Genomic DNA, 46,328 nt, shown 5'->3' on the forward strand with positions numbered 1-46,328 from the left:
GGCCCTCCGATCAGCCCATTGATCTTGCCGCTTGATCGGATATTCTCGATTGCCTCGGAGCTGCGTCAGCCAATTTCAACACGATCCGCGACGGCACCCCTCGACCGCGCGCAGCGCCTCGATCGCATTGCGGACGAGATTGACGATCACCTGCTTCAGCTGAACGGCGTCTCCGATGATCGTGTCATGCTCGGCCTGTAGGTCGAGGACGAGCCGGACGTCGGCGTGGCTCGCGGTCGCCGAGGTGAGCTCACATGCGGCCCCGATCAGAGCGTGGAGACGCTCGCGCGTCTTGTTCGGCTCACTGCGCGCGATGAACTCACGCATATGCCGAATGATGCCGCCGGCGCGCAGGACCTGGCCGCAGGCCCGCTCCAGCGCCTCCTCCGCCGCTCTCGCGCGGCTGTCGCTCATTCGCGCGATGGTGCGCCTCGCGGCGTTCAGATAGGCGGCCGTGGCGGTCAGCGGCTGGTTGATCTCGTGAGCCAGCGTCGTCGCCATGCCGCCCATGGCGAGCAGCCGGTCGCTGTGCAGCTGGCGAATTCGCGCTTCGGCTCGGCGGCGCTCCGTCAGATCTTGAACGCAGATCACGAAATGCCGGCGAAGACGCTCGAGCCCGATCTCGCTGACCGCGCATTCGACCGGCACCGTCGAGCCGTCCTTGTGGCGCCAGCCGAATTCGCGCCGCCTTTCGAAATAGCCGCGATCGGCGATCTTCAAGAGATCGACCGGCCGACGCCGGCGCGAGCCGCGACCGCGCTCGAGCAGCAGGCCGATGCTCTCGCCGAGCAGCTCCTCCAGCTTATAGCCGAACATCGCCGCCGCGGCCGGATTGGCCAATGTCACCTCGCCGTTCTCGTCGACCGTGATGATTCCGTCGCTGGCGCTCCCGATCGTGGCGCGAAGCCGGACCTCGCTCTCGCGAAGCGCCTGCTCGGCGCGCCGGCGGCCGTAGCTCTCGATCGCTCTCCAATGGCCGCCCCGCCGCACCAGCGCGCAGTCGTGACTGGACAAGACCTCGCAGGTCTTCGTCGTGTCGCAAGCCGTGACGGAATAAGTGCAGAGCGCGATGATGCGCGAGGAGCCGATGAGGGGATCGACCTGATCCTCGTAATGGACGAAATCCTCCCATTCGTCCTCGTTCAGCCAGGACGTGTCGCCGGAGACGCGCATCCCTTCGAAGCCGCGCGCCAAGGCCGCCTCATATCTGCCGCTCCAACCGAGGCACACCCGGCCGGAGTCGAAATTGTCGGTGAGCTTGTACCAGTCGCGGAAGTCGAGAATTTGTACCCGCCCCTCGTCGAGAAGGACGGGCAACTGCGGAACCGCCTTCTGCAACGCCTCGATCGCTCGGCTCCGGCTGATGGTCTCCGAGGTGATCCACATGCAGAATTCGTTCGACGCCAGGCCGGCGGCGAAATAGGGAACCAATATCTCCAGCAGCTCGGAATCGCTCTCGTAGAACTGACAGAGATGCGCCCCCCAGGGGACGTCCCCCAGCCCTTTGATTCCGGAGGGTCTCAGCTGTTCGCGGTTCGCTCCTGTCAGCGTGACGGTGGCCTTCAGTGCGCGTGCGGCGTGGAAGTTCATCGTTGTTCCTGGAACTCGCCTGTATTTTTATGAAATATAACATTTGGTGCCCATTATGCGAGGGCTAACCACTAAGTATATACCGAAATTGTCACGAAATTGTCGAGTTTCAGCCGCAAGTTTCGCCCGTTTAGCCCTAGCTTTATTTCTTTCCTCTCGCGACGCCCGACCGACCAACGATAAGCGACGCTCCCGCAGAAAGCTTGAAACGAACCGATAAGACGTTAATTGCCGGGCGAGCCGCGGCGGTTCTGCTCGCCGCCACACGTCGGCTCCGGCCGCTCGCTCCAGCCGACGAATCTCGAGGCATGACCTATTTCCTTGGCTTTTACGGCGTGTGGCTCGCCAGCGCCTTCATCGTCGGCGCCCTCTCGGGCTTCGCCAGCCTGCGCCGCGAGGGCGACGACCCGGTCCTGCTGCGCGAGAGCGATTTCTTGTTCGGCATGGCGCTCTGCCTCATCGTGATCTTCGCGAAGGCGACGCTCGGACGGGCGGCTCTCTATTTCGAGGGCGCCTTCGCGCTCTTTGCGGCTTTTCTCGCCGGCGTCGGCGCCATCTGGCTGGCGTCGGGGCCGATCGCGCGCGGACGCATCGGCTGGCGGATCGGCGCGGGGGCGGTCGCGCTCATGGCGGTCGTCGCCAATGGCGAGGCGGCGGGCGGCCTCGAGGCCGCGCTCGGGCATCATCTCGGCTCGCTGGCGCAGCGCGAGGGCGGCGATCCGCTGAATTTGGAGGTGAGCGGCCGCGACGTCTTCCTGCCCGCCGACGCCTCCGGCCATAGGGCGCTGGCCGAGCGGCTGGCGGGCGCCGCCGGCGTGCGGACGGTCTGGCGGGTGGACTCGCTTTCGCCACAGGCCGCTCGACAGCGCGAGGGGACGCAGGCCGCGGCCGCCGCCGAAGAGGCCGCGCATCATGCCGCCGAACGCGCCTGGACGCAGCGCGAGCAAGAGCGCGTCGCCGCTGCGCTCGCCGCCCGGCCGCGCGCCGCCGAGGCCGCGCCCGTCCCCGCCAAAAAGGGCCGCAAGGAGAAGATCGCGGAGGGCCGCTCGGCCGAGCGTCCGGCGCCCGTCGCCGTGGAGCCGCCCGCTGCGCTGGCCTGGAACATCCCGAAGGATCCGACGCTGCCCGAGCCGGCAGGGCCGAGCCTGCCGCAGCCAGGAGCCGAGGCCGAGGAGTCCTCGCCCTGCCGCGCGGCGCTCACGGCGCTGGCGGCCTCGGAGAAAATCCGCTTTTCGGCCAAGAGCGCGGCGCTGGGCGCGGGCGCGGAGAAATTTCTCGCCCGCCTCGCCGCCTCGCTGAAGCAATGTCCGGATGCGGTCCTCGACCTACGCGGCCATTCGGATTCGGTCGGCTCGTCCGAGGACAAAAACGTCTTGTCGCAGCGCCGCGCGCGCGCGGTCTTCGATCATCTGCGCCGCCTCGGCGTCGCGCCCGAGCGGTTGACGAACGCCGGCGTCGGCGATGAGCAGCCGATCCTCAGGGGCGAGGATGCGACGAGCCGGGCGGAGAATCGGCGCGTGGAGATTCTGGTGCGCTGACGCGCGTCCCTCATGAGTTTCGCCACGAACCTGAGCATCGCCGCTTCGATCGAATCTTTGAAAAATATGACGGAGCCTCGCATCGACGCCGTTGTCGCCGGGGGGACAAAAGTAAGATGGAGCGTTCCGCGCCGAGAACCGAATCTTGGACCCATCTCTCGAGGAGGGTCGGATCACGATCCTCGGCCGCCGGCGACTCGCTTGCGAGTCAGGCGAGGCAGGCGCGCGCCAGGGCCTGAAAGGCGCGCGCGCGATGCGACAGCGCACGCGAGCCATCGCCCGGCAGCGCGTGCTTTTCCGCCGACATCATCTCGCCGAAAGTGCGATCCAATCCGTCCGGCAGAAAGATCGGATCATAGCCGAAACCCTTCTCGCCGCGCGGCGGAAACACCAGCACGCCATCGACACGGCCCTCGAACTCTTCCACATGCCCGTCCGGCCAGACGATGGCGAGCGCACAGATGAAATGCGCCGTGAAAGGCGCCGTCGCGCCGCGCTCTTTCAGCTCGCGCTCGACGCGGCGGATGGCGGCGGCGAAGTCGCGATTATCGCCGCCCCAGCGCGCCGAATAGACGCCCGGCGCGCCATCCAGCGCATCGACGCAGAGACCCGAGTCGTCGGCGAAGGCCGGCAGGCCGGTCGCCGCGCAGGAGGCGCGCGCTTTCAAGAGCGCATTGCCGGAGAAGCTCGTCTCCGTCTCCTCGGGCTCCGTCACGCCGAGTTCGCCGGCGGAGACGGCGTCGACGCCATGCGGCTCAAGCAGCTGGCGCAGCTCCCAGAGCTTGCCCGGATTATGCGTCGCGATGACGAGACGACCTTCGATTCTGCGCGTCACGCCAGCGCCGCCTTCTGCAATTGCACCAGCTTGTCGATGCCGCCGCGCGCCAGCGTCAGCATGGAGCCGAGATTATCCTCGGAGAAAACGGCGACTTCTGCCGTCGCCTGCACCTCGACGAGCCCGCCCGCGCCGGTGATGACGAAATTGGCGTCGGTCTCGGCGGTCGAATCCTCCGCATAATCGAGATCGATGACCGCTTCGCCATTGCAGACGCCGCAGGAGACGGCGGCGACATGATCGCGCAGCGGATTGTCCTTGATGATGGAACGCGAGCGCATCCATTGGAAGCAGTCATGCAGCGCCAGCCAGGCGCCGGTGATGGAGGCCGTGCGCGTGCCGCCATCGGCCTGGATGACATCGCAATCGACGACGATCTGACGCTCGCCCAGCGCCGGCAGATTGGTGACGGCGCGCAGCGAGCGGCCGATGAGGCGCTGAATCTCCTGTGTGCGGCCCGACGGCTTGCCGGAGCTCGACTCGCGGCGCGTGCGCGTATGGGTGGCGCGCGGCAGCATGGCGTATTCGGCCGTCACCCAGCCGCGCCCCTGCCCGCGCAGCCACGGCGGCGGCTTGTCCTCGAGCGTCGCGGCGCATAGGACATGCGTGTTGCCGAATTTGACGAGGCACGAGCCCTCGGCGTAGCGGGCGACGCCCCGTTCGAAGCTGACGGGACGCATTTCGTCTGGCGCGCGTTTGCTCGGCCGCATGAAGGCTCCTTGCTAGAGAAGCGGCCTTACTAACGCGGTTCGGCCGCGAGTGGAAGCCGGGCGGCCTCCGTCCCGAAATTGCGAGAAAAAGCTTCGAGCGATGACAAAACGCCACTCCCGCCTGCCCGACGAGATCGCCGACGCCTTTGATTTTCAAGCGAAGGCGTGCCGCGATCTCGCCTCGCCATTCACCGCCGCGCTCTGCGAGACGCTCGCCGCCAGGCTCGACGAGCGCAGCGCCTTCGGCCGCAGAATTTCTTCCTGGGGTCCGCGCGCCAAGGCCGATGCGCTGGCGCTGCGCGCTTGCGGCGCGCTGCATTTTCTGGCGCGATCGGGAAAGGCGCCGGAGTTGGCCGCCGCTTACCCACCCGATGCGCTCGACGAAGCGCGGCTCGCGCGCGAGATCGCCCGCGCGATAGAGGCGCATGACGATTTTCTCGCGGGCTTTCTCGATCGTCCGCCGCAGACCAATGAAACGGGCCGCTCCAGCGTCATTCTGGGGGGCGCGCTGATCGTCGCCGCGGCGACGGGCCTGCCGCTGGAGACATTCGAGATCGGCGCCAGCGCCGGCCTCAATCTGCATTTCGATCGTTATGCCTATGATCTTGGCGTCGGCGCTTTCGGCGATCCTTCCGCGCCGCTTCGCCTCGCCTGCGATTGGCGCGGCGCGGCGCCGTCGCTCGACGCGCCTTTGCAGATCGTCTCGCACGCCGGCTGCGACGTCGATCCGCTCGATCCCGGCGAGGCCGAGCATCGCGCGCGACTGCTCGCCTATGTCTGGCCGGATCAGAGCGAGCGCCTCGCGCGCATGGAGACCGCGCTCGCTTGCGCCGCCGCACGGCCCGAGCGCGTCGAGCGCGCCGACGCCGGCGATTGGCTCGCGGCGCGGCTTGCGGCTCCACCCACGCGCAATGTCGCGCGCTTCGTCTATCACACGGTCGTCTGGCAATATTTGCCGCTCGAGACCAAACGCCGCGCCACTGCCGCGCTCGAGGCGGCGGGCGCCACAACGAGCCGCGAGACGCCGCTCGCACGGCTGCAAATGGAGGCTGACGGCGACACGCGCTCCGCCGCGCTCACGTTGACGCTCTGGCCGGGCGGCGAGAGCCTTGCGCTCGGCCGCGCGGATTTTCACGGGCGCTGGGCCGAGTGGAGCGGCGTCGTTCCGCATCGGCTCGCATAGCTCGCGGCTCCCGCGCATCCATGCGGCGGCGCATCGCTTTTCCATACTTGCGCGCGCGCCAAACTGGTGGGAGCATCGACCTCGACGGAGCCGACAAGGTTTCCACTCGCCGGCGCCGGGAACGGGAGCGGGACATGAGTGAAACGAGAACGTCCGGCGCGGCGCGAGCCGAAGGCGCGCGCATGATCGCGCTGGTCGGCCCTTTTCAGAGCGGCAAGACCAGCCTCTTCGAATGTCTGCTCGCGCGTTGCGGCGCCGTGCAACGACAGGGCTTCGTGCGCGACGGCGCGACGGTCGGCGACGCGTCGCCGGAAGCGCGCGCCCATGCGATGAGCGTCGAATGCAATATCGGCCGAGCCGATTATCTCGGCGACCGCTACACTTTCGTCGATTGTCCCGGCTCGGTGGAATTCGCCGATGAGCAGCGCCGTGCGCTCGCCGTCGCCGACGCCGCCATCGTCGTCGCCGAATCCGATCCGCGCAAGCTGCCGGCCTTGCAGCTCGTGCTGCGCGCGGTGGAGGAGGCGCGCGTTCCGCATTTTCTGTTCCTCAACAAGATCGACGCCGCCGCCGGCAATCTGCGAGAGTCTCTCGCTCTGCTGCAGACGGCCTCGCGCACGCCGCTGCTGTTGCGGCAGATCCCGCTGTGGAACAATGGCATCGCCGTCGGCTTCATCGATCTCGCGCTGGAGCGGGCCTATGTCTATCGCGAGCACGCGCCCTCGCAGGTCGTCGCCATGCCCGATGGCGAAACCGTGCTGGAGAAGGAAGCGCGCTATTCCATGTTGGAGCGGCTCGCCGATTACGACGATGCGCTGATGGAAGAATTGCTCAGCGACATAGAGCCGCCGCGCGACCAGATTTTCGACGATCTCGCCAAAGAGCTTCGCTTCGGCCATGTCGCGCCCGTGTTCATCGGCGCGGCGGAGCGCGGCGCCGGCGTGACGCGGCTGCTGAAAGCGCTGCGCCATGAGGCGCCCGGCGTCGCCGCGACGCGGGCGCGGCTCGGAATTGCGGACGCCGGACCGGCGCTCGCCCATGTGTTCCGCTCCATCCATACGCCGCATGGCGGCAAGCTGTCGCTGGCGCGCGTGCTGCGCGGCGCCTTCTCGGACGGACAGCAGGTGATCGGCTCCTCCGGCGCGGAGGAGAAGATCAGCGGCGTCTCCTCGCTGCTCGGCGCGATGACGATGCGTCAGCCGAAAGCGGAAGCGGGCGAGACCGTGGCTTTCGGCCGGCTCGATGGGATCGCCGCCGGCGAAGCCGTGCAGGACGCCCGCGCCGGCGCCCCGCAGGCGCCGGCGCCGCTCGCGCCGCCGCGTCCGGTCTATGGGCTGGCGCTCTCGGTCGGCGACCGCAAGGACGAGATGCGTCTCGCCGCGGCGCTGGCCAAGCTCATCGACGAAGACCCGTCGCTGGTCTTCGTTCAGGATCAGGCGCTCGGCGAGATGAAGCTGCTCGGCCAGGGCGAGATGCATATTCGCGTCGCGCTGGAACGGCTCGCCACGCGCTATGGCGTGACCGTCGCCACGCACGCGCCCGCTGTCGGCTACAAGGAGACGATCCGCCATGCGGTGAGCGTGCGCGGGCGCCACAAGAAGCAGTCGGGCGGCCACGGCCAGTTCGGCGATGTGGTGCTGGAGGTGTCGCCCCGCAGGCGCGGCGAAGGCTTCGCTTTCGCCGAGCGCGTCCATGGCGGCACTGTGCCAAAACAATACTTCTCCTCGGTCGAAGCCGGCTGCCAGGACGCACTGGCGCGCGGGCCGCTCGGCTTCCCTGTGGTCGATGTGGAGGCGGTGCTGGTCGACGGCTCCTATCACAGCGTCGACTCCTCCGACATGGCCTTCCGCACGGCGGCGCGCATCGGCATGATCGAGGCGCTGGGCAGAGCGGAGCCAGTGCTGCTCGAGCCCATGCTCGCCGTGGCGATATTCGCGCCGAGCGAGGCGGTCTCCCGCGCCACCGGCATTGTTTCGGCTCGGCGCGGGCAGATTTTGGGCTTCGGGCCGCGCCCGGAATGGGACGGCTGGGACGCGCTCGACGCGCTCATTCCGGAGGCGGAGATCGGCGATCTCATCGTCGAGCTGCGCTCGGCCACCTCGGGCGCCGGATTTTTCGAGGCCCGCTTCGATCATCTGACCGAAATGGTGGGCCGGCAGGCGCATGAGGTGGTCGCCGCCCGCAGCGCGGCGAGCCATTGAAAGGCGCTCCTCCGCTTCACTCCGGGACAGGCGCCTTGTGGCGCGGTTCTTGATCGGCACAGGCGACGATGGAGCATTGTCCCATTTTGGCAATGCTCATTTGGTCCCATCCGATTGGCGGATCGAAGGCGAGCGGGCTCGCGCCCTGCAGACCGGAGACGGCGGCGATCTCTACTGGAATGAATATACATGCAGGCTGAGACCGCTACGGAATTCGTGACTCTTCGGTCGCGGAGCGAGCGGCTGTCGCGCCCGTCCGGCATAGAGGGCGCGGGAGATTTGCCGTGGGGCACACATTTCTGCCAGTTCTACGAGGACGTCGACGATCTTCTCGACATCGTCGCTCCCTATTTCGCGGCCGGCATCGGCGCCAATGAGCGCTGCTTGTGGATCGCCGCGCCGCCATTGACGGTCGCCGCCGCAAAGGCGCGCCTGGCGACGCTCGTTCCCGATCTCGAGGCCGATATCGCTCGCGGCCGCATCGACATAGTGTCGAGCGACGAATGGTATCTTCGCACCGGCAAAATAGACTGCGATCGCGTGCTGAATGATTGGCGAGCGACCCATGATGCGGCGCTTCGCGACGGTTTCGACGGGTTGCGCGCCTGCGGCAACTCTTTCGAATTCGACCCCTCGCACTGGCCGCTCTTCATGGCCTATGAGAACGGGCTCGGAGACTTGCACGGCTCGTTCCGCATGATAACGCTCTGCGCCTATTCGCTGCGGCTGATCGGCGCTCCCGAAATCGTCGAGGTGATCGCCCGGCACGAATTCGCGCTGATCCGCCGCGGCGGCCGCTGGGAAACGATCAAGAGCCTCGACTATGAGCGCGCGCGCAAGGCGCTGCGGCAGAGCGAGGAGCATTTTCGGCTGCTCGCCGAGGGCGCGCCGTCCTCGGCGATCTTCTCGCTGGACCGGCAAGGCCTCATCGTCGCCTGGAGCGAGGCGGCCGAGCGCATCACCGGCTGGAGCCGCGACGAAATTCTGGGCCGCCGCCTGTCGATCCTGCATTCGGCCGACACGCAGGAGGAGTTGAGCGCTCTCGCGGAGCGCGGCGTCGTCAAGCGAATAGAACCGCGCCGGCGCCGGGACGGCTCGATCTTCCCGGCCGAGGAGCTGATCGCCCCGCTGCGCGACGATTCCGACAATCTCTACGGCTATGCGGTGATGATCAGCGATCTCAGCGAGAAATCGCGCGCCGAGCGGGAGCGACGGGCGAGCGAGGCGCGCCTGCGCGCGATCGTCGAAGGCGCAGTCGACGCAATCGTCATCATCGACGGCGACGGCGTCATTCACGCCGTCAACTCCGCGGCGACGCGGCTCTTCGGTTATGCGGCGGCGGAGGCGATCGGGCGATCGGTCGACATGCTGTTCCCGGAGCCGTTCCACGACCCGCGTTTCGCGACGCTGGGCGCCGATGGCGCGGCGCCCGCCGAGGCGGAGCCAGAGCGTATCGGCCGCCGCAAGGACGGCTCGCTGTTTCCGCTGGAGCTCTCCGTCAGCGAGGCGGCGCATGACGGCGAGCGGCTGCTGGCGCTGTTCCTGCGTGATCTCACCGACCGGCGTCGCGCCGAGGCGCAAATGCGCAAACTGCGTTCCGACCGCCTCGACCTGATGGCGCAGATGGCGGCGAGCGTCGCGCATGAAATCAATCAGCCGCTATCGGCCATCGCCACCTATCTGAGCGCCGCGCGGCGCGTGCTGCGCCGCAACGCGGAGGCGGCGAGCGATCTCGACCCCATTCTCGACAGCGCCGTCGCGCAAGTGACCCGCGCGGCGCAGATCATCAGCCAATTGCGCGGCTTCGTCACCCGCGCCGAGCCGGACAAGACGCTGCAGCGGCTGCACGACATCATCCGCGACGTTTGCGCCTCCACCGACATGGCGCGCAGCAATGTCAAGGTGACGACGACGCTCGATCTCGACGCGGCGGACGACGCCGTCATCGTCGATCGCGCTCAGATTCGGCAGGCGCTGATCAATCTGAAGCGCAATGCGCTCGAGGCGATGCAGGGCGCCGAAAAGCGCGAGCTCGTGATCTCGACGCGTCTCATCGAGGGCGGGATGATCCGCACGGACATCATCGACACGGGCGCCGGCCTCGCCGACGATTTGCTGAATGTGCTGTTCGAGCCCTTCACCACGACCAAGATGCACGGGCTCGGCGTCGGCCTGCCCGTCTCACGCGCGATCGTCGAAGCGCATTACGGGAAGCTGTGGGCGGAGCAGAATCCCGGCGGCGGCGCGCGACTGAGCTTCACCCTGCCGCTCGCCGACGAGAGGTCGGAGGAGCCGGCCGAAGTAGTATGATTCTTTCGCCCGCAGGCGGAGCGAGGCGGCGCGCGGCGATCAGCGAGACGGCGCTCACAGAGGAAGCGCGCTCGAGCGGGGCCGCTCGAGCGCGAAGAGCGTCAGGCCAGATACTGGCCGCCATTGATGGTCAGCGTCGAGCCGGTGATGAAGCCGGCGTCGTCCGAAGCCAGGAACACCACGGCGCGCGCGATCTCCTCCGGCTCGCCGAGGCGGCCGACGGCGATATAGGGGATGATGTGCTTGTCGAGCACGTCCTGCGGCACGGCCTTCACCATCTCCGTGGCGATATAGCCAGGCGCGATGGCGTTGACGGTGATGCCCTTGGAGGCGCTCTCCTGCGCCAGCGCCTTGACGAAGCCGATGTCGCCGGCCTTGGAGGCGGAATAGTTCGTCTGGCCGGCCTGGCCCTTCTGGCCGTTGATCGACGAGATGACGATGATGCGGCCGAAGCCACGGTCACGCATGCCGTTGATGACCGGGCGGGTGACGTTGAACAGCGAGTTGAGGTTGGTGTTGATCACCGCCTGCCACTGCGCCAGCTCCATCTTATGGAACAGACGGTCCTTGGTGATACCGGCGTTGTTCACGAGCACATCGACCGCGCCCAGATCCTTCTCGATCTGCGCGATGGCGGCGGCGCTGGCGTCATAGTCCGACACGTCGAACTTATAGACCGGAATGCCGGTCTCCGCCTTGAACTTGTTCGCCGCCTCGTCATTGCCGGCGTAGGTCGCGGCGACATTATAGCCAGCGGCCTTCAACGCCTTGGAAATCGCCTCGCCAATGCCGCGCGTGCCGCCCGTCACAACCGCTGTTCTGCCCACCTCGTCCTCCTTCATCGAATTTTCGAAGAATTGGACCGCGAGCCTGTGAGGCTCGCGGTCCAATTTATATATTTAGCGCTCGATCGTCAGAGCGATGCCCATGCCGCCGCCGATGCAGAGCGTGGCGAGGCCGCGCTTGCCGCCGCGACGGCCGAGCTCGTAGAGCAGCGTCGTCAGAATGCGCGCGCCCGAGGCGCCGATCGGATGGCCGATGGCGATGGCGCCGCCATTGACGTTGACGATCGCCGGATCCCAGCCGAGATCCTTGTTCACGGCCAGAGCCTGCGCGGCGAAAGCCTCATTGGCCTCGACGAGATCGAGGTCGGAGATCTTCCAGCCCGCCTTCTCCAGCGCCTTGCGCGAGGCCGGGATCGGGCCGGAGCCCATGATCGACGGATCGACGCCGGCGGTCGCCCAGGAGGCGATGCGGGCGAGCGGCGTGAGGCCGCGCTTGGCCGCTTCCGCCGCCGTCATGATGACGAGCGCCGCCGCGCCGTCATTGAGGCCGGAGGCGTTGGCCGCCGTCACCGTGCCGTCCTTGGTGAAGGCCGGCTTCAGCTTGGCGACGCCCTCGAGCGTCACGCCATGCTTGATGTATTCGTCCTGATCGACGATCACATCGCCCTTGCGGGAGGAGACGGTGAAGGGGACGATCTCGTCCTTGAACTTGCCGGCCTTCTGCGCCGCCTCGGCCTTGTTCTGCGAGGCGACGGCGAAAGCGTCCTGCTCGGCGCGGCTGATCTGCCACTTGGCCGCGACATTCTCCGCCGTGATGCCCATGTGGTAATTGTTGAAGGCGTCGGTGAGGCCGTCGACGATCATTGTGTCGACGAACTTCACATCGCCCATCTTGGTGCCGGCGCGCATGTGAGCCGAATGCTGCGACAGCGACATGGACTCCTGGCCGCCGGCGACGATGATGCTCGCGTCGCCCGACTGAATCTGCTGAGCGGCGAGCGCCACAGCGCGCAGGCCCGAGCCGCACACCTGATTGATGCCGAAAGCGGTCTTGTCCTGCGGCACGCCCGCCTTGATGGCGGCCTGACGCGCGGGGTTCTGTCCCTGCGCCGCGCCGAGGACCTGACCCAGGATGACCTCGTCGACGTCGGTGGCCTCCAATTTGGCGCGCTCGATAGCGGCCTTGACAGCGACCGCGCCCAATTCATGGGCGGGCGTTGAACCGAAAGCTCCGTTGAACGATCCCACAGCAGTGCGCGCCGCGGAAACGATCACGATCTCCGTCGTCATATCGTTCTCCTGATTGGTCGGGCTGGCGCCGGCGGACGCCGCTCGCGCACGTTGAGCATTTTGAGTCGCGGCTCGTCAAGCGCCGGACGCGGGCATCGTTGACGCGGCGCGTCAATTCTTCGGGCGGCGGAGGCCGAATTCGGCGGCGAGCCGCTCCAATTCACCCGTCTCGATCTCTGCGAGGCCAGGCTCGAGCAGCGCCCGCAGGCCGAGGCCACGCAGCCGATCGACGAAGCCGGCCGCCGCAGGATCATCCGCCTCTCGCCCGAAATAGGCGGCGACGCGGCGCGTCAACCCCTGCGCATGGGCGGCGAGGATCGGCCGCAGCTCTTCCTCCTCGCTCGCCCCCAGAACGATGGCGAGAAAGAAGCGCATCCGCCCGCGTCCGAGCATGAGATTGCGCAGCGTGTCGAAAAGCTCATCGGCCTCCTCGGCTGCGCCCGCGCGCTCGGCGCGATCATGCGAGGCCTGCAGCAGAGCGACGAAGAGATCGGCCTTGCGCGGGAAATAATAAGTGAGATGCGACTGCCGCACGCCCGCAGCCTTGGCGACGCGCGGCTGGGTCAGCGCCTCGACGCCGTCTTTTTCGACGATATCGAGCGCGGCGTTCAATATCCGCTGTCTGACGCTGATTTCCGCCGTCACTGCCGATCTTTCCGAGCCCGATGCCGGCTCCCTACCAAAAACCTGCTCGTCTGGGCAATGCGGCGGCGCGCCCTCGCCATCCCTTTCGCATGGGGCCGAGCTTTGGTCGTAGGACGCTTGCCAAACTTGTATTGGTAACTTACCAATAATTTCCGGCGATCGAAATGGGGGGCGAGATGAGTTTTTTTCGGAGAGCCGGATGCGGCGCGGCGCTTTTTTCTCTCCTGCTCGGCGCGAAGGTCGCCGTCGCGGCGGCCGGCGATGACGAAGCAGCCGTAAAACATCTCCTCATGCAGACATTCGACCGTCCCGACTCGCCGCTCGCCGTCGAGCCGATCGTCGTCGACGGCGACGTCGCCATCGCCGATTGGGCGCAGGGCGAGCAAGGCGGCCGCGCGCTGCTGCGTCGCAAGGACGGCAAATGGGAGATTTCGCTCTGCGCCGGCGACGCGCTGAAGCAGAGCGCCTCGCTCGAAAAGCTCGGCCTCGCGCGGCACCGCGCGGAGGCGCTCGCCGCTTCGCTGGCGACGGCGGAGCGCCGGCTCTCCCCCGCCCTGCTCGAGCGCATGTCGCGATTCGACGGCGTGGTCGCCGTGGACGCCGCCGGCGGCCATACGCCGCTCGACCCGCATCATCGCCCGATTCCATGACCACGCTCAGCCGACGCGCGCTGCTCGCCGGAACGAGCCTTCTCGCCGCAGCGCCCGCTCTCGCCGGCGCCGCGACTCAATTCGGCGTTCTCTCGATAGAGCAGAGCGGCGCCGGCGAGCCTCTTGTGCTGATCCCAGGCCTCGCCTGCGGCGCTTGGGCGCTGGAGGAGATCGCCCTCCGACTTTCCCCGCGCTTCTCGATTCACGCTCTGACGCTGCCCGGCTTCGACGGCCGCGCGCCGATCGAGGCGCCGATGATCCCGCGCATTTGCGCCGATATCGCGGCCTATGTGGCCGCTCTGAAGCGGCCGCTCCTCGTCGGCCATAGCCTCGGCGCCTTCATCGCGCTGAAGACCACAGCGGCGCATCCCGAGCTGTTCGGTGGAATTGTCACTCTGGACGGCTATCCGGTCTTCCCCGCCCTCGCCCGCGCGACGGCCGAGGAGCGCGCAGGCACAGCGCAGCGCCTCGCCGCGCAATTTTCCGCCGGCGCCGGCGATCCTGTCCGCTTTCGAGAGACGCTGCGCGGCTTTCTCGCCGCGCGCATGAACGATTCGCGGCAGGCCGAGCGTTTCGCCGAGCGCGCCGCACGCAGCGATCCCGCCACGACCGCCGCTTATGTCGTCGAGATGCTGTCGGCCGATCTGCGGCCGGAGCTCGCGCGGCTCGACGCGCCTCTGCTCGCTCTGGCGGCGACCGATTCCTACCTCGCCGGCCGCAGCGAAGAAGAGATATCGGCCTTTTACGCCAATCTTCTCGCCAAGGCGCCGAAAGCCTCCGTCCTGCTCTTGCGCGAGGCCCGCCATTTCGTCGCCGTCGATCGGCCGGACGTCGTCGCCGCGGCGATCGAATCCTTCGCCGCCGGCCTGCGCCTCGGACGCGCATGACTGTGTCCTCGCGGTCACAACCCTCGGAAATCTCCGTAGCGAGCAGCAGCAGGCGGCCGCTTCGGCTTGCCTCGCGACTATTGGTCAGTTACCAAGAAAACGAAAGCGGAACCGAGCGACGGCTCGCGCGGCGCGAGAGGCGAATGAAACAGGCGAAGCGGATGATCGAAGCAGGCCGAGGAGCGGCGCGCCGCTCGCACGCGCTCGCCACGATCCTCGCCGTTCTTCCGCTCCTGCTGCAATTGCTGTTCGCCGCGGCGCCTTTCGCCCACGCGACGAATGCGCGGGCGGAAATCGCGCTCGCCGCGCCCGATTGCGCGACGCAGGATCATCGCCAGGCGCCCGCCGGCGAAGGCGCGCATTCGCATTGCTGCCTGCTCTGCGAATGGAGCCTGCGCGATGGCGTCGCCGTCATCGGCTCCTTCATCGTCACGGCTCTGGGCGCCGACGCGCATGCGACGCCGATCCGCGCGACCGCAGATCGCCCAAGACCTGCGCCGATCGGCTGGACGACATCCTGGTCGTCACGGGCGCCGCCGCTTTTCTCCTGACAGCAACGCCATGCGGCGAAAGCCGCGTTCCGACTTCGCTTCGAACGGCGCGACGCCGTCTCAGGAGACATTCCATGTATCGCAGCCTTCTTTCGCGCGGCGTCGCCGCCGGCGCGCTTCTCCTCGCGACTCCCGCAGCCTTTGCGCAATCGGCGCTGCCGCCGATCGACATCGGCTCGGACGCGCGCTCCGCCAATGCGGCGCCGCAGACGGGCTCGCTCACTGTTCCCTCGGTCGCGGAGCAAAGGCGCCGCATCGAGCAGACTGTCGGCTCTGTCGCTTTCGTCGACGCCGCCTCGCCGGAAATGCAGACGCGCCATATCGCCGATTTGCGCGACGCCTTGAAGGATGTTCCCGGCGTCTTCGTCGATACACGCTACGGGCAAGAGCTGCGCCTCTCCATGCGCGGCTCGAACCTCACGCGCGATTATCATCTGCGCGGCTTCGAGTTGCTGCAGGACGGCATACCGATGAACTATGCCGACGGCGGCGGCGATTTCTACGAGATCGACCCCAAATATTTCCGCTCGATCGATGTCTATAAGGGCGGCAATGCGCTCTCCTTCGGCTCCTCGACATTGGGCGGCGCGATCAATTTCGTCTCGCCCACGGCGCACACGGCGCTCGCGCCCAATATGCTCGCGATCGACGGCGGCAGCTTCGGCTCCATTCGCGGACAGGCCCAGGTCTCGCGCGTCATCGGCGACTTCGATTTCCTCGTCAACGGAACCTTCTCGCATTCGGACGGGTTTCGCACCCATTCGCAATCCGATTATGTGCAGATCAACGGCAATATCGGCTATCGCTTCTCCGACAATATCGAGACGCGCTTCTACTTCGGCGTCTATGACACGAATCAGCAATTGCCCGGCACGCTGACGCTCGATAATGCGCGCAGCAATCCGATGCTCACGACCCTGCCCTATATCGCCGGCTTCGGCGCGGATGGCTTCGGCGCCGATCAGGCGCGCAATGTCCGCAACCAGCGCATCTCCAACAAGACGACATTCGAAACGGACATAGGCCGCATCGACGTCGACAGCTGGTTCATTCACAATTACCTCTATCATCCGATCTTCGTCGTGATCGAGCAGGAAGGCGAGAGCTGGGGCTTCGCGCCGAAGCTGACGACGAAATTCGAGATCGTCGGCCACAGAAACGAGCTGACGGTCGGCGGGCGCGTCTGGGGCGGCGGCTCCACCGATAATTGGTATTCCAATTACAATGGCGCGAAGTTCAATCCCTATGGCGCGATACCGGCCAATTTCGCCAATGCGGCCTATTCCTTCCCGCCCTATTCCTTCAATGGCCTCGCGCAATTCGGCGCCGCGGGCTCCTGCTTCGGCTTCTGCGGAACCTTCATCAATCCGGGGCTGAGCGCGCAGATCCGCAACAATCGCATGGCGGCGCTCAATCTCGAGGCCTATTTCGAGGATCGCTTCTATATCGCGCCGCAGCTCGCTCTGATGTTCGGCGCGAAAATCTTCAGCGACGATCGCCGCTATTCCGTGCTCGGCGGCATTCCCTATGAGCCGCTCGCCAATCACACGGAGAAGAATTATCGCGGCATAGTCCCCAAGGTCGGGCTGATGTTCCAGCCGACGCCGGAGATTCAATTCTTCGCCGATATGACCGGCAGCCGCGACGTTCCCGATTTCGTCGATCTGACGCAGGGCTTCTTTCCGCCGACGCCCGGCGCCTCCTTCACGCCGCTCGCATCGCAAAAGGCCTGGACCGGCGAGATCGGCTCGCGCGGCAAATGGGATCGCTTCGCCTGGGACGTGACTTTCTATCACACAGAGCTGCAGGACGAATTGCTGAAGTTCAGCACAAATCCCGGCGCGGGCGTGCCGGCGACGACCTTCAACGCCAAGCGCACCATGCATCAGGGCGTCGAGCTCGCCGCCAGCGTCGATCTGTGGCGCAACCTCAACGCGCCCGATGATGTGCTGAAGCTGAGCCAAGTCTGGACATGGAGCGACTTCCGCTTCGTCGGCGACGCCAATTACGGAAACAATCCGCTGGCCGGCGTTCCGCGCCATGTGCTGCGCACGACGCTCTCCTACAGCCGTCCCGACGGATTCTATGTCGCGCCCTCGATCGATTGGGTTCCGGAAGGTTCTTACGTCGATTACATGCACACGCTGCAGACGCCCGGCTATGTGCTGCTCGGCGTTCAGGCGGGCATGAAGCTGCCCTATGGGCTCACCTTCTATGTCGATGCGCGCAATCTCGCCGATCGCCGCTACATCAGCGATGTGACGACGATCATCGACGCGCGCGCGTCCAATCCGGCCGCCTTTTATCCGGGCTATGGCCGCGCGGTCTACGCCGGGATGAAATGGGCGTTTTGAGTCTCGATGCGCGAAGCGATCCCGCGGGATCGCTTCGTCGCGACGCATACGCCATTCCATTTCAAATGCCGCGCCCTAGATGAGAAGCAGCCCAATTTGGGATTGCTCCTCATGCCGCAGCAACGCTCCTGGCCGTTCTTCCCCTCCCTGCCGCAGGCCATGCTGCGCTACGACATAGCGGCCGGGCTGACGCTGGCGGCCATCGCCATACCGGAACAGATGGCGACGGCGCGGCTCGCGGGCTTTCCGCCGCAGATCGGCTTTTTCGCTTTTCTCGCCGGCTCCTTCTCCTTCGCGGCTTTCGGCTCCAACCGCTTCCTCTCCTCCGGCGCGGATTCGACGATCGCGCCGATCTTCGCCGGCGCTCTCGCTTTGCTGGCGACGCGCGGCACGCCGCAATTCATGGCGCTCGCCTCCTTTCTCGCTCTGCTGGTGGGCGGCATTCTCGTTCTCGGCTTTCTGCTGCGCGCCGGCTGGGTCGCCGATCTCCTCTCCGTTCCGGTGACGACGGGCTTTCTCACCGGGATCTCGATTCACATCTTCATCTCGCAGCTTCCCGCGCTCATCGGCCTGCCGAGCGTCGAGGGCAGCGAATTCTATCGCGTCGCCGAAATGGCGAAGCATTGGCGCGAGGCGAATCCCGCGGCCATCGCCATCGGTCTCGGCTCGCTCGCGACCATTATCATCGGCGAAAAGATCAGCCCCAAGCTGCCGGCCGCGCTGATCGCTCTGGCCGGCGCCGCTTTCGCTGTGCGCTATTTTCATCTCGAGGAGCGCGGCGTCGCTGTGCTCGGCAAGGTCTCGACGGAATTTCCGCATCCGCGCTTTCCCGAGATCGCGCCCGCCGATATTCCGCAAATCGTCGGTCTCGCCATCATCATCGCCATGGTGATCATGGTGCAGACGGCGGCGACCTCGCGCTCCTTTCCCGATGAGGAAGGTCGCGCGCCGGATGTCGATCGCGATTATCTCGGCGTCGGCGCCGGCTGTGTAATGGCAGGCCTCGTCGGCGCTTTCGCCGTCGACGCCTCGCCGCCGCGCACGGCCATCGTTACGGCGACCGGCGGGCGCTCGCAGCTCTCGTCGATCGTCGCGGCGCTGGTCATCGCGGCGCTGCTGCTGTTCGGCGCCTCACTACTCGAGCATGTGCCCAACGCCGCGCTCGCCGGCGTATTGATGTTCATCGCGGCGCGCATTTTCCGGCTGCATGTGATGCGCGACATTTTTGCGAAGACGCGCGGCGAATTCGCGCTGGTCGCGCTGACCATGGCGGCCGTCGTCGCGCTGCCCGTGCAGAATGGCGTGTCGCTCTCCATTCTGGCGTCGCTGCTGCATGGAGTCTGGACGACGACGCGCTCGCGCCTCATCACATTCGCGCGCCTGCCGGGAAGCTCGGTGTGGTGGCCTTGCGCATCCAGCGGCGCCGAGCCTTATGGCGAGCGCCTCGAGGGCGTGCTGGTGGCGGCCTTTCAGGCGCCGCTGTCTTTCCTCAACGCCTATGGTTTCCAGAGCGATTTGCGCGAGGCGATAGAGGAAAAGCCGAAGCTCGTCGTGCTGGAGGCGAGCAATATCGTCGAGATCGATTATACGGCGGCGGGCATATTGCGGCAGGCGATCGAGGATTGCCGCGCCGCAGGCGCGGATTTCGCCATAGCGCGGTTCGAATCCGTGCGCGCGCACGAAGCGCTGACGCGCTTCGGCGTGATGAAAACGCTCGGCGAAGGGCGGTTGTTTCGCAGCGTCGACGAGGCGACGAAAGCGCTCGCGCCCGACGCCGTCGCCTCGAAGATAACTGCTCCCACTCTCCTCGCGCGCAAGAGCCGCGCGTTCAGGCCGCCTTCTGCTTCGGCGTGATGAGCTTGCGGTTCGCCAGCACTTCCGCGATCTGCACCGCATTCAGCGCCGCGCCTTTGCGCAGATTGTCGGAGACGCACCACAGAACGAGGCCGTTCTCGACGGTCGGATCGTCGCGAATGCGCGAAATATAGGTCGCGTCCTCGCCCGCCGCCTCGTGCGGCGTGATGTAGCCGCCGGGCTCGTGCTTATCGATGACGAGCACGCCGGGAGCCTCGCGCAGAATATCGCGCGCCTCGTCCGGCGACAGCGGATTCTCGAACTCGATGTTGATCGCCTCGCTATGGCCGATGAACACCGGCACGCGCACGCAAGTGGCGACGAGCTTGATCTTGGGATCCAAAATCTTCTTCGTCTCCACCACCATCTTCCACTCTTCCTTGGTGAAGCCGTCTTCCATGAAGACGTCGATCTGCGGAATGAGGTTGAAGGCGATGCGCTTGGGGAATTTCTTCGATTCCAGAGGATCGGAGACGAAGACGGAGCGCGTCTGTGAGAACAGCTCGTCCATGCCCTCCTTGCCCGCGCCGGAGACGGATTGATAGGTGGAGACGACGACGCGCTTGATCTTGGCGGCGTCATGCAGCGGCTTCAGCGCCACGACCAGCTGCGCCGTGGAACAATTGGGATTGGCGATGATGTGCTTTTTCGTGAAGCCAGCCGCGGCGTCGGCGTTGACCTCCGGCACCACCAGCGGGACATCCGGGTCCATGCGCCAGGCGGAGCTATTGTCGATGACGACGCAGCCCGTGGCGCCGATGCGCGGCGCCCATTCACGCGCGACGTCTCCGCCCGCCGACATGAGGCAGATGTCGGTGTCGGAGAAATCATAAGTGTCGAGATGGCGGCATTTGAGAATCTTGTCGCCGAACGACACTTCCGTCCCGATGGAGCGGGACGAAGCCAGCGCGACCACTTCCGAGACCGGAAAGCGGCGCTCCGCCAGAATGTCGAGCATCTCGCGGCCCACATTGCCCGTGGCGCCCGCGACGGCGACCTTGTAACCCATGGATGCGCACTCCTTTTGCCCGCTTATGGCGACGGGCGCGCCTTTTGTCGAGGGTATGGGCGAGAATAGCGAAGCAACCCCGCAGGCCCTCTAGGCCACGGAGCGGCTTCGCATCGATCTCACAGCAGGGCCGCGGCGATCGCGCCGAGGCCGACGGGCTCAGAAAGGCATGCCGACCGACATATTGCCATTATTGCCCATGCTCACCGGCGCCTTGCCGAAACGCGAGCCTTCGTCCTCTTTTTCTTTTTTCTTGGGCGGGGATTTGCCGGGCGACCAGCCTTCCAGCTCGCCGAATTGGCGGTTCTCGGCCTTGGCCGGCGGCTTGCCGGGCGCGGCCGGCTGACCAGCCGTAGCCTGTTGCTGCTGTTTGTTTTTCTTCGGTTTCGCCTTGGCGGTTCCAGCGGCGGACGTGTCCAGCCGGCTGGGGTCGAGCGCATCCTCCGCCCCCGCGGACAGCGGCAGCGCGGACGAAAAGGCGAAAATAGCGGCGACCAGAAGAAGCGGGCGCGATCGCATGGCGGCTACTCCTCGAGCATCAGCTCCAAAATGCTCCCAGGCCGGAAAAAAGACAAGTTCCGGCGATTCCACGGGCGAGATTGCGCGGCGATCGGGGCGCCATTGCGGCGCCGGCCCCGCTTCACTCGCCCGTCGTCTGCGCTATCGCCAGATTTTTGAGCTCGGCGATGGCCGTGCCGGGCAGCAGGCTCTTGGGGCAGGCGTTGGAGCAGTTCAGAATCGTGTGGCAGCGATAGAGGCGGAAGGTGTCGTCGATATAGGCGACGCGTTCGCTGGTCGACTCGTCGCGGCTGTCCACCACCCAGCGATAGGCCTGCAGCAGCGCCGCCGGGCCCAGGAAGCGATCCCGATTCCACCAATAGCTCGGGCAGGATGTGGAGCAGCAGGCGCAAAGAATGCACTCATAGAGCCCGTCGAGCTTGCGGCGATCATCCGGCGCCTGCAGCCATTCCTTCTCCGGCTCCGGCGTCACCGTCTGCAACCAGGGCTCGATGGCCGCGTGCTGGGCGTAGAAATCGGCGAGATCGGGCACGAGATCCTTCACCACCGGCATATGCGGCAGCGGATAGAGCTTTATCGCGCCATCGATCTCGTCCATGCCCTTGGTGCAGGCGAGCGTGTTGAGCCCGTCGATATTCATCGCGCAGGAGCCGCAAATGCCCTCGCGGCAGGAGCGGCGGAAGGTCAGCGTCGGATCGATCTTGTTCTTGATCCAGATGATCGCGTCGAGAACCATCGGCCCGCAATCGTCGAGATCGACGTAATAAGTATCGATGCGCGGGTTCGACGCCTCGTCCGGATCGAAGCGATAGATGCGGAATTCCCTCAGCCGGCTCGCGCCCTCGGGCCGAGGCCAGACCTTGCCCTCGACGGGGCGGGAGGATTTGGGAAGGACGAATTCGACCATGATTTGTCCACTCGCGTTCTATGCCGCTTCGAAGCCGACGCCCGCGCCGCCCCTCAATAAACCCGCGCCTTCGGCTCGATATAAGCCACTTCATTGGACAGCGTGTAGCTGTGCACCGGGCGATAATCGATCGCGACGCTCTTGCCCGCCTCGTCGATCGTCGAAAGCGTGTGCTTCATCCAATCGGTGTCGTCGCGGTTGGGAAAATCCTCGCGGGCGTGAGCGCCGCGGGATTCGGTGCGGTTCTTCGCCGAATCCATCGTCACCACCGCCTGCACGATGAGGTTGTCATATTCCAGCGTCTCGACGAGATCGGAGTTCCAGATCAGCGAGCGGTCCGTGACCTTGACGTCGTCGCTCTTCTTCCACACCGCATGGATCGCCTGCGATCCCTCCTCCAGCACCTCACCGGCGCGATAGACGGCGCAATGCGACTGCATCACGCGCTGCATCTCGAGCCGCAGATCGGCGGTCGCAATCGAGCCGGAGGCGAAGCGACGTGCATCGAGACGCGACAGAGAGAGCTCGGCGGAATCGGCGGGCAACTCCGGCTGCGTCTGACCGGGCTTCACCAGCTCGGCGGCGCGCAGTCCCGCGGCGCGGCCGAAGACGACGAGGTCGACCAGCGAATTGGAGCCGAGACGATTGGCGCCATGCACGGAGACGCAGGCCGCCTCGCCGATCGCCATCAGGCCCGGCACGACGACATCAGGATTGTCGCCGATGCGGCGCAGCGCCTCGCCGTGAAAATTCGTCGGTATGCCGCCCATATTGTAATGCACGGTCGGCAGCACAGGAATAGGCTCGCGCGTCACATCGACGCCAGCGAAAATCTTCGCGCTCTCGGAAATGCCCGGCAGGCGCTCATGCAGGATCGCAGGATCCAAATGCTCGAGATGCAGATGGATGTGATCGTTCAATTTGCCGACGCCGCGGCCCTCGCGAATCTCCACTGTCATCGCGCGCGAGACCATGTCGCGCGGCGCGAGATCTTTCACCGAAGGCGCATAGCGCTCCATGAAGCGCTCGCCCTCGCTATTGGTGAGATATCCGCCCTCGCCGCGCGCGCCCTCGGTGATGAGGCAGCCCGCGCCATAAATGCCGGTCGGATGGAATTGCACGAATTCCATATCCTGCAAGGGAAGCCCGGCGCGCAGCGCCATGCCGCCGCCATCGCCCGTGCATGTGTGCGCCGACGTCGCGGAGAGATAGGCGCGGCCATAGCCGCCCGTCGCCAGCACGGTGAGCGCGGCGCGGAAACGATGGATCGTGCCGTCGTCGAGCTTGAGGCACACGACGCCGCGCACGGCGCCCTCCGCATCGACGATGAGGTCGATGGCGAAATATTCGACGAAGAACTCCGTGTCGTGACGCAGCGCCTGGCCGTAGAGCGTATGCAGCATCGCATGGCCGGTACGGTCGGCGGCGGCGCAAGTGCGCTGCGCCGGCGGGCCTCTTCCGTAATCCGTCGTCATGCCGCCGAAGGGGCGCTGATAGATGCGGCCATCCTCGGTGCGCGAGAAGGGCACGCCCCAATGCTCGAGCTCATAGACGGCTTGCGGAGCGTTGCGGCAGAGATATTCGATCGCGTCCTGGTCTCCGAGCCAGTCGGAGCCCTTGACGGTGTCGTACATGTGCCATTTCCAATCGTCCGGCCCCATATTGGCCAGCGCTGCGGCGACGCCGCCCTGCGCCGCCACCGTATGCGAACGAGTGGGAAACACTTTTGTGATGCAGGCGGCTTTCAGCCCCGCCTTGGCGCAGCCGACGACGGCGCGCAGTCCCGCGCCGCCGGCGCCGACGACGACGACGTCGAATGTATGATCGACGATCGGATAGGCCCTGCCCCCGATATTCACCGTCGTCTTGCCGTTCCCAGCCATTCCAAATCCTCGTCGAAAGAGCGCCCTTGCCGCTTTTAGAGTCTTTCCATGTCTCAAAGAAACACGGAAAGACTCTAGCGCGGCGCGGCGATGATCATGATGGCGAGCGTCCAGACCGCGGCGATCGCGATCGCCGTCCATTTGTTGACGATGAGCGCCGTCGTCTTGAGCGATTTGTCGTGGACATAGTCCTCGATGATGTTCTCCATGCCGAGCCGCGCATGATAGGCGACGACGACGATGAAGGCGATCAGCGCGATGGCCGGCAGCGGCCGTCCGATCTCGGCGCGCGCGGCCTCATAAGATTTGCCGACCAATCCGACGAGATGCCAGATCGAGAGCAGCGCCAGCGGCGCCAGCGCTCTGGCGCTGTGACGCATGGCCAGCGCATGAAGCGAGCCTGCGCGATCGGAGACGAAGGCGTCTCCCTTGCCGCTGCGGCCGCTCTGGAACGTCGAGCGCGACATATTGCTTCTCCATTGACCCTATACGAGACGGCCCGAGCGCCCTCAGCCCAAGAGCGAGGATGCGATCCACAAAAGCGCGGTCAAAACCAATCCGCCGCCCAATGTCGCTTTGGCGAGCAGCTCGCGCCCCTCGCGATCGAGATAGAGCCCACGGTCCCATATCGCATGGCGCACGCCGCCGAGAAGATGATGAAACAGCGCCCAGCTGAACAGCAGCATGAACAGCCGCCCGACGAAAGAATCGACGATCCAGGATACGGCGCCGAAGGCGGACGGCCCGAGCGCGAGCCCCAAAAGATAGACGGCGAGCAGCAGCGCGCCCGCATAGAGCGCCGCCCCGGTGATGCGATGCGCGATCGACATCATCATGGTGAAGATCAGCTTATAGACCGATAGATGCGGGGAGAGCGGCCGCGCGGCGGCGAGGCTCTCGCTCATGGGATCGGCGTCGGCCATGATATTTTTTTCTCCGCTCGAGGCTCGGCTCGACTGATAATTCAATCGCGTCGCGGCCGCAACCAGCGTTCCGAGCCTCGGTAGACAGCGCTGCGCGGGGCGGCGGCGGCGCGGCGAAAGGACGCGAGACTTAAGTAACGCGCAGAGACGCCCTGCGCAATCGAAGCGTCGATGCGTAGGTTTCGAGTCGAAAATCGTGGCGCGAGCGATACGATCTGTTAACATGCGCTCGCCGACGTTGCCCGGGACCAGCCGGCGCATCGTCGTTCGCAGCCGGCTTTTTCTCCACCGGCGGCGAACGCGTCGAGTAGCGTGAGCGTCGAGGTTCGTCTGTGTCTTTTGCGTCCTTGTCGCGTCGGTTCTCGCAGTAAGCGTCGATTTCGTCGTAACGTCGGACCGCCGATCATTTTGTCGGCGGCGGGAATATGCTGGTCTCGTCGAATGACTTTTTCGTCAACTCATCTCGCGAGCGATCTATGAATTACAGTGAAACCATCCATATCTTGAACATCGACCCGATCATTCGTTCGTCTTTGACGAGCGCGCTGGACAGGGCGGATTATCACCTTCGCCTGCATGAGGACGCGGGACGCTTCTTCGAAGCCGTCGAAACCGACAGCCGCGGCTGCGTCATCATCTATGTCGACATGCCCGAGATGATCGGGATCGAATTATTGAGAGACGCCAAGGCGCGGCGGATCGAATTGCCGATCATCGTCATCACCGCCCAGGCCAATGTCCGGGGCGCGATCCAAGTGATGAAGGAAGGGGCGTTCGATCTGCTCGAATTGCCCGTCAACGAGGCCAAGCTCCTCGCCTCCGTGCAGCAGGCGCTGACCCGCCGCGTGGATCATCGCGCCTATCGCGGCCGCACGCGGACCACGCCCGGCCGGCTCGCGACGCTCACCAATCGTGAGAACGACGTGCTCGCCGGGCTCGTCGAGGGCAAGCTCAACAAGGTCATCGCCCATGAGCTCGGCATCAGCGCCCGCACGGTCGAGACCCATCGCTCCCACATCATGACCAAGATGCGCGTGAAGAGCGTCGCCGATCTCGTACGTATCTCGCTCGGCGCGCCGCGGCCCGATCCGGCCGTTCGCCTCGGGGCGCCGCGACCGCCCGTCGATCCGGCCGCCCGCATGGGAACGCCGGCCCCGCGGGCGCTGGCGGAGCCGGGAGCGGCCGCGACCCGCCGGTGAAATTAATGACGCCGGAGCATTGCGCATTCGAATAGCCATGCGAACGCCATGCTCCGGCGCTAGAATAATCCGTCATGAGATTCGACCGATCGGCCCGAGCGCCCCTGAACGAGACCGCCCCCGCCGAGGCGCGCGCGGGGGCGATTCTCACCATTGATCTCACCGCCCTCGTCGCCAATTGGCGACGCCTCGCCGCGCGCGCCAGCGCGAGCGAATGCGCCGCCGTGGTCAAGGCCGACGCCTATGGCCTCGGCGCCGAGGCTTCCGTGCGGGCCCTGGCCGCCGTCGGCTGCCGCACATTTTTTGTCGCCACCGCCGGGGAAGGCGAGCGCATTCGCGCCGTCGCGCCGCGCGCCATCGTCTATGTGCTCGAGGGCCTGCCGCGCGGAGGCGCCCGCGCTCTGGCCGCCGCGCGGCTGCGCCCGGTTCTGGCCTCGCTCGAGGAAATCCGCGAATGGGGGGCTTTCGGCCGCTCCATCGGCCGCCGTCTGCCCGCGGCGCTGCAATTCGACACCGGCATGAATCGGCTGGGACTCGCGCTGCGCGACGCCGAGGCCGCAGCCATAGCGGCGCAGGATGTGGACCTCACGCTGACGATGAGCCATTTCGTCTGCGCCCAATGGACGGACGACCCGCGCAACGCGCGGCAGATCGCCGCTTTCGAGGAGGCGCGGCGCGCCTTCCCCGGCGCGCCGGCCTCGCTCTGCAACTCATCCGGGATTTTTCTGGCGCAGCAGCCGCATTATGATGTGCTGCGTCCCGGCTACGCCCTTTATGGCGGCAATCCGACGCCCTCCGCGCCCAATCCGATGCTGAGCGTCGCCCGGCTCGAGGCGCCGATTCTGGCGACGCGCTGGATCGAGGCCGGCGAGAGCGTCGGCTATGACGGCGTGTGGACGGCGGCGCGGCCGACAAGGCTGGCGACGCTCGGCCTCGGTTATGGCGATGGCTTTCCGGCCGCCGTCGGCGGGGCGGGCCGCCCCGCTCCCGAGGCGATCGTGGCCGGACGGCGCTGCCCGATCGTCGGCCGCGTGTCGATGGATTTCGTCATGCTCGATGTGACCGACGTCCCCGAGGGCGCGGTCTATCGCGGCCAGACGGTGGAGCTGTTGGGCGAGACGATCGGCGTCGACGAGCTAGCGCTGCGCTGCGGCACGATCGGCTATGAGATTTTGACCCGGCTCGGGCGACGCTATGAGCGGGTCTATATCGGCGGGTGAACGCTCACGCCCCCTCGAACCAGGGCGTCAGCACCGGATAGCCCTCGCCGGCCAGCAGCGCCGCGGTCTCATAGAGCGGCAGGCCGACGACACCCGAATAAGAGCCGATGAGCCGCACCGCGAAAGCGCCCGCGAGCCCCTGAATCGCATAGCCGCCCGCCTTGCCGCGCCATTCGCCGGAGGCGAGATAGGCGTCGATCTCGGTCGCGCCAAGGCGCTTGAAGCGCAGCCGCGATTCGACCAGGCGGCGGCGCTCGGCCCCTCGCGGCGTGATCAGCGTGACGCCGGTAAAAACCCTATGCTGGCGGCCCGAGAGCAGGCGCAGGCAATCCTCGGCCTGCTCTATGTCCTCGCATTTGGGCAGAATTCTCCGGCCGACCGCCACCACAGTGTCGGCGGCGAGCACATAGCTCCCCTCGAGCCGAGGCTGATAGCCCATGGTCTTCACGGCCGCCGCGGCCTTCTCGCCGGAAAGACGCTGGGCGAGGCTGCGCGGCAGCTCGTTGCGCTGCGGAGTCTCGTCTATGTCGGTCGGCAGCAGCGCATCGACGTCGAGGCCGATCTGCTGGAGCAGCTCGAGCCTGCGCGGCGAGGCGGAGGCCAGCACCAGCTTGGGCCGCGTATCGGTCGGGTGGGACGTCAAGACGATCGGCTCCGCCATAAATCGAAATTATTTGAAACGATAGGTAATCCGCCCTTTGGTGAGGTCATAGGGCGTCATCTCCACGAGAACCTTGTCCCCGGTGAGCACGCGGATGCGGTTCTTGCGCATCTTTCCGGCCGTATGGGCGATGATCTCGTGCTCGTTCTCGAGCTTGACCCGAAACATCGCGCTGGGCAGCAGCTCGGTGACGACTCCGGGAAACTCCAACAGTTCTTCCTTGGCCATGTGGTTCCTTCTTCAGAGGCCGTAGCGGACCTCGGATAGCGAAAGGCCCGCTTGCGAAGCGGGCGCTCATCAATATGGGATCGAAGCCGGGACGCGCAAATCCGCGCCGGACCCTAATCGAGTACGGCCGATTTGTGAACCTCGGCTTTCGCCCTGTCGCGCCGTTCAGCGCTCGGGCGCGGAAGCGGTCGACGCGGGCGGCTCGAGCGCGCGCGGCTCGGGAGCGGTCGGCTCGGGAGCGGCCGGCTCCGGCGTCGCGACGAGGACGCCGCTCTTGCCCTCCCCCGCCCAGGCGCTCAGCAGCTCCCAGGCGACGGCCAGCACCACCGGACCGACGAAGAGGCCGATGATTCCATGCACCAACACGCCGCCGATGACGCCGACGATGATGACGAGCAAGGGCGTCGTGAGCCCGCGCGCGATGACGATGGGCTTCAGCACATTGTCGACCAGCGTCACCGTCAACATGCAGCAGGTGAAGAGCAACGCCGGCAGCGTGCGCATCTCGGTCCAGGCCCAGAGAATCGAGGGCACCACGACGAGCAGCGGCCCGATCTGGACGATCGCCAGCACCAGAATGCACAAGGTCAGCAGGCTGGCGCCGGGCGCGCCGGCGAGCTGCAAGCCGAGCCCGCCGATCGCCGCCTGCAGCAGCGACACGCCGATGACGCCGCGCGAGACCGTGCGGATCGTCGAGCCCGCGAGCTCCACGAAATGCTCGGCGCGTTTCGAATCGATTCGCGTCACCGCCGTCTTTATGGCGCGCACCAGCGCCGGCCCGGGCGCGAACAGGAAGCCGGCGATGATCACCGAAATCAGAAATTTGAACACGCCTGCGCCGGCGTTTTTGGTGGCGTCGAGCGCGATCTCGCCATAGGGCTTGAGCTGCGGCAGCGCCTGGGCGAGCGCACTGCGCAGATTGGTGGAGGCGAGCTCCCAGAATTCGTAGGCCGATTCGCCGACGAAGGGCCAGCTGCGCAGCGCCTCGGGCGGCGGCGGCACCCAGACGCCGCCGGCGTCTATGCGCTCGGAGAGGACGCGCAAGCCGTCGACGACCCCGAGGCCGAGCCAGGTCGCCGGCCCGATGACGAAGAGCAGGCCGAGGAGCGTGATGACGACGGCCGCCAGCCGTCGCCGCCCGCCGAGCCGGACCGCCGTCCACTCGAACACGGGATAGAGCGCCACGGCGAGAATGGCGCTCCAGGTCACGATGGTGACGAAGGGCCTCACCAGCAGGAAAGACCAATAGGCGAGCGCGCCGAGCGCGCCGAGCCGGATGATCAGGTCGATGAGTGTCGCGTTCAGCCGCCTCCGGCCGGACGCTTCGCGCTGGTCCTCGATCACCGAGCTATCCCCAATTTCTTTCGCGCCCCGCCCTGCGGCGCGCCTCCCCCGGACAACATAGCGCGGATCGGCAATGGTTTCACGCCCGCTGCTGCGTTTCCGCCTATCGCCCGAAGGCCATGGCGAGCCGCGCCCCGATCAGCCGTCCGAAGAGCCGCAGCGGAAAGCCACGGAAAGCCGGCGCATCCTGCGGCAGCGGCAGCGCCGAGCGCCGGCGCGCGACCTTTGTCCGCATCTCGATCGGCGGCAGATCGCCGGCGTAGCGCAGCCGATAGGTGGAAACCCAGAAACCGGGATCGAATTTCAGGAACATGCCCGTGCTGCAGCAGGAGGCGACCACCCTGCGGGTCGGCGAATCGGGCTTCAGCCGGTGGTCCTCGAGCAGCTCCGCGCCCGCGACGCAGCGAAAACGGTCGTCACGAAACGTGAGATAAGGCGTGCCGCCGTCGGGATCGCGGAGGAGATGCGCATGGGGCAGAGCCTCGATCCTGCGGCCGCCCTCCTGGCAATCGGAGCAATAGCAGACGGCGCTGACGATCGGCTCGCCGACCGCCTCGCAGCGCACACGCCCGCAGGCGCAGGTAAAATCTCGGATGAGGGAAGCCATGTCGGAAATCCTCTGCTCGAAACCGACGACATTATAGCGACCCCGGCGCGAGCGTCATGCGGCGCGCAAACCGTCCTTCCTGCGCTCGATCGAACGCCGCGCATGGTCGATGGCGAGCGAGGACACGGGATATTGATCCGCCGCGGTCTCGCCATCCGCGAGCTTGTTGACGCAATCGGCGACGAGCCCGCGAAACTCCGTCTCGATTCGCTCGAGGCCCGCGCTGTCGGCCGTCAGCGCCTCGTCCGCGAGGGTCAGCAGGCGGAAGACGCGATTTTGGTCCTGCACGAGGCGCCGATTGTTCCATAGGCCGAGCAGCACGGCGACGAGCGAGCCCAAAAGGCTCAGCGGAATGCCGATAATGTAGAGATATTGCTGGAACGAATCGAAAAAGCTCTGATCGCCGCTCGCGAGATAGGCGGCGACGCCAGGGTGGACCGGCAGCAGCGGGTTCTGCGCGTCGAGATCGGGCGCCTCGATCTGGGTCCCGCCCGGCGAGAGGGCGGCGAGCTTGGCCTTGGTCTTGAAAATGGAGCGGCCGATCGCCCCGGCCACCACATTGAGCATCGAAAAAGGCGCGACCAGCCGATAGGTGACGGCGAGGCCCTTCACCGTATCGTCGGGCACGGGCGGATGCGCCTTGAAGGTGCCTTCGGGGATATCCACAGATTCGAAGCCCGGAAAGCGCTTCACCAGCGCGTCGGCCTGATCCATCGGCAGGAGCTGGGGCGGGCTCTTCATCGCCTTGGCGATGGAGGCGACGACATCGACCGCCTGCCCCGGCCCGATCGGCCCGACCGCCAACGCCGCCGCCACGCGGCCCGCGCGCATGGCCGGGCCGATCTCGCCGAGCGGCAGGACGAGGCGCTTCACGCTCGCCGCGGGGACGTCGAAATAGGCGAGAATATCATCGAGCGCATGCTGATTTTCCGTCTGCAGCGCGCCCTCCGGCACGGCGATGGTCTTGCGGGCGAGGCCGGCGGCGTCCTTGATCGGCGAGCCATGCGGCAGCACGATCGCCACCACGTCGCGGCGCAGAATGGCGATGGTCTGGCCATTGGAGGGCGGCGCGACATCGGTACGCACGATGGCGAGATTGACCTTGCGGTCCTCGAGCGCCTTGGCGCTGGCCGAAAGATCGGCGACCGGGACCTCCTCTATGCGGATGAAGGGGTGCGACCCCGACACGACATGAATGAAGGTGGAGATGGTGCGCTGAGCCGGCGACATCGCCGGGCCTGTGGTGATGCGCAAGGTCGCCCGCGGCGACAGGTAATAAAAGAGCGACAGCGCCGCCGCGAGCGCGAACAGCAGAACCGCGACCCAGAAGACGAGACGCGGCGCATGGCCTTTGGGCATGGGGCCTCCTCCCTATGCGCGGAGAAATAGGCCGCCGCGCGCCAGAGCCCACGGCCTTGTCACGCGCTCTTCCCATTCGCGCGCGCCGGGCATAAATCTCGCCGCATGAGCGATACGCCCGACCTTCCCGAAACCCTCGATGAGGAAGAAGACCTCACGGAAGAGGCCGAGGGCGCCGCTCCGCCAGAGCTCGCGGCCGATACGCCGGAGAGCGTCAAGCGCGGCGTCTCGGTCATCAAATCCTACTGGAAGAACGCGCCCAACGGGCCGGGCGTCTATCGCATGATCGCCGAGAATGGCGAGGTTCTCTATGTCGGCAAGGCCAAGAACGTCAGAAAGCGCATAGCGAGCTACACGCGCCTCGCCGGCCATGTGAATCGCATTGCGCGCATGATCTCGGCGACCGCCTCGATGATGTTCATCTCGGTCGAGACCGAGACCGAGGCGCTGCTGCTCGAGACCAATCTCATCAAGCAGATGAAGCCGCGCTTCAACGTGCTGATGCGCGACGACAAGAGCTTTCCCTATATTCTCATCGCGCGCGATCACGACGCGCCGCAGATCGCCAAGCATCGCGGCGCGCGCTCGCGCAAGGGCGATTATTTCGGCCCCTTCGCCAACGCCGGCGCGGTGGGGCGCGCTCTCAATGCGCTGCAGCGGGCGTTTCTGCTGCGCTCCTGCACCGATTCGTTTTACGAGAATCGCACGCGGCCCTGCCTGCTCTATCAGATCAAGCGCTGCGCCGGCCCCTGCACGGGCGAAATCTCGATCGCGGATTATTCCGTGCTGGTGCAGGAGGCGCATGACTTCCTCACCGGTAAGAGCCGCTCCGTGCGCGAGCAGCTCGCTACGGAGATGACCGCGGCGGCGGAGCGCCTGGAATTCGAGCGCGCCGCGCGGCTGCGCGACCGCATCTCCGCGCTGTCGCTGATCCAGGGGACTCAAGGCGTCAATCCGCACAGCGTCGAGGAGGCCGACGTCTTCGCCATCGCCAAAGAGGCCGGGCGCTTCTGCATCGAGGCCTTCTTCTTCCGCGCCTATCAGAATTGGGGCGACCGCGCCTATTTCCCGCGCGCCGATCAGAGCCTTTCGGAAGAGGAAGTGCTCGGCTCCTTCCTCGCGCAATTTTATGGCGAGCATCCGCCGGCGCCGCTGGTGCTGCTCTCCCATGTGATCGAAGATCGCGAGCTATTGGCGCAGGCTCTGTCCGACAAGCTCGGCCGCAAGGTGGAGATCGCGACGCCGCAGCGCGGCGAGAAGCGCGAGCTGGTCGAGCATGCGCAGACCAACGCCAAGCAGACGCTGACGCGCAAGCTCACCGAGGACGCCAGCCAGGAGAAGCTGCTCATCGCGCTCGGCGAGATGTTCGGCATGGAGAAGCCCCCGCGCCGCGTCGAGGTCTATGACAATTCCCATACGGGCGGCCAACAGGCGATCGGCGCGATGATCGTCGCCGGGCCGACGGGCTTCATGAAGACGCATTACCGCACCTTCAACATAAAGCGCGCCGAGATCACGCCCGGCGACGATTACGGCATGATGCGCGAGGTGCTGGCGCGCCGCTTCGCCCGCATTGCGAAAGACGCGGAAAAGCCCGAGGAGGAAGCGCCGGACGCGTTTCCGTCGAAGCCCGATCTCGTGATTATCGACGGCGGCCGCGGGCAATTCGACGCCGCGCGCGCCGTGGCGGCGGAGATCGGCCTCGAGGGCGTGACCATCGCCTCCATCGCCAAGGGCGCCGACCGCAACGCCGGCCGCGAGATGTTTTTCGTCGAGGGCCGCGAGCCCTTCCGCCTGCCGCCGCATGATCCGGCGCTCTATTTCGTCCAGCGCCTGCGCGACGAGGCGCATCGCTTCGCCATCGGCACGCATCGCGCGCGGCGCAAGAAGGAATTCGCCAAGAACCCGCTGGACGAGATCGCGGGAATAGGGCCGGCGCGTAAACGGGCGCTGCTGCTCGCCTTCGGCACCGCCAAGGCGGTGGCCGGCGCCGCGCTCTGCGACCTCGAGAATGTGCCGGGCGTGAACAAGGCGACGGCGCGGCTCGTCTTCGATCATTTCCAGCGCGGCGGCTGATCGGCGGCCAGCGGCTAAAATTTGTGCGCGGCTCGGCGACGTTCCCGCCGGCGCGCCTCGAGCGGCAAAATGCCGGTTTTGCCGAAGCTTCCCGCTGTTGCGCGGGAGATCGGACCGGCGGCGGAGGAGCGCGGCGCCGTCGAGGCGCCCGTCTCTTCTATTGACAAGAGAGGCGCTGGGCATGTTCCTTCGCGGCATGACATCGACGGCCATTCCGCCGCGCCGCGGGCGCGCGCTCTCCCTGCCCAATATTCTGACCTATGGCCGGCTCGTCGCCGTGCCGGTCGTCGCGGGCCTCCTGCAATGGCCGGACGAGCATTGGATGCGCTGGACGGCGCTCGGCGTCTTCACCGCCGCCGGCATCACCGATTTCTTCGATGGCTATCTCGCCCGCGCCTGGGCGCAGCAATCGACGCTCGGCGCCATGCTCGACCCCATCGCCGACAAGCTGCTCGTCGCCGCCACTCTGCTGATGGTGGTCGCCGATCAGACCATCGCCGGCGTCACAATATGGGCGGCGCTCATCATCCTGTGCCGCGAGATTCTGGTCTCCGGCCTGCGCGAATATCTCGCCGAGCTGAAAGTGCCGCTGCCAGTCAGCGCCATCGCCAAATGGAAGACGACGCTACAGCTCTTCGCGCTCGGCTTCTTCATCGCCGGCCGCGCCGGCGAGCTGGTGCTGCCCGGCACGGTCAATATCGGCAGCGTGCTGCTGTGGATCGCCGCGCTGCTGACGCTCTATACCGGCTATGACTATATGAGAGCCGGCTGGGCGCATTTCGGAACGGATGAGGCGCGATGAAGGCCCTCTATTTCGCCTGGGTGCGCGAGCGCATCGGCCGCGCGGAGGAGGAGCTCTCCCCTCCCCCGGAGGTGGCGACGGTCGGCGAGCTGATCGCCTGGCTGAAGTCGCGCGACGAAGCCTATGCTCTGGCTTTCGAGAACGCCGCCGTCATTCGCACGGCGGTCGACAAGGCCCATGTGCGCCATGAGACGCCCATCGCCGGAGCGCGGGAGATCGCCTTTTTCCCGCCGATGACCGGAGGGTGAGGCGCGACGGACAAGAGCGAGCCTTCATGCTCGCATCGAACCCCACACTTCCATGACCCCCACCATCCGCATCCAATCCGCCCCCTTCGATCCGGCCCATGAGGCCGCGCTGATCGAGGAGGGCCGCCGCGACATTGGTGCGATCGTCTCCTTCACCGGCCTCTGCCGCGACGAGGACGGCGCGCTCTCGGCGCTGGAGCTCGAGCATTATCCCGGCATGGCCGAGGCGGAGATCGCCCGCGTCGCCGAGGAGGCGCTCGCCCGCTGGCCGCTCTGCGGCCTCACCGTCATCCATCGCCATGGGCGCATTCTGCCCGGCGAGAAGATCGTGCTGGTCGTCACGGCCGCGCGCCATCGCGGCGAGGCCTTCGCCGCGGCAGAATTTCTGATGGATTATCTGAAGACCAGAGCCCCCTTCTGGAAGAAGGAGCATCGCGCCGACGGCGACGTCGGCGACTGGGTCGAGGCCAAGGCCAAGGACGACGCCGCCGCCGAACGCTGGAGCAAGTAGCTAGAGCCTCGTCACCGCCCCGTCCGCCGTCGCGACGCGAATGTCGGCGTAGCGACAGGCGCCGCGACGACGCTGGAAGGGCGTGATCGCCAGCAGCCAAATATGGCTGATCGCCTTGGCCGGCCCGCCGATATGGGCGGCGTAATCGGCGGCCACGTCGCGCTCCAGCGCCCGCCACTCTCCGAGCCCCGCCGCGCCCGAATCGACGACCATATGAGTCTCGACCGCGCTCCAGCCGGCGAGCGGGCAGCGGAAGACTTTTCCGGTCGGCAGGCCGGCGCTCCAGAAATAGGTGAGGTCCTGCCCGTCCTCGAATTTCACGCCGATCGAGAGATAATCGTGGAAGGGCGCGACATCCTCCGCTTTCGCTGAAGGAAGCTGGTCGATCTTCCAGCGCCAGCCGAGCTTGGGCCGCGACGCGAAGGCGAGCGGCAGCGGGCGCTCGATGATGGAGGCGGAGCCGGCGCTCTCGCAGACGATCTCGCCATTCGCTTCGCGGCCGAACACCTCGGCGCCGCCGCCGAGGCTGAAGAGATCGTTCCAGCCCTCCGGCAATTTGTGGCCGGCTTTCAGCCGCGCGATCTCCGCCGCGACGAGACCATTCACGTCCCCCGCCGCGGCGAGGCTCTCGAGGCCGGAGAGCGCCTCGCCCTTCCAGACCAGCGCGACGCCGACGATCTTCACCTCCTGTTTGCGATACTCCGCCTCGGGCGTCCACAGCCTGCCGTCGGCGTCGGCGAATTGCGCCGCAGAGCGCGCGATCTCCAGCGGGCCGTCATGGGCGGCGATCATCGTGCCGGTGTCGACGCCCGGGCTGTAGATCGGCCTTTTGCCGCGCGTGCGCGCATGGAAGACGAGGCCCGGCTTGAACCAGAGGTCATAGGGCCGAGCGATCCACATGCGCCCGGCGACGAGAAAGCTGACCTGCTGGCCCTTCGCCGCCGCGAGGCCGAGATCGATCCACGGCAGATCGTCGCCATCGATCTCGAACAGGCGATAGGAGACGAGCGCGCCCGAACGGGCGCGCGCGATCAGCGCCTCCATATCGCGTTTGAAATCGTCGCGCACGAGATCGGCGCTCTCGGCCGTCGCGGGCGAGGCGACGAAAGGCAGAGCCGCGGCGCCGAGCGCGCCCATCCGCAACATGTCGCGCCGAGACAATGCGGCCGAGGCGCGCGCGAGACAATAGAGGCACATGTCCAAAATCCTCCCCGAACTCGGGCAAATCCCCCGATGGATCGGCCTTTGTGAGCCGATAGGGAATGCTATCGTCCGGCCGCTGGCGGCGCTTGCCAGGACATGCCGAAAACGCCGGACGATGGCGCGCGAGGGCAGATGCGACAAACGGGCTACACACGCGCGAGCACGCTGGGGCCGATCGCCGAGGTCGTCGGCGGCGCCGGCGGCTCGATCGAGCGCGCGTTTCGCCGCGCGGAGCTGCCGCTCGGCCTGCTCGAATCGCCGGACACGCTGCTGCCGCTACGCGATCATTTTCGCCTGCTCGCCGCCGCCTCGCGCGAGCTGGCCGACGAGGCTTTCGCCGCCCGTCTCGGCCGCCGGACGTCGATCGCCGGCCTCGGCGTCTATGGCAAATGGGTGACGCGGGCGCCGACGCTGCTCGACGCCATCCATCGCGCCGGAGCCAGCCTGCCGCATATGCTGCAGAGCGCGACGCGGCTGGTCCTGCGGCGACAGGGCGAGGAGGCGATCTGGTCCTATGAGCTGGACGACCCCGCGACGGAAGGCCGGCCGCAGAACGAGATGCTGGCCGTCTGGTATATGATCGCCCTCGTGCGGCATTTCGCCGGCGCTCACTGGCTGCCGCGCCGCGTGATGTTCGGCGGACTGCCGACGAGCGCGCGACGATCGATCGGCGAGCAGATGGGCGCCGACATCGTGCTCTGCGACGGCCCGGGCTCGATCGTCTTCGATCAGCGGCTGCTGATGGCCGTCAATCCGCGACTGGGCGAAGGCGATGGACTGGGCGCCCACGAAATCGCCCGCATCTTCGACATTCCGGCGCCGGACGATCTTCCCCGCAAGATCGCCGTGCTGATCGAGCTGGAGCTGCTCGGCGGCCGCCCCACGCTCGAGACGATCGTGCGGCGCGCCGGATTGTCGAAGCGCACGCTCCAGCGTCGGCTCGGCGATCTCGGACTGAGCTACGCCGATCTCCTGCGCGACACGCTCCAGCGCCGGGCGATCGGTCTGCTACGCCGGCCGGAGCTCTCGATCACCGAGATCGCCGCCCGGCTCGGCTATAGCGATCCGGCGCATTTCACCCGCGCTTTCGAGCAATGGAGCGGCCTCGCGCCCAGCCGCTGGCGGGAATTGGCGCGAGCCGCGGAGCGATAGACCAGAGACGAAAAAGGCGGCCCGCGAGGCCGCCTTTCTCATTTTCTTCGAACGAAGCTCACTCCGTATAGGCGAGCGCCGCGGCTGGGAGCTGCCGCTCCACGCCTTTGTAGCGATCGGAGCGCTTGCCCATCATCGTCTCGAAGGCCTCGTGCACCTCGCCGACCGACTTCGGCTTCATCTTCTTGCCTTCGCGGGCGAAGAAGATGGGCTTATTGGCGCGGGCGGGCCGCGGCAGCAGCTTGGCGGCCGGCGTGTTCGGCGCCTCCTCCACCTTCGCCATGAAGCGGGCTGCGTCGTCCGGCCCCAGGAAGTGGATCAGATAGGTCTCGCCCGCCGTCAGCGGACGGCCGATGCGCTCGGCGATGCGCTCGCCGTCATGCTTCAGCATCTCGGCCGCGAACACGGCGGAGAGATACGGATCATTGCGCATGGCGAGGATTTCGGAGCGCTTCTGCGGCGCGACCCGATAATCGCCGCCGATCGCCTGCGCCGCCGCCTCCTGGCCATGGCTGCGGCCGAACATGCGCACAGCCTTGAGCCAGGTCGAATCGATGAACTGGAACAATCCGCTCGCCGAGGAGGTGCCGGCCTTGGCCTTGGGCGCGAAGCTCGACTCCTTGTCGGCGATGGCCATCAGCAAGGCAGGATCGGATCCCGTGGTGCGGGCGGCCTGCACGACGTGCTCGACAATGGCGCGGGCGACGCGCACAGGGCCGAACTGCAGCACCGCCGGAGCGGCGCCGGCCATGTTTTTGTCGGCTTCGGCGTCGGCGGAGCCGGACCAAGCCTTCACCGCCTCGCCTATCGCCTCGGCGGCGTCGGCGTCGAGCGGCTGATCGGTGAGGCCGCGATTGGTCAGAAAGAACAAGGGCGGCGGCGCCGGGCGGCTCCGCGCGCCGGCTCGCGACGCCTCCGACAATCTGAACCGGCCCCAGCCATCCGGCATAGAGAGCAACGCGGCCACCAGAGCGAAGGCGAGAGCCGTCGCTATGGCGAAAGCGCGAAGGAGCATGTGAACGGATCCGTCGGCCCCCGCGAGGGGGCGGTCCGCGTCTGCGCGGTCGAACACGGGCAGAAAGCGCGACCATTTCGGCGCCGACGCTTCGCCGCGAACGGCAGGAGCTATCGCTTCGAAAGACACTCTGTTTCATTCCTCGCTGTTGTTTGGACGAGACAGAGGCTAGCAACCGCGAGGGGCGAAAAATCGACTGAGCGCGTCACGCACGCGTCACATTCGGCCGGGGCTCCGTATTTCCCACAAGCCCTTAAAAATGAAGCGATCAGCTACGTACGGAGCCGGCCGGCCGATTCGGCCGCCACATTTGCGCCAAATCGACACAGCCATGCTTCCGATTGAAAAAGCTCGGATTTTTCTCGAATCCTCAGAAGCTGGTCAGCTTCGCCAGCATATTGCGGATGAAATTGAACTCGGCCCCGGCCGTGGGCGTGGTGCGGCTGAGGAAGTCGACGACCTTGCCGTCCTTCAGCCCATAGTCGGCGATGCGCTGGACTTTTTTCGTCTTGTCGAAATAGACCGCGAGAATGTGCTGGTCGGCGACCTCGGGCGGCAGGAAGGCGAGCTGGCGCTGGATGCGCTGGCTCACATAGTACCAGGCGTCGCCGCCGATCGTCGATGTCGTCGAGGGCGTGCCGAGAAGAGCGAGAACCTGCGGGGCCGGCATTCCCACCTTCACCTGCGCGACCTTGCGCTCCTCGATGATGGCGCCGCGGTTGATGACGCCGTCATAGCCGAGGCACCCGGCGAGCGGCGCCGCGAGCAGAGCGAGAGCGGCGAGGCTGCGGGCCTGCCGCGAAACGACGACGAGCGAAAACCCCATGTTTCTCTCCGCGCTGGGCCTCCATGAGGCCGACCTCTATCGCGACAATGTTCGAAGCGTTTGCCTAACTCTCGGCTGGCGCGAAAGCAAGCGGCGCCGCCTCCGGCGCGACCCGGAGGCTGGCGTCGGCGCGTCTTCGACCGTATCAATGGCCGGAAAATGGCGAAGCTTCCCCCAATGGGCGCGGCGCCCATCTATATTTCACCGTGGCCGGCCGAAGCGGCGACGTCGAAAAGAGTCGAGGAGCGGCGAATGAGCGACGATCTGCAATTGCCCGAAAACCCTTTCGCGCGTCCGCTCGCCGCCGTCGACGTCCCCGAGGACGGGCTCGAGCTGACCATCGCCGCCGACGCCGCCGAACGCGCGGCGCTCGCCGACATGGATGATCTCGCCGCGCTGAATCGCCTCGAGGCGAAGCTGAAAGTGACGCGGGCGGGCCGCGGCGGATTGCGCGTCGAGGGCGAGCTCACCGCCGATGTGCGCCAGACCTGCGTGGTGACGCTGGAAGAATTCGACGCCCGCATCGTCGAGCCGATCGACGTCTCCTTCGCGCCCGAGCCGACGCCGACCGCCCCGCCCCCGGCGGAGCGCATGTCGCGGCGCCGGCGCGAGGCGGAGCCTGTCGAGCAGAAGGAGGAGCCGAGAGCGAGCCGCCATATCGCCGATCTCGACGCGGATGCGCCGGACCCGCTGGTCGACGGCCGAATCGATCTCGGCGCCATTGTCGCGGAATTTCTAGCGCTGGCGCTCGACCCCTATCCGCGCAAGCCGGGCGCGCGCTTCGCCCTGCCCGACGAGACCGAGCCGCCAGAGGAGGCGCCGGCGAAAGTCTCGCCTTTTGCTCGCCTGCGCGACGAGTTCGGCGAAGACTCCGGCAAGCGACGCCGAAAGTAGGGAAGCGAAAGCTCCGGCAGGAATTGCTCTTGCGCTGGAGCGGCGCAAATGGCAATTCGTCAGCCGCTGGCGCCTTGGGCCGGCGGCGAATTCGGTCCGCGACGAGCGATCGCGCGGAACCGAGAAACGAGCGGGCGCCTGGCCGCTCCGCTTCGCTGCATCTTTCGCGCGACCGGCGGCCCCGTGGGGCGGAACAATACGGGCCGCGCGGATCGTCATTCGTACGTCATTCGTAAACAATGTCGGGAGACGAGGCAGAATGGCGCAGCCCATTCGCATAGCGTTGGACGCCATGGGCGGCGATCATGGTCCGAAGATCACCATCGCCGGCGCCGCCATCGCTCACGACCGCCACCCCGACAGCAGCTTCCTGCTGTTCGGCGACGAGGCTTCGATTCGCGTCGAGCTCGCCGCGCATCCGCGCCTCGCCCGCGTCGCGACCGTCCGCCATTGCGACGTCGCCGTCCGCATGGACGACAAGCCGAGCCAGGCGCTGCGCTCTGGGCGCCGCGTTTCCTCCATGTGGCAGGCGATCGAGGCGGTGAAGAAGAACGAGGCCGATGTCGCCGTCTCGGCCGGCAACACCGGCGCGCTGATGGCCATGGCCAAAGTCTGCCTGCGCACAATGGCCAAGATCGAGCGCCCGGCGCTGGCCTGCCTTTGGCCGGCGCCGACGGCGCGCGGCTATTCCATCGTGCTCGACGTCGGCGCCTCCATCGGCGCGGACGCCCGCCATCTCGTCGATCTCGCCGTCATGGGCGCGGCGATGGCGCGCTCGCTCTTCGACATGGAGCGGCCGAGCGTCGGCCTGCTCAATGTCGGCGTCGAGGAGATAAAGGGCGTCGAGGAGGTCAAGACGGCCTCTCGCCTGCTCCGGGAGGCGGACCTTCCCGATCTCGACTATCACGGCTTCGTCGAGGGCGATGAGATCGGCAAGGGCGTCGTCGACGTGGTGGTAGTGGAAGGCTTCTCCGGCAATATCGCGCTGAAGACCGCCGAAGGCACAGCGACTCAGATCACCAATTATCTGCGCGAGGCAATCGGCCGCAGCTGGCTCGCCAAGATCGGCTATCTGCTGGCGCGCGGCGCCTTTCGCGAGCTGCGCGACAAGATCGACGTTCGCAACATCAACGGCGGCGTGTTTCTCGGCCTCGAGGGGATCGTCATCAAGAGCCATGGCAGCGCCGACGCGCTGGCCTTCGCCCGCGCGGTCGAGATCGGCTATGAGATGGCGCATCAAGGCCTGCTCTCCAAGATCCGCGACATGCTGGCCTCGAGCCGCCGCGACGACCAGGAAGCCGCTCAGTGACTCTTTCTCCGCACCCTCTGCGCTCTGTCGTCGTCGGTCTCGGCAGCTATCTGCCGAGCCGCATCCTCACCAATGAGGAGCTCGCCGCCACTGTCGACACCAGCGACGAATGGATCACCCAGCGCACCGGCATAAAGGAGCGCCACATCGCCGCGCCCGGCGAGACCACCTCCATGCTGGGGGAGAAGGCCGCGCGCGCCGCCCTCGCCGACGCCGGCCTCGGGCCGGAGGACATCGATCTCGTCATCGTCGGCACGTCCACGCCGGATTATACTTTCCCCTCGACGGCGACGCAGATTCAGGCTGCGCTCGGCATGACGCGCGGCGCCGCCTTCGATCTTCAGGCCGTGTGCTCGGGTTTCGTCTTCGCCCTGGCGACGGCGGAGAAATTTCTGCGCTCCGGCTCGCACAAGCGCGCGCTGGTCATCGGCGCGGAGACTTTCTCGCGCATTCTCGACTGGAACGACCGCACCACCTGCGTGCTGTTCGGCGACGGCGCCGGCGCCATGGTGCTGGAGGCGCGCGAGAGCGAAGGCTCGCTCGCCGAACGCGGCATATTGACGACGCATTTGCGCTCGGACGGACGCCATCGCGCCAAATTGCATGTAGACGGCGGCCCTTCTTCGACCGGAACGGTCGGCCATTTGCGCATGGAGGGCAAGGAAGTCTTCCGCTTCGCCGTCGGAATGGTCACGGATGTCGTGACGGACGCCTTTGCGGCGACCGGATTCACGGCGGCCGATCTCTCCTGGTTCGTGCCGCATCAGGCCAATCGCCGCATCATCGACATGTCGGCCGCAAAGCTCGGCATAGCGCCGGAAAAAGTCGTCGCCACAGTGCACTTGCACGGCAATACTTCTGCGGCCTCCATCCCCCTCGCTCTGTCGGTCGCGCGCGACGACGGCCGCATCAAACGTGACAATCTCGTGATGCTCGAGGCGGTAGGCGGCGGATTCACCTGGGGTTCGGCGCTCATCCGCTGGTGAGGCGCCACGAAATCCCGGCCGTGAAAGTGCAACCTGCGCTTGATTTTCGCCGTAGTTTCTGAAAAATAATCAAATTGAGTTTTTCGCGCCTCGCGATGAGGGCCCGCTATGGCCTGTCGCGATGCTTTGCGACGAACCCTTCTCCCGCGAGAGTTGTCACAGACCAGAAAAAGAAGTCGAACTCGACGATGTTAGTTTTCGTTTTGAATCGATAAGGCCGATCATGTCACAAAATGTTTCAGAAAAAGCCCTGCCGGCAGTCGAAGATCTTTCCCGCGACGAGGGCGCCATTTCCACGAATTCGACCTCCACGACGCGGACCGCTTCGGCGCATCACACGGTGACGCGCGCCGATCTCGCCGACGCCGTCCATCGCCGCATCGGCCTCTCCCGCGCCGAGTCGGGCGAGTTCGTGGAAGCCGTGCTGTCGGAAATTTTCAACGCCATCGTTTCCGGCGACGACGTCAAGCTCTCCTCTTTCGGCTCCTTTCACATTCGCTCCAAGGGCGAGCGCGTCGGCCGCAATCCCAAGACCGGCGCCTCGGCGCCGATCACCGCGCGCCGCGTCGTGATGTTCAAGGCATCCAATGTGCTGCGCGCGCGCATCAACGGACAACGCGCGATCGAAGATTAGAGCGCTGTTCGACCCGACGCGCTGAAAGCGCGCCTCGGAGCGCGGCCTGATCGATCGAGGGCGTCCGTTCGAAAAATCCGAGCGCTTTTCGCTTTCGCTTGCCGAGGCGATGATCGGCGACATACAAGCGCGCATGAGCGAGCGAGCCCCCGCCTCCGCGACGACGATTCGCGCGGCCGCGTCCATGCCCTCCGCGGTCTGGGCGCTGGGCGTGACTTCGCTGTTCATGGATTTCTCCTCCGAGATGATCCATGCGCTGCTGCCGGTCTATCTCGCCGGAACGCTCGGCGTCGCCATCGCCGAGATCGGCTGGATCGAAGGCGCGGCGGAAGCGACGGCGCTCGCCGTGAAAGTCGTCTCCGGCCGCGTCTCCGACATGATCGGCCGGCGCAAGGGGCTGGCGCTGTTCGGCTATGCCCTCGCCGCGGCGACCAAGCCGATCTTTCCGCTCGCCGGCGGCGCGGCGGAGGTGATCGCGGCGCGCGTTCTCGACCGTGTGGGCAAGGGATTGCGCGGGGCGCCGCGCGACGCGCTGATCGCCGACGTCACCACGCCGGAGCAGCGCGGCGCCGCCTACGGCCTGCGCCAGACGCTCGACACGGTCGGCGCCGTGATCGGCCCGCTGGCGGCGATCGGATTGATGCTGGCGACGCATGACGACACGCGCTTCGTCTTCTGGATCGCCTGCCTGCCGGCGCTGATCTGCGTGCTGGTTCTCGCAGTCTTCGTTCACGAGCCGGAGGAGACGCGCCCGCCCGCCACGGGGCGCAAAGCGCTGCTCGCCGGATTTTCCGAGCTGCCGCGCGCCTTCTGGCTGCTGCTCGCCTTCGGCGCGCTGCTCGCCGCCGCCCGCGTGGGCGAAGCCTTTCTCGTGCTGCGGGCGACGGGCGCCGGCTTACGCATCGCCTTCGCGCCGCTGACGCTGGTGGCGATGTCCTTCGTCGCAATGCTCGCCGCCTATCCGGCCGGCAAACTCGTCGATCGCTGGAGCGAGCGCCGGCTGCTCGTCGCCGCGAGCGTGACGCTGGCGATTTCGGAGGCCGCGCTCGCGGCGGCGTCGGACCTTTCTTTCGTCTTTGTCGGGATCGCGCTGTGGGGCCTGCATATAGCGCTGGCGCAAGTGGCCTTCTCGGCGCTGATCGCCCGCGCCGCGCCGGCGCATTTGCGCGCCACCGGCTTCGGCGTTTTCGGCCTCGCCAACGCGGTGGCCGTAATCGTCGGCAATGTCGCCTTCGGCGCGCTGGCCGAGGCGAGCGGCCAAGGCTTCGCCTATGGCTGCGCCGCCGCCGCCGCGCTGGCGCCGCTGGCGCTTTTGCCAGCCATGTCGGGAGAGGGCGAAGCGCGCCATGGCTAAAGCCCGCCAGAGCTTCGTCTGCCAGAGCTGCGGGGCGGTGACGAACCGCTGGCAGGGCCGCTGCGAGTCCTGCAACGAGTGGAACACGATCGTCGAGGAGAATGGCGGCGCCGGCGGCGGCTTCGGTCCGACGGCGCGCGTCGGGCGCGGCCGGCCTTTCGCGCTCGAGGCGCTGGCCGGCGACGCGCGCCCTGCCCCGCGCATCGCCACCGGAATTGAAGAATTCGACCGCGTGACCGGCGGCGGCTTCGTGCCCGGCTCGGTGGCGCTGCTCGGCGGCGAGCCCGGCATCGGCAAATCGACGCTGCTGATCCAGGCCTGCGCGGCGCTGGCGCGGCGTGGCGAGCGGGTGATCTACATTTCGGGCGAGGAGGCTGCGGCCCAGGTGCGGCTGCGCGCCGAGCGGCTCGGCCTTTCCGACGCCCCGGTCGAGCTCGCCGGGGCGACGCAGGTGGAGGATATTCTCGCCACCTGCGCCAGCGGCAAGCGCGCGGCGCTGATCGTCATCGACTCCATACAGACGATGCATACGGAGGCCGCCGAATCGGCGCCCGGCACGGTGACTCAGGTGCGCGCCAGCGCCCAGGCGCTGCTGCGCCACGCCAAGCTCAGCGGATCGACGGTGATTCTCGTCGGCCATGTGACCAAGGACGGCCAGGTCGCCGGCCCGCGCGTCGTCGAGCATATGGTCGACGCCGTGCTCTCCTTCGAGGGCGACAGCGCGCATCATTTCCGCATGTTGCGCGCCTCGAAGAATCGTTTCGGCGCGACCGGCGAGATCGGCGTCTTCGAGATGACCGGCGCCGGCCTCGCCGAGGTCGCCAATCCCTCCGCCCTGTTTCTCGCCGGCCGCGACGCCGCCGCGCCGGGCGCCGCCGTGCTCGCCGGCATGGAGGGCCAGCGCCCCATGCTGGTGGAGATTCAGGCGCTGGTCGCGCCCAGCTCGCTCGGCACGCCGCGACGCGCCGTGGTCGGCTTCGATTCGAATCGGCTGTCGATGATTCTCGCCGTGCTGGAAGCTCATGCCGGGCTCAAGCTCGGAATGCACGACGTCTATCTCAATGTCGCCGGCGGACTGCGCGCGGATGAGCCGGCCGCCGATCTCGCCGCGGCGGCGGCGCTGGTCTCCTCGCTGACCGGCGCGACCCTGCCCGCCGAGCTGCTGTTTTTCGGCGAGATCGCGCTCTCGGGCTCGGTCCGCCCCGTGATCCACGCCGGCGCGCGGCTGAAGGAGGCCGGCAAGCTCGGCTTTCGCCGCGCCGTGCTGCCGCAGGCCCAGCAGACGAACGAAGACGACAAAATGTCGGGAGTCGCTTTGTCGCATTGCGGCCATGTCGCCTCGCTGGTCGCCGACATTGCGAAAGATTCGGTCGGCGGGCGCGAGCGGGGCCGCGCGCCGCGGCGCGATTGACTCGCCGCGAGCCGCGTTCTGGCCGCTCGCGCCGCGCCGAAGCGCTCTCTCGTCGAACAAAGAACACGTAGTCATAGCCCGGATGAATACGCATTTTTGCTTGGCGCCCTCAACATTCACCACAGGAATGACGACGTAGAGGCAGAATAAACGGTGCAGCGTCCGGCTCGGATGGTTGCAGAAAATTAACCATGGGCAATAATGATTTCATTCAACGAATCACGCGTTTTACAGGTTTCCACGAGGCCAGACGATGCAATCTCGGGAATTTGCGGAGACGAGCAGAGAAATCGCCCGTTGGAGTGAACCACTAGTGGCGGACCGAATATTCAGCGTCTACGAGGCCTGGTTTCGCGGTCGTCGACAGATGTGGGATGCGCTCGGACGGCAGCATTGCCGCATGTGGCGCAGCCTGCTCGAGGGTGAGCCGCTGCTAGCGCGCGACGCTCGCAACGATCTCGTGCTGCTCGCCCGCCGCGCAAACATAGAAGAGCGCTCGCTCGAAGCCATAGACGAGACGGTGATGGACGAGCTCTTCCGCGTGATTCTGCGCCGCTGGCAGGGCCGCGACGAGGCCCGCCTGCACGGCATGGCGCTGATGATCGCCGCCTCCACTCTGGGCGAGATTCGCCGAGCCGCCTGAGCGCCGTTGCGGCGGTCGCCCC

43 protein-coding genes are annotated in these 46,328 nt (G+C 66.6%); 23 read left to right on the top strand and 20 right to left on the bottom strand.

Annotated features, from left to right (window positions below; all coding sequences use genetic code 11):
* Nucleotides 1–75: 75 nt before the first annotated feature.
* Complete coding sequence (locus C5689_RS15090; RefSeq protein WP_108918085.1) at nucleotides 76–1,590, bottom strand: MEDS domain-containing protein; 1,515 nt, start codon at nucleotides 1,588–1,590, stop codon at nucleotides 76–78.
* 308 nt (nucleotides 1,591–1,898) lie between these two features.
* Between C5689_RS15090 and C5689_RS15095 the strand changes: the two genes are divergently transcribed.
* Nucleotides 1,899–3,128 (top strand): OmpA family protein, encoded by a 1,230-nt coding sequence (locus C5689_RS15095; protein WP_108918086.1) that lies wholly within the window; start codon nucleotides 1,899–1,901, stop codon nucleotides 3,126–3,128.
* Between the two features lie 208 nt (nucleotides 3,129–3,336).
* Here the strand turns inward: C5689_RS15095 and rdgB are convergent, their stop codons facing one another.
* Together rdgB and rph are read right to left on the bottom strand one after the other, a co-directional pair.
* Nucleotides 3,337–3,963: an RdgB/HAM1 family non-canonical purine NTP pyrophosphatase gene (gene rdgB, locus C5689_RS15100; protein WP_108918087.1), complete on the bottom strand. Its 627-nt coding sequence runs from the start codon at nucleotides 3,961–3,963 to the stop codon at nucleotides 3,337–3,339.
* Nucleotides 3,960–4,673: a ribonuclease PH gene (gene rph, locus C5689_RS15105; RefSeq protein WP_108918088.1), complete on the bottom strand. Its 714-nt coding sequence runs from the start codon at nucleotides 4,671–4,673 to the stop codon at nucleotides 3,960–3,962. The genes rdgB and rph overlap by 4 nt, the downstream gene beginning before the upstream one ends.
* A 100-nt stretch (nucleotides 4,674–4,773) precedes the next feature.
* On the opposite strand from rph, the gene C5689_RS15110 reads away from it, so the two are divergent.
* From C5689_RS15110 to C5689_RS15120, 3 genes are all read left to right on the top strand, one after another.
* Nucleotides 4,774–5,856 carry a DUF2332 domain-containing protein gene (locus tag C5689_RS15110; RefSeq protein ID WP_108918089.1) on the top strand — a complete coding sequence of 361 codons (1,083 nt, stop codon included), beginning with the start codon at nucleotides 4,774–4,776 and terminating at the stop codon, nucleotides 5,854–5,856.
* Nucleotides 5,857–5,990: 134 nt separating this feature from the next.
* Nucleotides 5,991–8,057, top strand: a complete 2,067-nt coding sequence (locus tag C5689_RS15115; protein ID WP_108918090.1) for an elongation factor G — start codon at nucleotides 5,991–5,993, stop codon at nucleotides 8,055–8,057.
* Between the two features lie 189 nt (nucleotides 8,058–8,246).
* Entirely contained in the window at nucleotides 8,247–10,367 is a 2,121-nt protein-coding gene (locus C5689_RS15120; RefSeq protein WP_244594730.1) for a PAS domain S-box protein, read from the top strand.
* A gap of 101 nt (nucleotides 10,368–10,468) precedes the next feature.
* Here the strand turns inward: C5689_RS15120 and phbB are convergent, their stop codons facing one another.
* The 3 genes from phbB to C5689_RS15135 all read right to left on the bottom strand — a co-directional run bounded on the left by phbB (nucleotide 10,469) and on the right by C5689_RS15135 (nucleotide 13,087).
* Nucleotides 10,469–11,194, bottom strand: a complete 726-nt coding sequence (phbB, locus tag C5689_RS15125; RefSeq protein WP_108918119.1) for an acetoacetyl-CoA reductase — start codon at nucleotides 11,192–11,194, stop codon at nucleotides 10,469–10,471.
* 72 nt (nucleotides 11,195–11,266) lie between these two features.
* Nucleotides 11,267–12,442: an acetyl-CoA C-acetyltransferase gene (locus tag C5689_RS15130; RefSeq protein WP_108918091.1), complete on the bottom strand. Its 1,176-nt coding sequence runs from the start codon at nucleotides 12,440–12,442 to the stop codon at nucleotides 11,267–11,269.
* A gap of 111 nt (nucleotides 12,443–12,553) precedes the next feature.
* Nucleotides 12,554–13,087, bottom strand: a complete 534-nt coding sequence (locus tag C5689_RS15135; RefSeq protein WP_108918092.1) for a TetR/AcrR family transcriptional regulator — start codon at nucleotides 13,085–13,087, stop codon at nucleotides 12,554–12,556.
* 224 nt (nucleotides 13,088–13,311) lie between these two features.
* On the opposite strand from C5689_RS15135, the gene C5689_RS15140 reads away from it, so the two are divergent.
* The 5 genes from C5689_RS15140 (at nucleotide 13,312) to C5689_RS15160 (ending at nucleotide 19,383) form a co-directional block, all read left to right on the top strand.
* Nucleotides 13,312–13,737 (top strand): copper uptake system-associated protein, encoded by a 426-nt coding sequence (locus C5689_RS15140; protein ID WP_108918120.1) that lies wholly within the window; start codon nucleotides 13,312–13,314, stop codon nucleotides 13,735–13,737.
* On the top strand, nucleotides 13,734–14,624 hold the full coding sequence (locus tag C5689_RS15145; protein WP_108918093.1) for an alpha/beta fold hydrolase: 891 nt from the start codon (nucleotides 13,734–13,736) through the stop codon (nucleotides 14,622–14,624). Before C5689_RS15140 ends, C5689_RS15145 begins: the two co-directional genes overlap by 4 nt.
* A gap of 143 nt (nucleotides 14,625–14,767) precedes the next feature.
* Nucleotides 14,768–15,175 carry a hypothetical protein gene (locus tag C5689_RS15150; protein WP_108918094.1) on the top strand — a complete coding sequence of 136 codons (408 nt, stop codon included), beginning with the start codon at nucleotides 14,768–14,770 and terminating at the stop codon, nucleotides 15,173–15,175.
* Nucleotides 15,176–15,249: 74 nt separating this feature from the next.
* Nucleotides 15,250–17,529 carry a TonB-dependent receptor family protein gene (locus C5689_RS15155; RefSeq protein ID WP_108918095.1) on the top strand — a complete coding sequence of 760 codons (2,280 nt, stop codon included), beginning with the start codon at nucleotides 15,250–15,252 and terminating at the stop codon, nucleotides 17,527–17,529.
* Nucleotides 17,530–17,640: 111 nt separating this feature from the next.
* A complete protein-coding gene (locus C5689_RS15160) occupies nucleotides 17,641–19,383 on the top strand; it encodes a SulP family inorganic anion transporter (RefSeq protein WP_244594732.1) in 1,743 nt (580 codons plus the stop codon).
* On the opposite strand, the gene C5689_RS15165 is transcribed toward C5689_RS15160, so the two are convergent.
* From C5689_RS15165 to sdhC, 6 genes are all read right to left on the bottom strand, one after another.
* Nucleotides 19,358–20,392, bottom strand: coding sequence for an aspartate-semialdehyde dehydrogenase (locus C5689_RS15165; protein ID WP_108918096.1), 1,035 nt, complete (start codon nucleotides 20,390–20,392; stop codon nucleotides 19,358–19,360). The two genes, C5689_RS15160 and C5689_RS15165, sit on opposite strands and share 26 nt — an antisense overlap.
* Nucleotides 20,393–20,551: 159 nt before the next feature.
* Nucleotides 20,552–20,983: a hypothetical protein gene (locus tag C5689_RS15170; RefSeq protein ID WP_244594733.1), complete on the bottom strand. Its 432-nt coding sequence runs from the start codon at nucleotides 20,981–20,983 to the stop codon at nucleotides 20,552–20,554.
* A 49-nt stretch (nucleotides 20,984–21,032) separates the two neighbouring features.
* Entirely contained in the window at nucleotides 21,033–21,818 is a 786-nt protein-coding gene (locus C5689_RS15175; protein ID WP_108918098.1) for a succinate dehydrogenase iron-sulfur subunit, read from the bottom strand.
* A gap of 53 nt (nucleotides 21,819–21,871) precedes the next feature.
* Nucleotides 21,872–23,701, bottom strand: a complete 1,830-nt coding sequence (gene sdhA / locus C5689_RS15180) for a succinate dehydrogenase flavoprotein subunit (RefSeq protein WP_108918099.1) — start codon at nucleotides 23,699–23,701, stop codon at nucleotides 21,872–21,874.
* Nucleotides 23,702–23,775: 74 nt separating this feature from the next.
* On the bottom strand, nucleotides 23,776–24,168 hold the full coding sequence (sdhD, locus tag C5689_RS15185) for a succinate dehydrogenase, hydrophobic membrane anchor protein (protein ID WP_108918100.1): 393 nt from the start codon (nucleotides 24,166–24,168) through the stop codon (nucleotides 23,776–23,778).
* 42 nt (nucleotides 24,169–24,210) lie between these two features.
* On the bottom strand, nucleotides 24,211–24,624 hold the full coding sequence (sdhC, locus tag C5689_RS15190; RefSeq protein ID WP_108918101.1) for a succinate dehydrogenase, cytochrome b556 subunit: 414 nt from the start codon (nucleotides 24,622–24,624) through the stop codon (nucleotides 24,211–24,213).
* A 476-nt stretch (nucleotides 24,625–25,100) separates the two neighbouring features.
* Here sdhC and C5689_RS15195 point away from each other — a divergent pair, with 476 nt between their 5' ends.
* Complete coding sequence (locus C5689_RS15195; protein WP_108918102.1) at nucleotides 25,101–25,823, top strand: response regulator transcription factor; 723 nt, start codon at nucleotides 25,101–25,103, stop codon at nucleotides 25,821–25,823.
* A 74-nt stretch (nucleotides 25,824–25,897) separates the two neighbouring features.
* A complete protein-coding gene (alr, locus tag C5689_RS15200; protein ID WP_174800253.1) occupies nucleotides 25,898–27,043 on the top strand; it encodes an alanine racemase in 1,146 nt (381 codons plus the stop codon).
* A gap of 4 nt (nucleotides 27,044–27,047) precedes the next feature.
* Here the strand turns inward: alr and C5689_RS15205 are convergent, their stop codons facing one another.
* The 5 genes from C5689_RS15205 to C5689_RS15225 all read right to left on the bottom strand — a co-directional run bounded on the left by C5689_RS15205 (nucleotide 27,048) and on the right by C5689_RS15225 (nucleotide 31,242).
* Nucleotides 27,048–27,704, bottom strand: a complete 657-nt coding sequence (locus C5689_RS15205; protein WP_108918103.1) for a Maf-like protein — start codon at nucleotides 27,702–27,704, stop codon at nucleotides 27,048–27,050.
* Between the two features lie 9 nt (nucleotides 27,705–27,713).
* Nucleotides 27,714–27,932 carry a translation initiation factor IF-1 gene (infA, locus tag C5689_RS15210; protein WP_018266249.1) on the bottom strand — a complete coding sequence of 73 codons (219 nt, stop codon included), beginning with the start codon at nucleotides 27,930–27,932 and terminating at the stop codon, nucleotides 27,714–27,716.
* 165 nt (nucleotides 27,933–28,097) lie between these two features.
* Nucleotides 28,098–29,276 (bottom strand): AI-2E family transporter, encoded by a 1,179-nt coding sequence (locus tag C5689_RS15215; protein WP_108918104.1) that lies wholly within the window; start codon nucleotides 29,274–29,276, stop codon nucleotides 28,098–28,100.
* A gap of 103 nt (nucleotides 29,277–29,379) precedes the next feature.
* Nucleotides 29,380–29,883, bottom strand: coding sequence for a GFA family protein (locus C5689_RS15220; protein WP_108918105.1), 504 nt, complete (start codon nucleotides 29,881–29,883; stop codon nucleotides 29,380–29,382).
* Nucleotides 29,884–29,937: 54 nt separating this feature from the next.
* Nucleotides 29,938–31,242 (bottom strand): TAXI family TRAP transporter solute-binding subunit, encoded by a 1,305-nt coding sequence (locus C5689_RS15225; RefSeq protein ID WP_108918106.1) that lies wholly within the window; start codon nucleotides 31,240–31,242, stop codon nucleotides 29,938–29,940.
* A 105-nt stretch (nucleotides 31,243–31,347) separates the two neighbouring features.
* On the opposite strand from C5689_RS15225, the gene uvrC reads away from it, so the two are divergent.
* The 4 genes from uvrC to C5689_RS15245 all read left to right on the top strand — a co-directional run bounded on the left by uvrC (nucleotide 31,348) and on the right by C5689_RS15245 (nucleotide 34,879).
* Nucleotides 31,348–33,318, top strand: coding sequence for an excinuclease ABC subunit UvrC (uvrC, locus tag C5689_RS15230; RefSeq protein WP_108918107.1), 1,971 nt, complete (start codon nucleotides 31,348–31,350; stop codon nucleotides 33,316–33,318).
* A 181-nt stretch (nucleotides 33,319–33,499) separates the two neighbouring features.
* A complete protein-coding gene (gene pgsA / locus C5689_RS15235; RefSeq protein WP_244594734.1) occupies nucleotides 33,500–34,120 on the top strand; it encodes a CDP-diacylglycerol--glycerol-3-phosphate 3-phosphatidyltransferase in 621 nt (206 codons plus the stop codon).
* On the top strand, nucleotides 34,117–34,368 hold the full coding sequence (gene moaD, locus C5689_RS15240; RefSeq protein WP_108918108.1) for a molybdopterin converting factor subunit 1: 252 nt from the start codon (nucleotides 34,117–34,119) through the stop codon (nucleotides 34,366–34,368). Before pgsA ends, moaD begins: the two co-directional genes overlap by 4 nt.
* A 52-nt stretch (nucleotides 34,369–34,420) precedes the next feature.
* A complete protein-coding gene (locus C5689_RS15245; protein ID WP_108918109.1) occupies nucleotides 34,421–34,879 on the top strand; it encodes a molybdenum cofactor biosynthesis protein MoaE in 459 nt (152 codons plus the stop codon).
* Here C5689_RS15245 and C5689_RS15250 read toward each other — a convergent pair whose 3' ends face one another.
* Nucleotides 34,880–36,076 carry a DUF3047 domain-containing protein gene (locus C5689_RS15250; protein WP_108918110.1) on the bottom strand — a complete coding sequence of 399 codons (1,197 nt, stop codon included), beginning with the start codon at nucleotides 36,074–36,076 and terminating at the stop codon, nucleotides 34,880–34,882.
* A 138-nt stretch (nucleotides 36,077–36,214) separates the two neighbouring features.
* Here C5689_RS15250 and C5689_RS15255 point away from each other — a divergent pair, with 138 nt between their 5' ends.
* Nucleotides 36,215–37,234 (top strand): AraC family transcriptional regulator, encoded by a 1,020-nt coding sequence (locus C5689_RS15255; RefSeq protein ID WP_108918124.1) that lies wholly within the window; start codon nucleotides 36,215–36,217, stop codon nucleotides 37,232–37,234.
* 58 nt (nucleotides 37,235–37,292) lie between these two features.
* On the opposite strand, the gene C5689_RS15260 is transcribed toward C5689_RS15255, so the two are convergent.
* Both C5689_RS15260 and C5689_RS15265 read right to left on the bottom strand, forming a co-directional pair.
* Complete coding sequence (locus tag C5689_RS15260) at nucleotides 37,293–38,249, bottom strand: transglycosylase SLT domain-containing protein (RefSeq protein ID WP_244594735.1); 957 nt, start codon at nucleotides 38,247–38,249, stop codon at nucleotides 37,293–37,295.
* Nucleotides 38,250–38,619: 370 nt separating this feature from the next.
* Nucleotides 38,620–39,075 (bottom strand): outer membrane protein assembly factor BamE, encoded by a 456-nt coding sequence (locus tag C5689_RS15265; RefSeq protein ID WP_108918112.1) that lies wholly within the window; start codon nucleotides 39,073–39,075, stop codon nucleotides 38,620–38,622.
* 252 nt (nucleotides 39,076–39,327) lie between these two features.
* Between C5689_RS15265 and C5689_RS15270 the strand changes: the two genes are divergently transcribed.
* The 7 genes from C5689_RS15270 (at nucleotide 39,328) to C5689_RS15300 (ending at nucleotide 46,306) form a co-directional block, all read left to right on the top strand.
* Nucleotides 39,328–39,969, top strand: a complete 642-nt coding sequence (locus C5689_RS15270; protein WP_244594736.1) for a YceD family protein — start codon at nucleotides 39,328–39,330, stop codon at nucleotides 39,967–39,969.
* Nucleotides 39,970–40,228: 259 nt separating this feature from the next.
* Nucleotides 40,229–41,278 (top strand): phosphate acyltransferase PlsX, encoded by a 1,050-nt coding sequence (gene plsX / locus C5689_RS15275; RefSeq protein ID WP_108918114.1) that lies wholly within the window; start codon nucleotides 40,229–40,231, stop codon nucleotides 41,276–41,278.
* Nucleotides 41,275–42,264 carry a beta-ketoacyl-ACP synthase III gene (locus C5689_RS15280; protein WP_108918115.1) on the top strand — a complete coding sequence of 330 codons (990 nt, stop codon included), beginning with the start codon at nucleotides 41,275–41,277 and terminating at the stop codon, nucleotides 42,262–42,264. Before plsX ends, C5689_RS15280 begins: the two co-directional genes overlap by 4 nt.
* A gap of 289 nt (nucleotides 42,265–42,553) precedes the next feature.
* Nucleotides 42,554–42,898, top strand: a complete 345-nt coding sequence (locus C5689_RS15285; RefSeq protein WP_244594738.1) for an integration host factor subunit alpha — start codon at nucleotides 42,554–42,556, stop codon at nucleotides 42,896–42,898.
* Between the two features lie 133 nt (nucleotides 42,899–43,031).
* Nucleotides 43,032–44,252 (top strand): MFS transporter, encoded by a 1,221-nt coding sequence (locus C5689_RS15290; protein ID WP_167398730.1) that lies wholly within the window; start codon nucleotides 43,032–43,034, stop codon nucleotides 44,250–44,252.
* Entirely contained in the window at nucleotides 44,245–45,663 is a 1,419-nt protein-coding gene (gene radA / locus C5689_RS15295) for a DNA repair protein RadA (protein WP_108918125.1), read from the top strand. The genes C5689_RS15290 and radA overlap by 8 nt, the downstream gene beginning before the upstream one ends.
* Before the next feature lie 253 nt (nucleotides 45,664–45,916).
* Nucleotides 45,917–46,306, top strand: coding sequence for a hypothetical protein (locus tag C5689_RS15300; protein WP_244594737.1), 390 nt, complete (start codon nucleotides 45,917–45,919; stop codon nucleotides 46,304–46,306).
* Nucleotides 46,307–46,328: the final 22 nt, after the last annotated feature.

This window comes from Methylosinus sporium, from assembly GCF_003113265.1.
GTDB classification, from domain to species: domain Bacteria; phylum Pseudomonadota; class Alphaproteobacteria; order Rhizobiales; family Beijerinckiaceae; genus Methylosinus; species Methylosinus sporium.

Excerpts from the sequence above, each read along its gene's own strand:
- C5689_RS15090 (WP_108918085.1), bottom strand. The coding sequence starts at position 1,590 with ATGAACTTCCACGCCGCACGCGCACTGAAGGCCACCGTCACGCTGACA.
- C5689_RS15095 (WP_108918086.1), top strand. The coding sequence starts at position 1,899 with ATGACCTATTTCCTTGGCTTTTACGGCGTGTGGCTCGCCAGCGCCTTC.
- rph (WP_108918088.1), bottom strand. The coding sequence starts at position 4,673 with ATGCGGCCGAGCAAACGCGCGCCAGACGAAATGCGTCCCGTCAGCTTC.
- C5689_RS15110 (WP_108918089.1), top strand. The coding sequence starts at position 4,774 with ATGACAAAACGCCACTCCCGCCTGCCCGACGAGATCGCCGACGCCTTT.
- C5689_RS15115 (WP_108918090.1), top strand. The coding sequence starts at position 5,991 with ATGAGTGAAACGAGAACGTCCGGCGCGGCGCGAGCCGAAGGCGCGCGC.
- C5689_RS15120 (WP_244594730.1), top strand. The coding sequence starts at position 8,247 with ATGCAGGCTGAGACCGCTACGGAATTCGTGACTCTTCGGTCGCGGAGC.
- C5689_RS15130 (WP_108918091.1), bottom strand. The coding sequence starts at position 12,442 with ATGACGACGGAGATCGTGATCGTTTCCGCGGCGCGCACTGCTGTGGGA.
- C5689_RS15145 (WP_108918093.1), top strand. The coding sequence starts at position 13,734 with ATGACCACGCTCAGCCGACGCGCGCTGCTCGCCGGAACGAGCCTTCTC.
- C5689_RS15150 (WP_108918094.1), top strand. The coding sequence starts at position 14,768 with ATGAAACAGGCGAAGCGGATGATCGAAGCAGGCCGAGGAGCGGCGCGC.
- C5689_RS15155 (WP_108918095.1), top strand. The coding sequence starts at position 15,250 with ATGTATCGCAGCCTTCTTTCGCGCGGCGTCGCCGCCGGCGCGCTTCTC.
- C5689_RS15160 (WP_244594732.1), top strand. The coding sequence starts at position 17,641 with ATGCCGCAGCAACGCTCCTGGCCGTTCTTCCCCTCCCTGCCGCAGGCC.
- C5689_RS15165 (WP_108918096.1), bottom strand. The coding sequence starts at position 20,392 with ATGGGTTACAAGGTCGCCGTCGCGGGCGCCACGGGCAATGTGGGCCGC.
- C5689_RS15175 (WP_108918098.1), bottom strand. The coding sequence starts at position 21,818 with ATGGTCGAATTCGTCCTTCCCAAATCCTCCCGCCCCGTCGAGGGCAAG.
- sdhA (WP_108918099.1), bottom strand. The coding sequence starts at position 23,701 with ATGGCTGGGAACGGCAAGACGACGGTGAATATCGGGGGCAGGGCCTAT.
- sdhD (WP_108918100.1), bottom strand. The coding sequence starts at position 24,168 with ATGTCGCGCTCGACGTTCCAGAGCGGCCGCAGCGGCAAGGGAGACGCC.
- sdhC (WP_108918101.1), bottom strand. The coding sequence starts at position 24,624 with ATGGCCGACGCCGATCCCATGAGCGAGAGCCTCGCCGCCGCGCGGCCG.
- C5689_RS15195 (WP_108918102.1), top strand. The coding sequence starts at position 25,101 with ATGAATTACAGTGAAACCATCCATATCTTGAACATCGACCCGATCATT.
- alr (WP_174800253.1), top strand. The coding sequence starts at position 25,898 with ATGAGATTCGACCGATCGGCCCGAGCGCCCCTGAACGAGACCGCCCCC.
- C5689_RS15205 (WP_108918103.1), bottom strand. The coding sequence starts at position 27,704 with ATGGCGGAGCCGATCGTCTTGACGTCCCACCCGACCGATACGCGGCCC.
- infA (WP_018266249.1), bottom strand. The coding sequence starts at position 27,932 with ATGGCCAAGGAAGAACTGTTGGAGTTTCCCGGAGTCGTCACCGAGCTG.
- C5689_RS15220 (WP_108918105.1), bottom strand. The coding sequence starts at position 29,883 with ATGGCTTCCCTCATCCGAGATTTTACCTGCGCCTGCGGGCGTGTGCGC.
- C5689_RS15225 (WP_108918106.1), bottom strand. The coding sequence starts at position 31,242 with ATGCCCAAAGGCCATGCGCCGCGTCTCGTCTTCTGGGTCGCGGTTCTG.
- uvrC (WP_108918107.1), top strand. The coding sequence starts at position 31,348 with ATGAGCGATACGCCCGACCTTCCCGAAACCCTCGATGAGGAAGAAGAC.
- pgsA (WP_244594734.1), top strand. The coding sequence starts at position 33,500 with ATGTTCCTTCGCGGCATGACATCGACGGCCATTCCGCCGCGCCGCGGG.
- moaD (WP_108918108.1), top strand. The coding sequence starts at position 34,117 with ATGAAGGCCCTCTATTTCGCCTGGGTGCGCGAGCGCATCGGCCGCGCG.
- C5689_RS15245 (WP_108918109.1), top strand. The coding sequence starts at position 34,421 with ATGACCCCCACCATCCGCATCCAATCCGCCCCCTTCGATCCGGCCCAT.
- C5689_RS15250 (WP_108918110.1), bottom strand. The coding sequence starts at position 36,076 with ATGTGCCTCTATTGTCTCGCGCGCGCCTCGGCCGCATTGTCTCGGCGC.
- C5689_RS15255 (WP_108918124.1), top strand. The coding sequence starts at position 36,215 with ATGCGACAAACGGGCTACACACGCGCGAGCACGCTGGGGCCGATCGCC.
- C5689_RS15260 (WP_244594735.1), bottom strand. The coding sequence starts at position 38,249 with ATGCTCCTTCGCGCTTTCGCCATAGCGACGGCTCTCGCCTTCGCTCTG.
- C5689_RS15265 (WP_108918112.1), bottom strand. The coding sequence starts at position 39,075 with ATGGGGTTTTCGCTCGTCGTCGTTTCGCGGCAGGCCCGCAGCCTCGCC.
- C5689_RS15270 (WP_244594736.1), top strand. The coding sequence starts at position 39,328 with ATGAGCGACGATCTGCAATTGCCCGAAAACCCTTTCGCGCGTCCGCTC.
- plsX (WP_108918114.1), top strand. The coding sequence starts at position 40,229 with ATGGCGCAGCCCATTCGCATAGCGTTGGACGCCATGGGCGGCGATCAT.
- C5689_RS15290 (WP_167398730.1), top strand. The coding sequence starts at position 43,032 with ATGAGCGAGCGAGCCCCCGCCTCCGCGACGACGATTCGCGCGGCCGCG.
- radA (WP_108918125.1), top strand. The coding sequence starts at position 44,245 with ATGGCTAAAGCCCGCCAGAGCTTCGTCTGCCAGAGCTGCGGGGCGGTG.
- C5689_RS15300 (WP_244594737.1), top strand. The coding sequence starts at position 45,917 with ATGCAATCTCGGGAATTTGCGGAGACGAGCAGAGAAATCGCCCGTTGG.